The organism is Pseudomonas sp. GD04158, assembly GCF_029834875.1.
Lineage (GTDB): Bacteria > Pseudomonadota > Gammaproteobacteria > Pseudomonadales > Pseudomonadaceae > Aquipseudomonas > Aquipseudomonas hydrolytica.
The window spans coordinates 1-55,829 of the sequence record NZ_JAODYT010000019.1; the positions used below are offsets into that span (position 1 = coordinate 1).

Annotated in this window: 54 protein-coding genes (1 of these 54 running past the window's edge); 40 read left to right on the plus strand and 14 right to left on the minus strand. The window is 65.7% G+C overall.

The features are described 5' to 3' along the window. From N7333_RS09820 to N7333_RS09895, 16 genes are all read left to right on the plus strand, one after another. The coding region (locus tag N7333_RS09820) for an AAA family ATPase (RefSeq protein WP_279858759.1) at positions 1-1,299 on the plus strand (1,299 nt) is incomplete at its 5' end. A 10-nt stretch (positions 1,300-1,309) separates the two neighbouring features. After that, positions 1,310-2,818 carry a sigma 54-interacting transcriptional regulator gene (locus tag N7333_RS09825; protein WP_129483316.1) on the plus strand — a complete coding sequence of 503 codons (1,509 nt, stop codon included), beginning with the start codon at positions 1,310-1,312 and terminating at the stop codon, positions 2,816-2,818. Positions 2,819-2,829: 11 nt separating this feature from the next. Beyond that, on the plus strand, positions 2,830-3,219 hold the full coding sequence (locus tag N7333_RS09830) for a DUF805 domain-containing protein (protein ID WP_177491191.1): 390 nt from the start codon (positions 2,830-2,832) through the stop codon (positions 3,217-3,219). Positions 3,220-3,256: 37 nt separating this feature from the next. Beyond that, positions 3,257-3,391 carry a hypothetical protein gene (locus N7333_RS09835; RefSeq protein WP_011920432.1) on the plus strand — a complete coding sequence of 45 codons (135 nt, stop codon included), beginning with the start codon at positions 3,257-3,259 and terminating at the stop codon, positions 3,389-3,391. 20 nt (positions 3,392-3,411) lie between these two features. After that, positions 3,412-4,608: a type VI secretion system-associated FHA domain protein TagH gene (gene tagH, locus N7333_RS09840; RefSeq protein ID WP_011920433.1), complete on the plus strand. Its 1,197-nt coding sequence runs from the start codon at positions 3,412-3,414 to the stop codon at positions 4,606-4,608. A 5-nt stretch (positions 4,609-4,613) separates the two neighbouring features. Next, complete coding sequence (gene tssJ, locus N7333_RS09845) at positions 4,614-5,096, plus strand: type VI secretion system lipoprotein TssJ (RefSeq protein ID WP_003242077.1); 483 nt, start codon at positions 4,614-4,616, stop codon at positions 5,094-5,096. Beyond that, a complete protein-coding gene (gene tssK / locus N7333_RS09850) occupies positions 5,093-6,424 on the plus strand; it encodes a type VI secretion system baseplate subunit TssK (protein ID WP_003242080.1) in 1,332 nt (443 codons plus the stop codon). The genes tssJ and tssK overlap by 4 nt, the downstream gene beginning before the upstream one ends. 2 nt (positions 6,425-6,426) lie before the next feature. After that, positions 6,427-7,308, plus strand: coding sequence for a type IVB secretion system protein IcmH/DotU (gene icmH / locus N7333_RS09855; protein WP_003242082.1), 882 nt, complete (start codon positions 6,427-6,429; stop codon positions 7,306-7,308). Next, positions 7,305-10,844 (plus strand): type VI secretion system membrane subunit TssM, encoded by a 3,540-nt coding sequence (gene tssM, locus N7333_RS09860; protein WP_129483203.1) that lies wholly within the window; start codon positions 7,305-7,307, stop codon positions 10,842-10,844. The genes icmH and tssM overlap by 4 nt, the downstream gene beginning before the upstream one ends. Continuing rightward, complete coding sequence (locus tag N7333_RS09865; protein ID WP_129483204.1) at positions 10,844-11,572, plus strand: PP2C family serine/threonine-protein phosphatase; 729 nt, start codon at positions 10,844-10,846, stop codon at positions 11,570-11,572. The genes tssM and N7333_RS09865 overlap by 1 nt, the downstream gene beginning before the upstream one ends. Next, a complete protein-coding gene (locus N7333_RS09870; protein WP_177491194.1) occupies positions 11,569-12,540 on the plus strand; it encodes a serine/threonine-protein kinase in 972 nt (323 codons plus the stop codon). Before N7333_RS09865 ends, N7333_RS09870 begins: the two co-directional genes overlap by 4 nt. Positions 12,541-12,564: 24 nt before the next feature. Continuing rightward, on the plus strand, positions 12,565-14,700 hold the full coding sequence (gene tssI / locus N7333_RS09875) for a type VI secretion system tip protein TssI/VgrG (protein ID WP_129483205.1): 2,136 nt from the start codon (positions 12,565-12,567) through the stop codon (positions 14,698-14,700). Positions 14,701-14,716: 16 nt separating this feature from the next. After that, positions 14,717-15,532: a DUF4123 domain-containing protein gene (locus tag N7333_RS09880; protein WP_129483206.1), complete on the plus strand. Its 816-nt coding sequence runs from the start codon at positions 14,717-14,719 to the stop codon at positions 15,530-15,532. Continuing rightward, a complete protein-coding gene (locus tag N7333_RS09885; RefSeq protein WP_129483207.1) occupies positions 15,529-16,044 on the plus strand; it encodes a DUF3304 domain-containing protein in 516 nt (171 codons plus the stop codon). Before N7333_RS09880 ends, N7333_RS09885 begins: the two co-directional genes overlap by 4 nt. Positions 16,045-16,124: 80 nt before the next feature. Next, on the plus strand, positions 16,125-16,589 hold the full coding sequence (locus tag N7333_RS09890) for a DUF3304 domain-containing protein (RefSeq protein WP_252576805.1): 465 nt from the start codon (positions 16,125-16,127) through the stop codon (positions 16,587-16,589). Further along, entirely contained in the window at positions 16,574-19,180 is a 2,607-nt protein-coding gene (locus tag N7333_RS09895) for a DUF2235 domain-containing protein (protein ID WP_129483209.1), read from the plus strand. Before N7333_RS09890 ends, N7333_RS09895 begins: the two co-directional genes overlap by 16 nt. A gap of 270 nt (positions 19,181-19,450) precedes the next feature. Here the strand turns inward: N7333_RS09895 and N7333_RS09900 are convergent, their stop codons facing one another. The 6 genes from N7333_RS09900 to purE form a co-directional block, all read right to left on the minus strand. Beyond that, a complete protein-coding gene (locus N7333_RS09900; RefSeq protein WP_129483210.1) occupies positions 19,451-21,019 on the minus strand; it encodes a choice-of-anchor I family protein in 1,569 nt (522 codons plus the stop codon). A 176-nt stretch (positions 21,020-21,195) separates the two neighbouring features. After that, positions 21,196-21,732: a DUF3299 domain-containing protein gene (locus N7333_RS09905; RefSeq protein ID WP_129483211.1), complete on the minus strand. Its 537-nt coding sequence runs from the start codon at positions 21,730-21,732 to the stop codon at positions 21,196-21,198. 89 nt (positions 21,733-21,821) lie between these two features. After that, complete coding sequence (locus N7333_RS09910) at positions 21,822-22,067, minus strand: GlsB/YeaQ/YmgE family stress response membrane protein (RefSeq protein ID WP_003242102.1); 246 nt, start codon at positions 22,065-22,067, stop codon at positions 21,822-21,824. Between the two features lie 65 nt (positions 22,068-22,132). Beyond that, positions 22,133-22,897: a transporter substrate-binding domain-containing protein gene (locus N7333_RS09915; RefSeq protein ID WP_129483212.1), complete on the minus strand. Its 765-nt coding sequence runs from the start codon at positions 22,895-22,897 to the stop codon at positions 22,133-22,135. Between the two features lie 55 nt (positions 22,898-22,952). After that, entirely contained in the window at positions 22,953-24,038 is a 1,086-nt protein-coding gene (locus N7333_RS09920; RefSeq protein ID WP_129483213.1) for a 5-(carboxyamino)imidazole ribonucleotide synthase, read from the minus strand. Positions 24,039-24,042: 4 nt separating this feature from the next. Next, positions 24,043-24,534 carry a 5-(carboxyamino)imidazole ribonucleotide mutase gene (gene purE, locus N7333_RS09925; protein ID WP_003242109.1) on the minus strand — a complete coding sequence of 164 codons (492 nt, stop codon included), beginning with the start codon at positions 24,532-24,534 and terminating at the stop codon, positions 24,043-24,045. 276 nt (positions 24,535-24,810) lie between these two features. On the opposite strand from purE, the gene adhP reads away from it, so the two are divergent. The 5 genes from adhP to N7333_RS09950 all read left to right on the plus strand — a co-directional run bounded on the left by adhP (position 24,811) and on the right by N7333_RS09950 (position 30,431). Next, positions 24,811-25,833 carry an alcohol dehydrogenase AdhP gene (gene adhP / locus N7333_RS09930; protein ID WP_129483214.1) on the plus strand — a complete coding sequence of 341 codons (1,023 nt, stop codon included), beginning with the start codon at positions 24,811-24,813 and terminating at the stop codon, positions 25,831-25,833. 104 nt (positions 25,834-25,937) lie between these two features. After that, positions 25,938-26,732: a hypothetical protein gene (locus N7333_RS09935; RefSeq protein WP_129483215.1), complete on the plus strand. Its 795-nt coding sequence runs from the start codon at positions 25,938-25,940 to the stop codon at positions 26,730-26,732. 79 nt (positions 26,733-26,811) lie between these two features. Continuing rightward, positions 26,812-27,804: an AraC family transcriptional regulator gene (locus tag N7333_RS09940; protein ID WP_129483216.1), complete on the plus strand. Its 993-nt coding sequence runs from the start codon at positions 26,812-26,814 to the stop codon at positions 27,802-27,804. Positions 27,805-28,244: 440 nt separating this feature from the next. Beyond that, the gene (locus N7333_RS09945; RefSeq protein ID WP_129483217.1) at positions 28,245-29,273 is read left to right on the plus strand and encodes a histone deacetylase family protein; all 1,029 of its coding nucleotides are present in this window, start codon (positions 28,245-28,247) and stop codon (positions 29,271-29,273) included. 63 nt (positions 29,274-29,336) lie between these two features. Further along, complete coding sequence (locus N7333_RS09950) at positions 29,337-30,431, plus strand: polyamine ABC transporter substrate-binding protein (RefSeq protein WP_129483218.1); 1,095 nt, start codon at positions 29,337-29,339, stop codon at positions 30,429-30,431. Between the two features lie 31 nt (positions 30,432-30,462). Here the strand turns inward: N7333_RS09950 and N7333_RS09955 are convergent, their stop codons facing one another. Beyond that, the gene (locus tag N7333_RS09955; RefSeq protein WP_129483219.1) at positions 30,463-31,440 is read right to left on the minus strand and encodes a helix-turn-helix domain-containing protein; all 978 of its coding nucleotides are present in this window, start codon (positions 31,438-31,440) and stop codon (positions 30,463-30,465) included. 139 nt (positions 31,441-31,579) lie between these two features. On the opposite strand from N7333_RS09955, the gene N7333_RS09960 reads away from it, so the two are divergent. Continuing rightward, the gene (locus tag N7333_RS09960; RefSeq protein ID WP_129483220.1) at positions 31,580-32,422 is read left to right on the plus strand and encodes an alpha/beta fold hydrolase; all 843 of its coding nucleotides are present in this window, start codon (positions 31,580-31,582) and stop codon (positions 32,420-32,422) included. 140 nt (positions 32,423-32,562) lie between these two features. Here N7333_RS09960 and N7333_RS09965 read toward each other — a convergent pair whose 3' ends face one another. Next, the gene (locus tag N7333_RS09965) at positions 32,563-33,465 is read right to left on the minus strand and encodes a LysR substrate-binding domain-containing protein (protein WP_003242125.1); all 903 of its coding nucleotides are present in this window, start codon (positions 33,463-33,465) and stop codon (positions 32,563-32,565) included. A gap of 292 nt (positions 33,466-33,757) precedes the next feature. Here N7333_RS09965 and aspA point away from each other — a divergent pair, with 292 nt between their 5' ends. Beyond that, on the plus strand, positions 33,758-35,182 hold the full coding sequence (gene aspA, locus N7333_RS09970) for an aspartate ammonia-lyase (RefSeq protein ID WP_011920457.1): 1,425 nt from the start codon (positions 33,758-33,760) through the stop codon (positions 35,180-35,182). Positions 35,183-35,310: 128 nt separating this feature from the next. Continuing rightward, on the plus strand, positions 35,311-36,564 hold the full coding sequence (locus N7333_RS09975; RefSeq protein ID WP_011920458.1) for a dicarboxylate/amino acid:cation symporter: 1,254 nt from the start codon (positions 35,311-35,313) through the stop codon (positions 36,562-36,564). A 115-nt stretch (positions 36,565-36,679) separates the two neighbouring features. Here N7333_RS09975 and N7333_RS09980 read toward each other — a convergent pair whose 3' ends face one another. Next, on the minus strand, positions 36,680-38,146 hold the full coding sequence (locus N7333_RS09980; RefSeq protein ID WP_129483221.1) for a PLP-dependent aminotransferase family protein: 1,467 nt from the start codon (positions 38,144-38,146) through the stop codon (positions 36,680-36,682). A gap of 97 nt (positions 38,147-38,243) precedes the next feature. Between N7333_RS09980 and N7333_RS09985 the strand changes: the two genes are divergently transcribed. The 3 genes from N7333_RS09985 to N7333_RS09995 are packed head-to-tail and all read left to right on the plus strand — an operon-like array spanning position 38,244 to position 40,007. Then, complete coding sequence (locus N7333_RS09985; protein ID WP_129483222.1) at positions 38,244-38,876, plus strand: FMN-binding negative transcriptional regulator; 633 nt, start codon at positions 38,244-38,246, stop codon at positions 38,874-38,876. Between the two features lie 19 nt (positions 38,877-38,895). Beyond that, a complete protein-coding gene (locus N7333_RS09990; protein ID WP_129483223.1) occupies positions 38,896-39,336 on the plus strand; it encodes a GNAT family N-acetyltransferase in 441 nt (146 codons plus the stop codon). Beyond that, positions 39,336-40,007 carry a GNAT family protein gene (locus N7333_RS09995; protein WP_129483224.1) on the plus strand — a complete coding sequence of 224 codons (672 nt, stop codon included), beginning with the start codon at positions 39,336-39,338 and terminating at the stop codon, positions 40,005-40,007. The genes N7333_RS09990 and N7333_RS09995 overlap by 1 nt, the downstream gene beginning before the upstream one ends. Positions 40,008-40,011: 4 nt before the next feature. On the opposite strand, the gene N7333_RS10000 is transcribed toward N7333_RS09995, so the two are convergent. Next, positions 40,012-40,830, minus strand: coding sequence for a helix-turn-helix transcriptional regulator (locus N7333_RS10000; protein WP_129483225.1), 819 nt, complete (start codon positions 40,828-40,830; stop codon positions 40,012-40,014). 160 nt (positions 40,831-40,990) lie between these two features. Between N7333_RS10000 and N7333_RS10005 the strand changes: the two genes are divergently transcribed. The 3 genes from N7333_RS10005 (at position 40,991) to N7333_RS10015 (ending at position 44,056) form a co-directional block, all read left to right on the plus strand. Further along, the gene (locus N7333_RS10005; RefSeq protein ID WP_096824979.1) at positions 40,991-42,433 is read left to right on the plus strand and encodes an alanine/glycine:cation symporter family protein; all 1,443 of its coding nucleotides are present in this window, start codon (positions 40,991-40,993) and stop codon (positions 42,431-42,433) included. A gap of 161 nt (positions 42,434-42,594) precedes the next feature. After that, positions 42,595-43,584, plus strand: a complete 990-nt coding sequence (locus tag N7333_RS10010) for an asparaginase (protein ID WP_003242141.1) — start codon at positions 42,595-42,597, stop codon at positions 43,582-43,584. Between the two features lie 28 nt (positions 43,585-43,612). Beyond that, positions 43,613-44,056, plus strand: a complete 444-nt coding sequence (locus tag N7333_RS10015; protein WP_003242143.1) for a GNAT family N-acetyltransferase — start codon at positions 43,613-43,615, stop codon at positions 44,054-44,056. 7 nt (positions 44,057-44,063) lie between these two features. On the opposite strand, the gene N7333_RS10020 is transcribed toward N7333_RS10015, so the two are convergent. Further along, the gene (locus N7333_RS10020) at positions 44,064-44,459 is read right to left on the minus strand and encodes a RidA family protein (protein ID WP_096824977.1); all 396 of its coding nucleotides are present in this window, start codon (positions 44,457-44,459) and stop codon (positions 44,064-44,066) included. A gap of 68 nt (positions 44,460-44,527) precedes the next feature. Next, a complete protein-coding gene (gene glsB / locus N7333_RS10025; protein WP_003242147.1) occupies positions 44,528-45,436 on the minus strand; it encodes a glutaminase B in 909 nt (302 codons plus the stop codon). A 142-nt stretch (positions 45,437-45,578) separates the two neighbouring features. Between glsB and N7333_RS10030 the strand changes: the two genes are divergently transcribed. Further along, entirely contained in the window at positions 45,579-46,508 is a 930-nt protein-coding gene (locus N7333_RS10030) for an AEC family transporter (protein ID WP_003242149.1), read from the plus strand. On the opposite strand, the gene N7333_RS10035 is transcribed toward N7333_RS10030, so the two are convergent. Continuing rightward, positions 46,498-47,139 carry a hypothetical protein gene (locus N7333_RS10035; protein ID WP_129483226.1) on the minus strand — a complete coding sequence of 214 codons (642 nt, stop codon included), beginning with the start codon at positions 47,137-47,139 and terminating at the stop codon, positions 46,498-46,500. The two genes, N7333_RS10030 and N7333_RS10035, sit on opposite strands and share 11 nt — an antisense overlap. 408 nt (positions 47,140-47,547) lie before the next feature. Here N7333_RS10035 and coxB point away from each other — a divergent pair, with 408 nt between their 5' ends. Genes coxB through N7333_RS10055 form a run of 4 tightly spaced genes read left to right on the plus strand, consistent with a single transcriptional unit; the run spans position 47,548 to position 51,727 of the window. Next, positions 47,548-48,672, plus strand: coding sequence for a cytochrome c oxidase subunit II (gene coxB / locus N7333_RS10040; RefSeq protein WP_003242153.1), 1,125 nt, complete (start codon positions 47,548-47,550; stop codon positions 48,670-48,672). A gap of 4 nt (positions 48,673-48,676) precedes the next feature. Next, positions 48,677-50,260 carry a cytochrome c oxidase subunit I gene (ctaD, locus tag N7333_RS10045; RefSeq protein ID WP_003242155.1) on the plus strand — a complete coding sequence of 528 codons (1,584 nt, stop codon included), beginning with the start codon at positions 48,677-48,679 and terminating at the stop codon, positions 50,258-50,260. 10 nt (positions 50,261-50,270) lie between these two features. After that, positions 50,271-50,819: a cytochrome c oxidase assembly protein gene (locus N7333_RS10050; protein ID WP_011920469.1), complete on the plus strand. Its 549-nt coding sequence runs from the start codon at positions 50,271-50,273 to the stop codon at positions 50,817-50,819. 11 nt (positions 50,820-50,830) lie between these two features. Beyond that, on the plus strand, positions 50,831-51,727 hold the full coding sequence (locus tag N7333_RS10055; protein WP_003242159.1) for a cytochrome c oxidase subunit 3: 897 nt from the start codon (positions 50,831-50,833) through the stop codon (positions 51,725-51,727). 8 nt (positions 51,728-51,735) lie between these two features. Here N7333_RS10055 and N7333_RS10060 read toward each other — a convergent pair whose 3' ends face one another. Continuing rightward, positions 51,736-51,939 carry a twin transmembrane helix small protein gene (locus tag N7333_RS10060; RefSeq protein WP_003242161.1) on the minus strand — a complete coding sequence of 68 codons (204 nt, stop codon included), beginning with the start codon at positions 51,937-51,939 and terminating at the stop codon, positions 51,736-51,738. 71 nt (positions 51,940-52,010) lie between these two features. Between N7333_RS10060 and N7333_RS10065 the strand changes: the two genes are divergently transcribed. From N7333_RS10065 to N7333_RS10085, 5 genes are all read left to right on the plus strand, one after another. Next, positions 52,011-52,742: an SURF1 family protein gene (locus tag N7333_RS10065; RefSeq protein ID WP_279858781.1), complete on the plus strand. Its 732-nt coding sequence runs from the start codon at positions 52,011-52,013 to the stop codon at positions 52,740-52,742. Then, positions 52,717-53,298, plus strand: a complete 582-nt coding sequence (locus N7333_RS10070; protein ID WP_011920471.1) for a hypothetical protein — start codon at positions 52,717-52,719, stop codon at positions 53,296-53,298. Before N7333_RS10065 ends, N7333_RS10070 begins: the two co-directional genes overlap by 26 nt. A gap of 36 nt (positions 53,299-53,334) precedes the next feature. Continuing rightward, positions 53,335-54,372 (plus strand): COX15/CtaA family protein, encoded by a 1,038-nt coding sequence (locus tag N7333_RS10075; protein WP_279858783.1) that lies wholly within the window; start codon positions 53,335-53,337, stop codon positions 54,370-54,372. Positions 54,373-54,390: 18 nt separating this feature from the next. Beyond that, on the plus strand, positions 54,391-55,290 hold the full coding sequence (gene cyoE / locus N7333_RS10080; protein WP_011920472.1) for a heme o synthase: 900 nt from the start codon (positions 54,391-54,393) through the stop codon (positions 55,288-55,290). A gap of 181 nt (positions 55,291-55,471) precedes the next feature. Continuing rightward, positions 55,472-55,829, plus strand: the 5' portion of a protein-coding gene (locus tag N7333_RS10085; RefSeq protein WP_011920473.1) for an SCO family protein. Its footprint extends 275 nt past the window's final position; 358 of the gene's 633 nt are visible here — the first part of the coding sequence; its start codon is at positions 55,472-55,474; its stop codon lies off the right edge, out of view.

A 55,829-nucleotide genomic window follows, 5' to 3' on the forward strand; every position in this document is an offset into this window, starting at 1 on the left:
CGCCGCGACCTGGACGCCGGTCTGAGTATCGACGGCGAAGCGCTGGATGCCCTGGAAACCCGCCTGGTCGCCGCGCGCGCCGAACTGGAGCAGGTGGAAACCCGCTGGGCGATCCAGCGCGACCTGGCCGAGCGCCTGCTCGAGCAGCGCAAGCAGTGCGCCGCGGCGCGTCTTGCTGGCGACGCAGAGGAAACCGACGAGCCACGTGCCAGCCTGGAGGAACTGGAAGCCGAGCTGCGCGCCCTCCAGGCCGAGCTGGCCGCGGCTCAGGCCAGCGAGCGCCTGGTCAGCTTCGAGGTCTGCCCGCGCCTGGTGGCCGAGGTGATCAGCCACTGGACCGGCGTGCCGCTGAGCCAGCTGGCGCGCGAGCACAACACCAAGGTCATCACCTTCGCCGACGACCTGCGCCAGCGCGTGCGCGGCCAGGAGCAGGCGATCCAGGCGCTGGACAAGGCCATGCGCGCCACCGCCGCCGGCCTCAACCGGCCCGATGCGCCAGTGGGCGTGTTCCTCCTGGTCGGCCCCAGCGGCGTCGGCAAGACCGAGACCGCCCTGGCCCTGGCCGACCTGCTGTATGGCGGTGAGCGCTTCCTCACCGTGATCAACATGTCCGAGTTCCAGGAAAAACACACCGTCTCGCGTCTGATCGGCGCGCCGCCCGGCTACGTCGGCTACGGCGAAGGCGGCATGCTCACCGAAGCCGTGCGGCAGAAGCCCTACTCGGTGATCCTCCTCGACGAGGTGGAGAAGGCCGACCCGGACGTGATGAACGTCTTCTACCAGATCTTCGACAAGGGCGTGGCCAACGACGGCGAAGGGCGCGAGATCAACTTCCGCAACACCCTGATCCTGATGACCAGCAACCTGGCCAGCGAACGCATCGCCAGCCTCTGTGCTGGCGGCGAACGCCCGGCCGCCGAGGACCTGGAGCTGGCCATCCGCCCGCAACTGACCCAGCACTTCAAGCCGGCCCTGCTCGGCCGTATGCGCGTGGTGCCCTACTACCCCATGGACGGCGACCTGCTGCGTCAGCTGGTCGGCCTCAAGCTGGCCCGTTTCGGCGAGCGCCTGGCCCGTCGCCAGCTCGCCTTCAGCCACTGCGACGGCCTGGTCGAGCACCTGGCCGAGCGCTGCACCCATGGCGACAGTGGCGCCCGTCTGATCGACCACCTGATCGACCAGCACCTGCAGCCGCTGGTGGTCGACCGCCTGCTCGACGCCATGGCGAGCGGCGAGACCTTGCAGCAGGTACGCGCCACCCTGAACGGTGAAGGAACGGTGGTCTGTGAGTTCGCTTAACCCCTCGCTGATGTTCAGCCAGATCCCCCAGCCGCTGCGCTATGCCGAGGCGCTGTTGCAGCGCTTCGCCCAACTGGCCCGCCATGCCAGCGCCGACGCTCTGCTCGGCGGGCTGGTGGAAGCCGCCGCGCAGCTGTCTGCCAGCGAGCTGAGCCAGCTGTACCTGCTCGACGCCACCCACACCCGCCTGACCCTCAGCGCCGAATGGCAGGACGGCCAACTGCAGCGCCGTGCCGAGGCCAGCCTGCCCAGCGACTATGACGGCGAACAGTTGCTGCAGTACTGCCTGTGCCAGAACCAGCTGCTCAGCCTCACCGAGCTGGATAGCAGCCTGCACAGCATCGGCTTCCTCCCGGAAAGCGGCCAGCCCTGGCGCAGCCTGCTGTGCCAGCCGCTGCTGGACGAACACCGGCAGGTCAACGGCTTGCTCCTCATCGCCAGCCACAAGCCCCGCGAGCTGCAGGGCTTCGCCGGCTCCCTGGGCCAGCTCGGCGGCTTCGCCATTGCCCAGTTGCACCTGCTGCAGCGCCTGCGAGCACCGCAGAGCGAGGCCGCAGCGCAACCCACCCCAAGCTGCGCCAGCGGCTACGGCCTGATCGGCGACAGCCCGGCGATGCGCAGCGTGTACCAGCTGATCGGCAAGGTGCTGCACAACTCGGTCAGCGTTTTGCTGACGGGCGAAACCGGTACCGGCAAGGAGCTGGTGGCACGTGCCATCCATGACTGTGGCTCCCGTCGCAGCAAAGCCTTCGTGGTGCAGAACTGCGCCTCGCTGCCGGAGAACCTGCTGGAGAGTGAGCTGTTCGGCTACCGCAAGGGCGCCTTCAGCGGCGCCGACCGCGACCATCAGGGCCTGTTCGATGCGGCCAATGGCGGCACCCTGTTCCTCGATGAAATCGGCGATATGCCGCTGAGCCTGCAAGCCAAGCTGCTGCGCGTGCTGCAGGAGGGTGAAGTGCGCCCGCTCGGTTCGACCCGCACGCACAAGGTCGATGTGCGCATCGTCTCGGCCACGCACCACAATCTGCGCAGCCTGGTCGAGGACGGACGCTTTCGCGAAGACCTGTTCTATCGCTTGTCGCACTTTCCCATCGAGCTGCCGCCACTGCGCGCCCGCGGTGAGGACATCCTGCGCCTGGCGCGGCACTTCGCCGTCGAGGCCGCGTGCTTCCTGCAGCGCGATGCCTATCGCTGGTCGGAAGCGGCGCTGGAGCACCTGGCCGGCTACGCCTTCCCCGGCAACGTGCGCGAACTCAAGGGCCTGATCGCGCGTGCCGTGCTGCTGTGCGAGGGCGGCGAGCTGCTGCCCGAGCATTTCAGCCTGGAGCAGACGCCGAGCGAAGGCAGCGCACCGCTGAGCCTGCGCGAGCGCATGGACCGGGTCGAACGCAATCTGCTGCTCGACTGCCTGCGCAAGAACCGCGGCAACCAGACCAATGCCGCCAACGAGCTGGGCCTGCCCCGGCGCACCCTGCTGTACCGCATGCAACGGCTGAAGATCAGCCCGAGCGAAGTGTGATGGGAGAGGCCATGAAGAATTTACTGGGCTGTGTAGCGTCATTCGTGCTGGAGCCCATGATCTCCAGCGGACGAATTGGGCGAATCAAGTATCTGCTGCTCCATGTGTGGAGCGCCTGGCCACTTTTCCTGGTTATGGCCTTGAGCAACAAAAACTCTCCGTTGTGGATGCAGTACGTGCTCTCGGTTCTCGTCGTTTTCGGTCTGATCTATTGGTGGATCGCCACGCTGACTGCCGGTGTTCGTCGCCTACATGACCTGGGCCGGAGCGGCTACTGGGTACTGCTGATCAGTCTGATTTGGCCGCTGCTGCTGATCTGGCCTGGGCAACGCCAGGCCAATCGCTACGGTCCTCCTGTGTTGAAACGTTCCGCTGCCACGCAGATAGCCGGAGCGGCCTGACATGTTCACTTTCACCTCTCTTCAAGGAGCGCATTCCATGCTGCATCGCTACCGGACCGCCGCCCTGCTGGCCCTGGCCCTCGTCCTGGCCGGCTGCACTGGCAACTACAAGTTCAGCGACGACCAATACCGCCCGCTGGGCGATCCGCAAGCCGAGAAGCGCGGCCACTGACCGCGAGGAGCACAGTCACCATGGAACTGGTATTCGAGATGGTCAGCGCACAGCAGTTCGTGCCGGGTCTGCTGACCACCAAGACCTTCAAACAGGCCGGCGGCGTGATCGGTCGCGCCGAGGATTGCGACTGGGTGATTCCCGATCGCAAGCGCATCCTCTCCAGCCGTCACGCCGAGGTCAGCTATCGCGATGGCGCCTTCTACCTGACCGACACCAGCAGCAACGGCATCGCCCTCAAGGACAGCGGCGCCAGCCTGGCCAAGGGCCGCCCGCAGCGTATCGAGCACGGCAGCGTGTACTGCCTGGGCGACTTCGAGATTCGCGCGCGGCTGATCCAGGATCCGGCCATGTTCGAGGGTGATATCGGCCTGCCGCAGGCAGCCGGCAGCATCATCCCCGACGACGCCTTCCTCGACCTCGATCCGCTCACCGCGCTGGAGCAGCAGGAGCGCGTCTACGCCGAGGTGGACGATCTGACCGCCGTGCTGCGCCCCAGCACCGCCCAGGCGCAGCAGCGTGACTACGCGCAGATCGACGAGGAAAACCTGTTGGTACCCGAGCTGGTGATGCCGACGCCGCCAGCGCAGCCGAAACCCGCGCCGGAGCCTGAGCGCCTGCCGCCGAGCTTCTGGGAAAAGTTCGCCGATGCCCTTGGCGTGCGCCTCGACGATCTCGACGACGATGCCCGCGAAGCCCTGGCGCTCAACGCCGCCAAGCTGCTCAGGCAGAGCGTCGGCAGCCTGCAGCAGGCCCTGCGCACGCGCGGCGAGCTGAAGAACGAGCTGCGTCTGGCCCTGACCACCGTGCAGGGCGCCGGCAACAACCCGCTCAAGCACGGCCTGGATAGCGGGGAGACGCTGACCGCCCTGCTGCGCGGCGGTAAACCCGGTCAGCTGCCTGCCGAGCAGGCCATCAGCCGCGGCTTTCGCGACCTGCAGGCGCACCAGGTGGCGTTGCTCGCCGCCAGCCGCGCGGCGGTCAAGGGCATGTTCGAGCAGTTCGCCCCGGAGCAGCTGGCCATGCGCTTCGAACGCAACGGCCGCAAGCCGCTGCTCGCCACCGCCGGCAGCCGCTGGCGCGCCTACCGCCGCCTGCATGCGGATCTGGCGCAGAACGACGACTGGAGCGACCGCCTGTTCACCCGCGATTTCGCCAGTGCCTACGAAGAGCAGGTTCGCCTGATCGCCACCCTCAATACCGACCTTCAAGGATGATGCCCATGCCTCGCCTGCTTTCCCTCGCCTTCATCGCCGCGCTGCTGAGCCTGGCCGGCTGCGCCGCGCTGTCGCCCTATTCGAGCATGACCAAGCTGGACCTCAGCCTGGCCGGCAGCGACCAGCTCAACCCGGACCTGCACGGCCGCCCCTCGCCCATCGTGCTGCGCCTGATGGAGCTCAAGCACCCGGTGGCCTTCGAGAATGCCGATTTCTTCTCCCTCTACCAGCGTCCCAAGGAGGCCCTGGCGCCCGACCTGGTGACCCTCGAGGAACTGGAGCTGCGCCCGGGCGAGACCCGCGAGCTGAAACTCTCGGTGGGTGAAGGCAGCCGCTACGTCGGCGTGCTCGCCGCCTACCGCGACCTGCCGGAAGCCAACTGGCGCTACGTCATCGCCATCGACGAGCAGCAGCGCAACCAGGCGCGCCTGCGCCTCGACGAGCGCGGCATCCGCAACCTCGATGCCGAGCAGGAGCGCAGCCGATGAGCCAGCATAAAGTCATCTGGCAGGAAGGCATGCTGCTGCGCCCGCAGCACTTCCAGCAGAACGATCGCTACTTCGAGCACCAGCTCAAGGTGCGCACGCAGAAACTGGACAGCTACGCCTGGGGCTTCTTCGAACTGGAGATCGACCGCCAGTTCCTCAACATGGGCAAGCTGGTGGTGAGCAAGGCCAGCGGCGTGCTGCCCGACGGCAGCCTCTTCGACCTCGGCGCCGAACGCGAGCCGCTGGGCCTGGACGTGCCGCCGAACACCGGCAACACCCCGGTGTACCTGGCGCTGCCGCTGGTCACCGGCAACCATATCGAGAGCCGCCGCCCGGAGCAGAAGGATGTGCTGGCACGCTACGTCGCCTTCGACGAGGAAGTCGCCGACTGCAACGCCGGCGACAGCAGCCACAGTCAGGTCAGCACCGGCCGCCCGGATTTCCGCCTGCTGCTCGGCGAGCAGCAGAGCGACCAGGCCTATGTGAAGCTCAAGCTGTGCGAGGTGCTCGACACCACGCCGGACGGGGTGATCAGCCTCGACCCGGAATTCAGCCCGACCTACGTCAACTTCCAGGCTTCCGGCTACCTGCTGAGCTGCCTCAAGGAAGTGATCAGCATGCTCGCCCACCGCGGTGACATCCTCGCCGAGCGCATCCGCGCCACCGGCAAGGTGGGCGGTGCCGAGGTCGGCGACTTCATGATGCTGCAGCTGATCAACCGCTACGAACCGATCCTGCGTCACCACCTGGGCGTCGAGCAGGTGCATCCGGAGCAGATCTACCGCGAGCTGGTCGGCCTGCTCGGCGAGCTGGCGACCTTCTCCAGCGAGACCAAGCGCCCACGCCTGGAAGGCCGCTACCTGCACAGCGACCAGGGCATGAGCTTCCGCAAGCTGATGGACGCCATTCGCCAAGTGCTGTCGATGGTGCTCGAACAGCACGCCATCGAGATGCTCCTGCAGCAGCGCCAGTACGGCATTCAGGTGTCGCCGCTGCACGACCACAAGCTGCTCGGCACCTCCAGCTTCGTGCTCGCCGCCAGCGCCCAGTGCGATTCCGAGGAGCTGCGCCAGCGTCTGCCGGCACACCTCAAGGTCGGCCCGGTGGAGCGCATCCGCCAGCTGGTCAACCTGCACCTGCCGGGGATCAAGGTCAAACCGCTGCCGGTGGCACCGCGGCAGATCCCCTTCCATTCGGGCAAGACCTACTTCGCCTTGGAGCTCAGCTCCGAGGAACTGGCGCAGCTGGAACGCTCCGGCGGCTTCGCCTTCCACGTGTCCGGCGAGTTCTCCGGGCTTGAGCTGAAATTCTGGGCGATCAGGAACTGACGATGACCATCAAGGAAATGGAATACGGCCAGGATGACAAGACGGTCATCCTCAACCGCAAGGGCGAAGCCCGCGCCGAAAGCCCGCTGACCGATTTCAGCGCGCCGCCGAAATTCGAGCAGTTGGAAGAACGCATGATCTTCGCCGCGCGCCTGCGCCCGGCAGAGAGCTTCAACATCAGCCTCAACCCGCTGGTGGCGGCGGCCTCCGCGCTGCTCTCTGAGGTGGTGCGGCTCAAGCACAGCTTCGAAAGCGAGGACCTGGACGCCCTCAACCAGCGCCTGACTCGCGAGATCAAGCTGTTCGAACACCGCGCCCTGCACGACGGCGCGGAAAGCAGCCAGGTGATGGCCGCGCGCTACGTGCTGTGCACCGTGGTCGACGAGGCCGTGGTGACCACGCCCTGGGGCAACGAGAGCCAATGGTCGCAGATGAGCCTGCTGTCCTCCTTCCACAACGAGACCTTCGGTGGCGAGAAGTTCTTCCAGCTGCTCGAGCGCCTGTCGCGCAACCCGGTCAAGCACCTGCCGATGCTGGAGCTGATGTACCTGTGCCTGTCGCTCGGTTTCGAGGGCAAGTACCGCGTGCTGCCGCGCGGCATGCTCGAGCTGGAAGCGGTGCGCGACAGCCTCTACCGGCAGATCCGTCAGCTACGCGGCGACGTGCCGCGCGAAGTTTCGCCGCACTGGCAGGGCCTCAAGGACACCCGCCGGCGCCTGGTGCGCATCGTGCCGTGGTGGCTGGTGGCGCTGTTCACCCTGATGTGCCTGGTGATGATGTACGCCGGTTTCGCCTGGGTGCTCGGCGAGCAGCGCGACACCGTCCTCAAGCCGTATCAGCAACTCGACCCGGCCTCGGGTGTCAGCATGGATGACGTGAAATGAAGAGCTTCTTCGCCAAACTTGGCGCCTTTTTCCGCAAGACCTGGGTCTGGAGCCTGCTGCTGGTGCTGGTCCTCGCCCTGCTGGTGTGGTTCGTCGGCCCGCTGCTGGCGGTCGACGACTACAAGTTCTGGGAGTCGGCCACCAGCCGCCTGCTGACCATCAGCCTGCTGTTCCTGCTTTGGGGCCTGGCCATGGTGTTCGCCAGCTGGCGCGCCACCGCACGCAAGAAGGCCGAGGAGAACGACGCCGAGGCGCAGGAGCGCCTGCGTCGTGAGGAGCAGATCGGCGAGGAGCAGAATGAGCTGCGCCACCGCTTCAAGGACGCCCTGCGCACCCTCAAGCGCTCCAGCCTGTACCGCGGGCGCAGCGAGAAGTGGCGCAACGATCTGCCCTGGTACCTGCTGCTCGGCCCGCAGGGCAGCGGCAAGACCAGCCTGCTGGACTTCTCCGGCCTGGACTTCCCGCTCAACCGCGGCGACAACCAGCGCCTGACCAAGGACGTCTCCGGCACCCGTTATGCCGACTGGTACTTCGCCGATCACGCCGTGCTGATCGACACCGCCGGGCGCTACCTGACCCAGCCAGACGCGCAGGTCGACGGCCGCGCCTGGGGCACCCTGCTCGGCCTGCTGCGTCAGCGCCGCGCGCGCCCGCTCAACGGCGTGCTGGTGAGCATTCCGGTCGAGCAGCTGCAGGGCGGCAGCGAGGTGGAGCTGGAAACCCTGGCCCGCCAGACCCGCCAGCGCCTGCACGAGATCCATCAGCGCCTGGGCGCCGACGTGCCGGTCTACCTGGTGCTGAGCAAGGCCGACAAGGTGCTGGGCTTCGACGAGTTCTTCGACCAGCTGTCGCGCGAGGAGAGCGAGCAGGTGCTCGGCGCCAGCTTCCGCAAGGAGCAGAACGCCAGCGACGTGGCCGTGGTGCGCCAGGAGTTCGAAGAGCTGCTGCGCCGCCTCAACAGCCAGGTGATCCTGCGCATGCACCAGGAGCGCGACACCCAGCGCCGTGGCCGCATCCTCGACTTCCCGCACCAGCTCGGTCAGATCGGAGAGCGCCTGTGCCTATTCATCGAGCTGGCCTTCGCCGGTAACCGCTACCAGCGCGCCAGCAAGCTGCGCGGCTTCTACCTGACCAGCGCGCCGCAGCTCAACGAACAGCTCGACCCGCTCACCGCCGGTATCGGCCGCAACCTCGGCCTGGCCGGCAGCGCGCTGCCGACCTTCCGCACGGGCCGTGCACGTTTCATCAACCACCTGCTCAGCCGGGTGATCTTCCCCGAGGCCGACCTGGCCGGGCTCGATCAGAAGGAAGTGCGCCGCATCGACTGGGGCCAGCGCGCCATGTATGCCACCGCCTTCGCCGTGCTGGCGCTGTTCGGCGTGCTCTGGGCCAGCGGCTTCTCGGCCAACCACGGGCGCCTGGAACAGCTGCGCGAGATCGCCCAGAAGCTCACCCGCGAGCACCAGGCGATCAACCCGCAGGACGACGCCCTGCAGACCCTCAAGGCGCTGGACAGCAGCTACGCCGCCACCCTGGTGTTCCCGCCCAAGGGCGAGGTGTCCTACCTGCAGCGTACCGGCCTGTTCCAGGGTGAGGCGGTCAATCCGGCTGTTTATTCGACCTACCGCGCCGAGCTGGAAACCCTGCTGCTGCCACGTGTGGCGCGGCAGCTGGAGGCGCAGATCCGCGCCAACCTCGGCGACCGCGAGCGCCTGCTCGGCAGCCTGCGCGCCTACCTGATGCTCAACCTGGAAGAGCGCCGCGACGCCGCCTTCCTCAAGGAGTGGGTGGCCGCCGACTGGTCGCTGCGCTATGCCGGCAACAGCCCGGCGCAACATGGCCTCAACACCCATTTCGCCCGTCTGCTCGACGAGTCCTTCGCGCCCTATGCGCTCAACGCCCAGCTGGTCGCCCAGGCGCGCCAGGTGCTGCGCAGCGAGTCGCTGGCCAACGTGGTCTATCGCATGCTGCGTGAACAGGCGCGCAGCCTGCCGGACTACCGCCTGAGCCAGAAGCTCGGGCCGCAGGCCGGGCTGATCAATGGCAGCGACTACGCCATCCCCGGCTTCTACACCCAGGCCGGCTACAGCAAGACCTTCACCGCCCAGGGCGGCAACCTGGTGCGCGAGATCCTGCGCGACAACTGGGTGCTGGGCGAGGGCGAGAGCCTCAGCGCCGGCGACCTCGGCCGCCTGATGGTAGAGCTGGAGCAGCTGTACTTCCGCGATTACGGCAACTACTGGGGCGAGGCCATTGCCCAGCTCAGCCTGGAGCCGATCGGCAGTGCCGGCCGTGGTGCTGCCCTGCTCGGCGGCCTGACCGCGGCCAACTCGCCGCTGCTGCAACTGCTGGTGGAAGTGCGCGACAACACCCGCTTCAAGGGCCTGGCCGAGGCCGCCGATGACGCCGGTGCCGCCGCCGAAGCGCTGGAGGGCGCCAAGGGCAAGCTGGGCAAGGCCGCCAAGCTGGCCAGCGCCGCTGCCGAACAGGCGCAGCAGGCCCTGGCCAAGAACACCCCGGACACCGCGCGCAAGACCCTGGAGCGCCGCTTCGAGGTGCTGCACAAGCTGCTCGACGACAACGGCGGTGCCGGCGTCGAACTGGCCGCCAGCCTGCAGGCATTGGACGAACTGCAGCGCCAGCTGGCCAGCCTGGCCAATGCCGGTGCCAGCGACCAGGCCGCGTTCGAGATGGCCAAGGCGCGCATGGCCGGCAAGCGCGATGCGATCAACCAGGTGCGCAGCGCCGCCGCGCGCCTGCCACAGCCGGTGGGCAACTGGCTGGCGCTGCTCGCCGAGGACAGCTGGACGCTGGTGCTCAATGATGCCTACCACTTCCTCAACCAGCGCTATCAGAGCGAGCTGTACGCCGCCTACGACAACTCGCTGAAGCAGCGTTATCCGTTCAGCGCGCACAGCGAGAGCGACGTGGCAGTGGCGGATTTCCGCGAGTTCTTCAAGGCCCAGGGCATTGCCGAGCGCTTCTTCGACCAGTACCTGCGCCCCTTCGTCAGCGGCAGCTCCGACGAGTATCGCCTGCGCCGCGTCGATGACCGCGGCCTGCCGCTGTCGCGCGAGTTCCTCCTGCAGATGAGCCGCGCCCAGGTGATCCGCCGCAGCTTCTTCGCCGAGAACCCGGCCGAGCCGCAGGTGCTGTTCAAGCTCGAGCCCTACTCGCTGGACTCCAGCCTGAGCCGCGCCGACTTCCGCTTCGGCAAGCAACAGCTGGAATACCGCCACGGCCCGATCGTCGCCACCGCCTTCCGCTGGCCGGCGGCGAGCGAGGAAGACCGCACCAGCCTGGTGGTCGAGGAACTCGGCGGTCGCCGCGTCGGCATCGAGAAGAACACCGGCCCCTGGTCGCTGTTCCGCCTGCTCGACCTGATGGACGTGGACTACCACAGCGGTCGTGACGTGCTGATCCTCAAGGCCAACCTGGGCGGCCTGCACGCCAACTACCTGCTGCACAGCCAGCGTTCGCCGAACCCGTTCGACATCGGCCTGCTGCGCAGCTTCAAGCTGCCGGCGACGCTCTGATGCCGGCAGTTGCCAACGCCTGGCGCAGCGCGGCGCGCACCGACACCGGCAAGGTGCGCGCGCGCAACGAGGACGCCTTCCTGGCCCTGCCCGAGCAGGGCCTGTGGGTGGTGGCCGACGGCATGGGTGGGCACCAGAACGGCGCCCTGGCCAGCCGCCTGATCGTCGAGCAACTGGCCGAGCTGGCGCAGGGTAGCCTGGAGCAGCGTCTGGTGGCGCTGCGTCAGGCGCTGCACCGGCTCAATCATCGCCTCGGTCAGGAGCTGACGGTAACCGCCGACCGCCCGGACACGGTGATCGGCAGCACCGTGGTCGCCCTGCTGCTCGACGGCGACCGCGCCGCCTGCGTCTGGGCCGGCGACAGCCGCTGCTACCTGTGGCGCGGTGCGCGTCTGTATCAGCTCAGCCGCGACCATTCGCTGGTGCAGCAACTGATCGACGAACAGGGCCTGACGCCGCAGGAGGCCGCGCGTCACCCGGCGGCGCATGCCCTGACCCGCGCCATCGGCGCCAGCGAAACCCTGCAGCTGGACATCCTCGAACTCGACGTGCTGCCCGGCGACGTCTTCCTGTTGTGCAGCGACGGCCTCTACCAGGGCGTTTCCGCCGACGAGCTGGGCGCCTGCCTCAACCTGCCTTCGCCGCACCTGGCCGTGGAGCGCCTGTTCCAGCGCGTGCTCGACGGCCCGGCCCGTGACAACCTCAGTGCCGTGGTGATCCGCCAATGATCGAAGCCGCCGAAGCCAGCGACCTCACCTACTTCGCCCTGGCCGCCACCGCCGCCAGGGAGCCTGTGCGCGAAACGCCGCGCCAGGCTCCCGGCGAGCTGCCGGAAGTGCTCGGCGGCCGCTACCGGATCGAGCGTCTGCTCGGCGTCGGCGGCATGGGCGCGGTGTATCGCGCGCGCGATCTGCTGCGCGAACAGTTCGGTGACCCCGAGCCCTATGTCGCGCTGAAGACCCTGAGCGACGACTTCGCCGAATACCCGGACGCCAACGCCCTGCTCTACAGCGAGTTCGCCCTCACCGCACGGCTCAGCCACCCCAACGTGGTGCGTCTGTTCGGTTTCGAGGTGGACATTCCCAGCCAGCGCGCCTTCATCACCCTGGAACTGCTGCGCGGCCTGACCCTCGATCAGCTGCTCTGTGAACGCCCCGAGGGCCTGCCCTGGGAGGAGCTGCGCGGCATCGCCATCCCGCTGCTCGAAGCCCTGTGCTATTCGCACCAGCTGGGCGTGCTGCATGGCGATCTCAAGCCCAGCAATGTGATGCTGGCCGAAGACGGCCTGCGCCTGTTCGACTATGGTCTCGGCCAGCCGGTGGAGGGCCTGCTGCCCGGTCTGCCGCGCCTGTGCCGCAGCCGCATCGCCGCCTGGACACCGCGCTACGCCGCGCTGGAGTTGCTCGAAGGCGCGCCGCTGTCGGCGGCTGCCGATGTCTATGCGCTGGCCTGCGTGCTGGTCGAGCTGGCCAGCGGGCAACACCCGTTCCGCCGCCTCAGCGCCAAGCAGGCCAAGAGCATGGAGCTGGACAGGCAGCTGCAACGCCCGGCGCAGGTGCCGCTGCACTGCTGGCAGGCCCTGCGCACCGCGCTGGCCTTCGACGAAAGCCAGCGGCAGATCGACTGCAGCGAGCTGCTCGACGCGTTTCGCCGGCCACCGGCTTCGCGTCTGCGCCGCTGGCTGGGCAAGGCATAAGGACTTAATCGAAAGGATACGCACATGTTTAACCCGGCCAATGAAACCCATTTCAGCCTGACCATCGAAGGCGTCGAGCACGATCTGCAGGTGCTCGAATTCAACGGCCGTGAGGCCATCAGCCAGCCCTATCGCTTCGACGTCGAGCTGATCAGCGAACGCCCGGATCTCGATCTGGCCAGCCTGCTGCACCAGCGCGCCTTCCTCGCCTTCAGCCCCAATGGCGACGGCATCCACGGCCTGATCCACCGGGTCGAACAGGGCGAGTCCGGCAAACGCCTGACCCGCTATTGCCTGGCCATCGTGCCGCAGCTCGCCTACCTGGCGCACCGCACCAACCAGCGCATCTTCCAGCACCTGACGGTGCCGCAGATCATCGCTCAGGTACTGGAAGAACATGGCATCGTGGAGGGCCGCTATCAGTTCCAGCTAGGCCCCAGCGTCTACCCGCAGCGCGAGTACTGCGTGCAGTACGACGAGAGCGACCTGCACTTCGTCCAGCGCCTGTGCGAGGAAGAAGGCATCCACTACCACTTCCAGCACAGCGCAAGCGGCCATGTGCTGACCTTCGGCGACGACCAGACCGCCTTCGCCAAGCTCGGCCAGCCCACGCCCTATATCCAGGACAGCGGCATGACCGCCGACGATCCGGTGATCAAGCGCCTGGCCCTGCGCCTGGAAACCCGCACCCGCAGCACCACCCGCCGCGACTACGATTTCGAGCAGCCGCGCCTGCTGCTGGAGGCGGCCTACCAGGGCGAGCAGGCCGGCGAGAACGACGGCCTGCCCGATCTGGAAGACTACGACTACCCCGGCCGCTACACCGACCGCACCCGCGGCAAGCACCTGGCCAAGCGCGCCCTGGAACGCCACCGCGCCGACTACCAGCAACTGCAGGGCCAGAGCGACCAGCCGCGGCTGGTCACCGGGCATCTGCTGGAAATCTCCGAACACCCGCGCCGCGAATGGAACGACCTCTGGCTGCTCACCGAAGTGCTGCACGAAGGCAAGCAACCGCAGGTGCTGGAGGAGTCGATCACGAGCGATCTGACACGACGCAGATCGGCCCCCTCGCCCCTTCGGGGAGAGGGCTGGGGAGAGGGGGAAAAGGACGACGCCGACTTCACCCAAGGCTACCGCAACCGCTTCCTCGCAACGCCCTGGGACGTACCCTACCGCCCGCAACTCGCTCACCCCAAACCCCGCGTCCTCGGCAGCCAGAGCGCCGTGGTCACGGGCCCTGCCGGCGAGGAAATCCACTGCGACGAATATGGTCGAGTAAAGGTGCAATTCTTCTGGGACCGGGAAGGCCAGGCCGACGAGAAAACCAGCTGCTGGTTGCGCGTCAGCTCCAGCTGGGCCGGCGATCGCTACGGCGCCATCACCATCCCGCGCATCGGCATGGAAGTGCTGGTCACCTTCCTTGAAGGCGACCCCGACCAGCCCCTGGTCACCGGCTGCCTGTACCACGCCGAACACGTCGTGCCCTACGACCTGCCGACGAACAAGACCCGCAGCGTGTTCAAGACCCTGAGCAGCCCCGGTGGTGGCGGCTACAACGAACTGCGCATCGAGGACCGCAAGGGCGCCGAGCAGATATACGTCCACGCCCAGCGCGACTGGGACGAAAACATCGAGCACGACCAGAAGATCCGCGTCGGCAACGAACGCCACGACACCGTGGAGAAGAACAGCTACACCGAACTGCTGGCCGAGGAACACCTCACCGTCACCGCCGACCGCAAGGTCGAGGTCAAACCCCAGGATCACCTGACGGTGGCCACCGACCAGCACATCAAACTGGGCACCGCACAACTGACCAAGGCAGGCCGTGAGATCCACCTCAAGGCCGGGCAGAAAATGGTCATCGAAGCCGGCATCGAACTGACCATCAAGGCCGGCGGCAGCTTCATCAAACTCGACCCCGGCGGCATCACCATCTCCGGCCCGCTGGCCAGGATCAACGCAGGGGGTTTGCCAGGCAAGGGCTCGGGGCTCAAGATCAAGCCGCCCGTGCTGCCGGGTATGGCCGATAGCGACAAGGCGGGGAGTTTGTTGGAGCAGGCCGTCAGCAACTGTGTGGACAAGCCACAGAAAGCCGTGTGTGAAGAGTGTCTGCTTCGTGCGCAAAGTAAAGCCCAAGCGCTAGTCGCACGTTGAGAGGCACCGGAACACTATGAAATCCTTGGCTCACACTTGGCTGAATCTGCTCCGCGAGCATGCGGAGCAAGAACGTTTGCAGTATTTCGATCTGCTGGTCGATGCCAGCAATCTGCACTACCCGCTGCTTTCACATCTCGATGAACTTGAGCAGCCCCCGGAAATTGCCATGCTTCTGGAAGGCACACCAGAAGGGGCCATCGCGGCCAAAGGGCCTCTACTGTTGCGAGTAGGAGTCGATCAGCTCGAACAACACTGGCTCGAAGAATTGCTGGCCAGCAAGAATGCACACCAGCATCTTCTGGCACTACTCAGTCCTTGGCCCTTCACCCAGCTTGCCAGCCACCTAAGCCACTGCACTCAGGTCGAGTGGAACGATGGCCGGAGCAGTGGCCTGCTGCGTTTCTATGATCCGCGCATGCTGGTTCCCACCAGTGAAGCGCTGGATCCGCACCAGATATGGTTCCACGCCCCGGTCATCGCCTGGCACTGGCAGGATCGTGACCGGCAGCCTCGTAGCCTGCCAGGCAACCTCTTGGGCTCAACGGAATTGCCGTCGCCGCTGCCGGTCTTGCGGCTGACGAAGGCGCAGATGGCCAGCCTGCTGGCCTGGAGTGCGGCGGAAGACTATCGGCGCAGTTGGGGTGTGCAGCCGCAGGACTACGGCATGGGTCAACAGGAACCGTTAATGCGCCACCTGATGCATGGGCAGTTGGCAGCGAATCGCGAAGGGCTGCACGACCTCGACCAGCGTGACGCCTTTATCCGCGTCTGGCTGGCCAAGAACTCCTCAGTCGCGCCGCCTGAAGAGTCCGTAGAGGTGTGGGCATGATCAACAGAGTTTTGCCCTGCCTTCTAGCGATCTCATTGCTGAGCGGTTGCATGTCCAGGGAAAGCGAAATGCTCGGTGCTCCTGTCGAGGGTTATAACCATACCTCTGTCGCTATCAACCGCTTCACGGTCAACGGTGCTGGGGGGCCCAATCTAGGCCCTTATGGTGGTGGCGGTGGACAAGTCTGCTGTGGCTCGGTGCCTCGTTATTGGCGGCCAGGATTGAGGGCCATTGTGGAGTGGGAAAAAGATCCAAATCCTGGTGCCTCTGTTGGATGGCCACCTCATGGCACGGATGGATGGAGAGAGGCATATAAGAAACACGCGGCCAATTACACCCACCACCGGGTAGTGGTGGAGATTCCTCAGTACCAGGAAGCCGGGACATTGAAAGTGCATTTTCTCCCCTGCGATCAGGTGAGGGTCTCGGCGGACAATATTTTCTACGGGATCCCCGGCTACCCCTACAACTTTCCCCGCAAGATGGAGGATACGGAATGTCCCGCCCTTTGAGCTTGTCGCTTATTCGCAATCCTATAAGTCGATATCAGTTCGCTGGTTTGTCGCTAGCGCTATTACTGATCAGCGGCTGCATGGCCAAGGAGTCCGAAATGCTCGGTGCTCCTGTCGAGGGCTATAACCATACGTCCGCTGCCATCAACCGCTTTACCGTCAACGGTGCTGGGGGCCCCAATCTAGGCCCTTATAGCGGTGGCGGTGGACAAGTCTGCTGTGGCTCGGTGCCTCGTTATTGGCGGCCTGGGTTAAGAGCCATTGTGGAGTGGGAGAAAGATCCAAATCCCCGAGGATATGGCAGCTGGCCGGAGCGACCATACTCCGACGCCTGGAACAAACGTATGGAGAAACACCGCAGTCATTACACCCGTCACCGGGTGGTGGTGGAAATCCCTCAATATCAGGAAGCTGGAACTTTGAAAGTGCACTTTCTCCCTTGCGATCAGGTGAGAGTGTCAGCGGACAATATTTTCTACGGGGTTTCCGGCTACCCCTATAACTTTCCCCGCAAGATGGAGGATACGGAATGTCCCAAACCTTGAGCCCACCGCCCGCTAGGGCCTTAAAGGCGCGCCCGTTTGAACGCACAGGTCTGCCAATTAATTCGGCAGAGGTCGCCACAAATATCCGAAGCCAGAGCCGCGACGAAAAACGGGCCTGGAGCAAGGCAGTCAAGGATGCTGCGAAGCAAGGCGACGAAACGCCTGAACCTTGCTGTAAAACTCTATATATCAGCTTGTGTTTCGACGGTACCAATAATCACGAGCCTTCGGACTCTATTGCCGACCCAATTTGTACGAGCAATGTGGCGCGTCTTTACCATGCAAGTATCGAGCAAACGGGAAAAGGTTTTTTTCGATATTACAGTCCTGGGGTCGGCACTGTTTTTGAGGAGATCAAAGAGTACTTGCCTAGTCAGCTAGGCCTGATCGGCGCTAGTGGGGGCGAAGATCGCATCAATTGGGGGCTTACTCGATTAATCGCAGCGCTCAAGGAAACCCTCAAGGGGGCAGGACAGGAGCCGCTTTCTATTGCTCAGACCCAAGCCTTGGTCGAAGCCATGGGCACTAACTGGGCAGCCTCCGTGCTAAGCGGAGGCCAATTGGAGAATGGCGCACACAAACGCAAGGCCGCGATACAGCCCTACGAGGACGAACTGGCCAGTTTGCTGGAACAACGGCGAAGCGCTGGCGAGAAACCGGAAATCCTGGCCTTGCGTCTTTATGTCTATGGTTTTTCCCGCGGCGCCGCTCAGGCCCGCACTTTCGCTAACTGGCTGATGGAGCTGACGCGCCGGCAAAATGGTGAGACCAGCGAATACCGTTTCGCGGGGCTGCCTATTTCCATCGAGTTCCTTGGCCTGTTCGATACAGTGGCCGCAGTGGGGTTGGCCGATAGCGTACCTTTCGCTGCCGGTCATATGGATTGGGCCAGCGGTACCATGCGTCTGCCGGACGAAAGCCAGGTGCAAGCCTGCATGCCAACCGGCCTGCCTGAAGATTGCCTTTTTCTCAAACGCTGCGTGCATTTGGTTTCCGCTCATGAGCAGCGCGCCAGCTTCCCGCTGGACTCCATTCGCCGCCGAGAAAAAAACGCCGATGGAAAACGTGACGACAAACGAGCGTCCGCCTATCGCAAGGACACTTGGGAATACGTCTATCCAGGCATGCACTCCGACGTAGGTGGTGGTTACCCACCTGGCGATCAGGGCAAGGCCTGTGGTGGCCAAGGCGAGCTGTTGTCACAGATCCCTTTGCACCACATGTACCGATCGGCCTTCGCCGCAGGCGCACCGTTACAGGTTCCCGAAACCGTTGCAGAGGGCCTCGAAGACTGGCGAAAAATGGATCCTGAGACATTCGGCGAGTTTGCTGTAGGTGACGCACTCACAACCCGCTTCAATGCCTGGCAGCAACAGGCTGAAGAAGAGCCGCTTGAGGATATGATCAAGCGAGAACTGGCCCTGATCACAGCCTGGCGTATCGACCGCTATGCCGGCGGCATCGACAAGCAGGGCTTCTACAGCCATGTGAAAGGCCAGGATATGAGTGATGAGCAACAGGATGCCCTGAAACGCCTGCATGCCCAGAAACTGGCGGAAAACAAAGCGGCCGCGCAGGGCAAGGAACCACCTGTGCTCAGTGCCCGCGAGCAACGACAGCGCGAGGCGGATCTTGAGTTGGTCGGGGGTACTGATGCTTATGCGCGTATCAATACCAACAAGACATTCGAGCCGGCCCTGGATGATCGGCAATTGCGCCGTGCCGCCGCTGAGTTCAAGCGTGACTACGACCGTAACTGGGGCGTTCTCGAGGATACATTCGCATGGGGTGGTGTAATCAATCTGTTGCTCGGTGGCACTGTCTACCTAATCAACGAAGAAGATGAAGCTCAGGAGTATGCCGAGCTTTACCAGAATGGCAGGCAGCGCCATGGCAAGCTATTTACTATGCCGGGTGTTATCGCCAATGGGCAGCAGGATCTGGTCGCGCTTTTTGATGATCATGTGCACGATTCACGTGCCTGGTTTATGAACTCTTCTTTTTTTGGCGAGCGCGAGCTTTTTACCGACTATTTCCGCTACCGCCTGGTCCATTTCGACAATGAATCGAACAAGCGTCTGTCGGTATTGATGAATGCTGGACGCGTTGTTGGGATGGGTATCGCTTTGAGCAGCATCGGGCTATCGATCAAAAAGCGAAACCCTCGCTATTTGCTAGGCCTATTCTTGCCGTCCCTGGCGACTCCTGTCTTAACCGGCCGCCCAGGGTTGCCTGCTTTCCCGGAAATCAGCGCATACGACCCTTTGACCGGCATCGCCCTGCCAATGATGGAGGGTATGGAGGCCGTACGTGCTTTTACTCGAAATCCAGGCGACGTGGTGGCCCTGCTCAATACCATGCCACCGCCTGTACCGCTCACCGAAAGAACCGCCAACACCCCGGAGTTGCAAACCATCTTTAAAGCCGCCGAAGCGGCGAAGGCGGTGAAAGCAGCCAATGACTCCGGCGATATGAGCGGTCTGCTGGGGCAGGCCATGGACCTCATGGATAAAGGAGATCCCAAGCCAGGGCTGCAGTCTCCGGGCTGGCTGGATCAGGCCAAAGGGATGGCCAAGGAGTTCGCCGGTTAGGAGCAAAGGCGGCGGAGCATCATTGCTCCGCTGCTTTTGGTTTGCAGGTTTCCGCTTCTACCGTTTCCAGCGCGCCCCTCAACACTTCCACCTCCTTGCACATCTTCTGTTCCACCAATCGCCCATCCTCCAACTCAACCACGGCAGTGCCCCCGGGCGGGATTGATTCCACAGAAAAAGGGGACGGACTCAACGAGAACCGTCCCCCTTTCTGCTCGTCAGTGCAAAGGCCGGTCGCGCGACCGGCCTTTGTGTGCCCGCCGGCTCCGTTCAGCGATGCTGACGATCGATACGGAACAAACTGGTGGTGCCGCTGACTTCGTTGCCTACCACCAGCAGCGGCACGCCGATCGGGCTGTGTTCGGCTTCGATCACCATCAGCCCCTCGGGGCCCAGATCGCCCGCGGTGGCGCTGCCTGGAGTCGCGGCGAAGTCGCGATTGTTGAAGTACTGCACGAACTGCGGCGCCTGCGGCTGGCTGATGTCATAGACCATCACTCCACCGATGCGCTCCAGGCCGATGAAGGCGTAGGTCTTGCCCCACAGCTTGGCCAGGGTCACGCCCTCCGGCTCCGGGCCCTTGTTGTCGCTGCGGTTGTCGAAGCTGTTGCTGGCGTGGTCGGAGTTGAAGAACTGCGGATTGGCCGCGGCGGTGATGCGCTCGAAGTCGGCGCCGCTGTCGTAGACCTGGGTGAGGTCTTCGCTCCAGATCGAAAAGGAACGTCCACCAAAGGCGTGGATGGCTTCGTAGTGGCCGCTGGCCGGGTTGTAGCCGCTGGCAGTGGAAACGGTCAGGCGGCCAAGGTTGGCGTTCTGCTTGAGGCTGGCGGCATCCGGGAAGTGCAGCGGGCTGAGCGGGTAGTTGGCGCTGCCCAGGCGCACCTCTTCGCTGAATCCGGGGTAGTCGCGCGCGTCGCCCTCGTTGGCGGTGACCAGGTAGGTGCGCCCGCGGTACTGGTAGCTGGCGATGGCGTCGGGTTGGTACATGCCCAGCACCGGCCAGTTACGGATATTGATCTGGTTGTCGCGGTCGCTGGCGTCCAGTTCGTTGCCGGCCAGGCTGTGGTCCTTGAAGCCGAGCCCGTGGATGGCCTTGAACTGGCCGCGCTTGATATCCAGCACGGCCACCGCGTTGTTTTCCTGCAGGGTCACCCAGGCGGTTTTGGAGTCGTGGGCGACGCTGATGTACTCCGGTTCCAGGTCCCGGGCGACACTGGCATTGGGGCCGAAGATGCGTACCGACGGGTCCAGGTCGGCGCGGGAGAAGGCGCGGAAGTCAGCGGTACGGACCTGGGCCTGGGTCAGTTTGGTGATGTCCTTCGGCAGGTCGACGATGCTCACCGAGCCTTCCGGATCGGTCAGGTAGTCGTCGCTCGGCTCGCCTTCGTTGGCCACCAGCAGGTGTTTGCCGTCCGGAGTGAAGACGAGCATGTCCGGCAGGGCACCGACCTGCACCGAGGCCAGTACCTGGCCGTCGCGATTGAGGAACACGGCGCGACCGGGCTCGGTTCTCACCCGGTTTTCCACCGCTGCGGCGATCAACCCGTCGCGCACCGCGACGCTGTTCACCGCTCCGCCATGGGCAGACAGGTCGAGGTTGAACAGTAGCGTGGGCCGGCTCGGCTCGCGTATATCCAGCACGTCGATCAGGCCGCTGGCGGCGTTGACCACGAACAGCCGCTGGCTGGCCGGGTCATGAGCGACGATCTCCGCTGCCGACTGGCCGAACAGGCCGCTGCTGTAACTGCCGAGCGGCGTCAGCTGGATGGTTTTGGGCGAGGCGGCGGCGTGGGCCAGGCCGCAGGCGAGCAGGCCGGCGGCGAGAACTGACTTGTGCATGGAAGGCTCCCTTGCTGGTTGGAGGGAGCAGGATGGGACAGGCGCATGTCGGCAAAATGACCGAGTGATGGCAGTTGCATGGCGAATCGACGACGCGCAACGGAGGCCGAGCCGCATGGGAGGCGGTGACAGTCAGGCGGCCCGCTGCGCGGTTTACGGTACGGGCTCCAGAGCGATCAGTAGAGGTCTTCGTCGGTCACCAGGCGGACTTCGCCGGCGTCCATGGCGTAGGCGGCGTCGGCCAGGTCGTTGCTGATCTGTTCCACCTTCAGCGTGCCGCTCACCCACAGCGGGGCGTAGATGTCCTCGAGCGGGATGCCCTTGGGGTAGCGCACCAGCACCAGCTGGTTGGGCGGCGGTGGCGGGACATGAATGCAGGCACCCGGGTAGGGCACCAGGAAGAACAGGGTGCTGTTGCCCTTCTCGTCGTTCTCCAGCGGCACCGGGTAGCCGCCCAGGCGAATGGCCTGGCCATCGAGCTCGGGCACGGTCTTGGTCGAGTACATCACCGCCGGCAGATCCTGATCCTGCTGGCGCAGGCCGCCTTCGCTGTAAAAGGTGCTGTCACCCTCCGGGCTGTCGTGGCTGATTTCGGGCATCTCCTCGAGGGCCTTGCGGTCCTCGGGCGGCATCAGGTCGAGCCAGTCGGTTTCCGGCAGTTCGGCGTGGGCCAGGCCGGTGCACAGCAGCAGGGCGAGAAGCAGGTGGTGCATGGTGTGTGGTATCTCGTGACGGCGGGAGACGATCGGGGCCGGCGCGTCGGCGCCCGGAAGGTGCTGACGGACCGGCTCCGCAAGAGGGCTCAGCCTTTCTTGATCGCGCCGTAGATTACCAGCAGAACGACGGCGCCGATCACCGCACCGATGAAACCGGCGGCTTCCCCGGCTTCATAGATGCCCAGCGCCTGGCCGCCGTAGGTGGCGGCGATGGAGCCGCCGATGCCGAGCAGGATGGTCATGATCCAGCCCATGCTGTCATCGCCGGGTTTGAGGAAGCGAGCGACGAGGCCGACGATCAGACCGATGAAAATGGTGCCGATAATACCCATTGGCGTATCTCCTGGATGAAGCCGCGCAGGCGGCAGACGCTGCATGGGACAGGCAGGGGTGGCCGTCAGTTCGCCTCATCCGGTGGCAGCACGCCATAGCGTCGGTAGATCAGGGCGACTTCTCCCTCGTCGCGCATGCGCTCGAGCTCGCCGGCCAGACGGTCGTAGAGTTCCCGGCGGTCGCTGCGGTAGCGCTTGAGCGAGGCGCCGAAGTGATTGCCGAGCACCTGGCGGTGCGCGTAATGGGCATAGCTGAAGTCCTCAAAGCCCAGTGCGGTGAACTGCGCCTCCATCGGCATCATGTCCAGCACGGCAATGGTGTCGAGGCGTCCGGCGCGAAACATCGCGGCCAGCTGTGCATCGTCGCTGGCATAGGCCCTTGCCAGGCGCTCGTCGCTGTCGAACGGTTCGAAATAGACCGTGCCGCGTTTGACCCCTACCGAGAGACGGTGCAGATCCTCATAGCGTTTCAGCCCGGCTTCGCGCCCCGGATGGACGACGAAGCGGATGTTCAGCTGCTGGTTGCCGATGCTCGGCAGAAAGTGGATGTACTCGCGGCGCTGGTCGGTGAGCAGCACGCGCGGTACCAGATCGACGCGGCCCGAGCGCAGGTCGTCGAGGCTGCGCAGGAAGGGCGCCTGGCGCCAGTGCAGGCGCACGCCGATGCGCTGCGCGGCGGTTTCCAGCACGCTGATCAGCGGGCCGCTGGGGATGCCGTCGACTGCGCGCATTTCCGGCGGGCGTTCGCGGAAGTCGACCCGCAGAACCTCCTGCGCCCCGACGCAGGTCAGGGCAAAGAGCATGGGCAGGAAGGCAAGCAGGCGCTTCATGAATAGGCTCTTGGACGACGGCCGTCGTTCAGGAGTCTAGCTCTGAATCGCCCTTTCAGCCCTTGGCGATCAGGGCCTGAACCGCTGCGATGCCGGTATTCAGGGTGGCCCGATCGGCACTGCGCAGGGTGGCATGACCGACCTTGCGGCCGACCTTGAAGGCCTTGCCGTAGTGGTGCAGATGGCAGTCGGCGATGCTGATCACCTTGTCCACCGGCGGCACTTCGCCGATGAAATTGAGCATGGCGCTCTCGCCCAGCTTGGCGGTGGAGCCCAGCGGCAGGCCGGCGACGGCACGCAGATGGTTCTCGAACTGGCTGCACTCGGCGCCCTCGATGGTCCAGTGCCCGGAGTTGTGCACGCGCGGGGCGATCTCGTTGGCCTTGAGGCCACCGTCCACCTCGAAGAACTCGAAGGCCAGCACGCCGACGTAGTCGAGCTTGTCCAGCACGCGGCCGACATAGTCTTCGGCCAGCGCCTGCAGCGGATGATCGGTGCTGGCGATGGACAGGGCGAGGATGCCGCTGTCGTGGGTGTTGTGCACCAGCGGGTAGAAGCGGGTTTCACCGTCGCGGGCACGCACGGCGATCAGCGACACCTCGCCGCTGAAGGGTACGAAGCCTTCGAGGATGCACGGCACGCTGCCCAGCTCGGCGAAGGCGCCGGTGACGTCTTCCGGCTTGCGCAGGACCTTCTGGCCCTTGCCGTCGTAGCCCAGGGTGCGGGTCTTCATCACTGCCGGCAGACCGATGCTGGCCACCGCGGCATCGAGGTCGGTCTGCGACTGGATATCGGCGAACTCCGGAGTGGGAATGCCCAGTTCGCGGAACATGGACTTCTCGAACCAGCGGTCGCGGGCGATGCGCAGGGCTTCGGCGCTCGGGTAGACCGGCACGAACTGCGAGAGGAAGGCCACGGTTTCCGCCGGCACGCTCTCGAATTCGAAGGTGACCAGATCGACCTCGTCGGCCAGCTGGCGCAGGTGATCCTGATCGCCGTAGTCGGCGCGGATATGCTCGCCAAGCGCCTGGGCGCAGGCGTCCGGCGCCGGGTCGAGGAAGGCGAAGTTCATGCCCAGCGGCGTACCTGCCAGGGCCATCATGCGGCCCAGCTGGCCGCCACCGATCACACCGATTTTCATCGCATCATGCCTCGCGCGGGTCCGGGTTGCTCAGCACGGTATCGGTCTGCTCCTGGCGGAACTGCTTGAGCGCCGCGTGGAACTGCGGGTGCTGGTGACCGAGGATGCTGGCGGCGAGCAGGGCGGCGTTGACCGCGCCGGCCTTGCCGATGGCCAGGGTGGCGACCGGGATGCCGGCCGGCATCTGCACGATCGACAGCAGCGAGTCGACGCCCGAGAGCATGGACGACTGCACCGGCACGCCAAGCACCGGCAGGTGGGTCTTGGCCGCGCACATGCCCGGCAGGTGAGCGGCGCCACCGGCACCGGCGATGATCACCTGGATGCCGCGGGCTTCCGCCTCTTCGGCGTACTGGAACAGCAGGTCCGGGGTACGGTGGGCGGAGACCACCTTGACCTCGTGGGGAATGCCCAGCTTGTCCAGCATCTCGGCGGTGTGGCTAAGGGTGGACCAATCGGACTTGGAGCCCATGATCACGCCAACCAGTGCGCTCATCGTCGTGCCTCTTCTCTTGGGCGCCTCACGGCGCATCAAAAACCAACAAGCCACGCGGGCGGGCCAGCGTGGCTTGTCATGATTCGTTGGCCGGGTGCTGCCGGCCGAAGGCCGCGCAGTATAACGCAAAGCCGCCGTTGGCGGGCAGTGGCGACGACCGTTTGTCATGCAGGCCCCGGGCATGCGGCAAAACCGCCTAAACCTTGCTCTGGAGCAATGCCCGCGCAGGCTGCGCGCGCACACTGGGCAGACACTCGCATGCAGGAGGAACCGCGCATGAACCCGACCATGAAAGCCGCAGTGGTCCACGCCTTCGGCCAGCCGCTGCGTATCGAGGAGGTGAAAACCCCGCTACCCGGCCCGGGGCAGATTCTGGTGAAGATCGAGGCTTCCGGCGTCTGCCACACCGACCTGCACGCAGCCGAGGGCGACTGGCCGGTGAAGCCGAGCCTGCCGTTCATTCCCGGCCATGAAGGGGTGGGCTACGTGGCGGCGGTCGGCAGCGGCGTGACCCGGGTCAAGGAGGGCGACCGTGTCGGCGTGCCCTGGCTGTACAGCGCCTGTGGCTGCTGCGAGCATTGCCTGACCGGCTGGGAGACGCTCTGCGAGAGCCAGCAGAACACCGGCTACTCGATCAACGGCGGCTATGCCGAGTACGTGCTGGCTGACCCCAACTACGTCGGCATCCTGCCGAAGAACGTCGACTTCCTCGAGATCGCGCCGATCCTCTGTGCCGGGGTGACGGTGTACAAGGGCCTCAAGGAAACGAGGGCGCGGCCCGGCCAGTGGGTGGCCATCTCCGGTATCGGCGGCCTCGGTCACGTCGCCGTGCAGTACGCCCGCGCCATGGGCCTGCACGTGGTCGCGGTGGATGTCGACGACGCCAAGCTGGAGCTGGCGCGCAGGCTCGGCGCCAGCCTGACCATCAACGCACGCCAGGAAAATCCGGCCGAGGTGGTGCAACGCGAGATCGGCGGCGCCCACGGCGTGCTGGTCACCGCGGTGTCCAACGCCGCCTTCGGCCAGGCCATCGGCATGGCGCGTCGGCACGGTACGGTGGCCCTGGTCGGCCTGCCGCCGGGTGACTTCCCGACGCCGATCTTTGACGTGGTGCTCAAGGCCATCAGCATCACCGGCTCCATCGTCGGCACCCGCGCCGATCTGCAGGAAGCGCTGGACTTCGCCGGCGAAGGCCTGGTCAGGGCCACGGTGCACCGCGACAGGCTGGACAACATCAACGCCATCTTCGAGCAGATGCGCCAGGGGCAGATCGAGGGACGCATGGTGCTGCAGTTCTAGCGCGAGCCGTTTTCCTACAGATTCTGGTGCCGAGCGTCGCACAGACCGCAGTTCGGGCTGCGGTCTATACTGCTCACTTTTCATCCATACAAGGACGTATCGCCATGAAACAGTACGTTTCGCTCGTTGCCCTTTTTCTGCTCTCGCTGCAGGCCGCCGCCCTGGAGTTGGCCAGGCATCCTCAGGTGTTCGATGCCGGCCAGGGCGTCAGCCTGACCCTCGCCCCGACCGCCGACGGCAAGCAGGCCCTGGTGCAGGTCAAGGGCATCAACCATCCGCTCGACGAGGTGGTGTTCCTCACCCAGGTGCGCGAGCTGGGCAACGAGCAGCGCGACTACGGCATTCGCCTCGACGGTCGTGACTACAACCTGCTGAACAAGCGTCGTGCCTGGAGCGGCGAGAGTTTTCAGCTCAACCTGCCGGGCACCGAAGGCTTCGAGCTGGGTTACAACGAGACGAAGACCAAGGCCCTCAAGCAGAGCGAGCTGCTGGCGTTGTACAAGCGCCAGGAAAAGGCCGGCCTGCAGGCTCGCCTCGCTGCCTTCGATCGCAAGAAGCGGGTGCAGGACTACAGCGCACGCCTGCAGCAGATGGACCTCGAAGCGACCCAGGCCTGTGGCACGCCGCTGGCGACCAGGGTGGACTGGAGCGCTTTCAACGACGACCTGCTGATGAGCGTCAGCGTGCCGCATTTCTGCGGCGAAGTGGTCAGCCAGATGGCCAGCCTTTGCGGCCGCGCCGACAGCTACAAGAGCGAGGCCAGCACCATCAAGGGCGTCGAATGCCGATTCGGTGACAGCATGAAGCTGCGCGAGCACGATGGCCAACTCTCGTTCACCACCCTCAAGGACGAACCGAATCAGGGCGATTTCATCAACGCCATTTTGCGTAATCGCTGATTGCGTCGAGCGGGTGCGCTCCCCATCCCGCGGCATGTTTCTTGCGTTGCTATGCGCACCTGCGCACACGGAACGCATCATGCTGCATGCCCCGCTGACCACCCTGCACGTGGTTTCCCTGATCCTGCAACGCTTCGCCGACCAGCCCGAACTGCAGCCGCAACTGCTGGCCGGCAGCGGCATCGGTGCGGCCGAGCTGGAGTGCCCCGATGCTCGCATCACCCGGGTGCAGGAGCTGCAGGTCTGTGCCAACGCCCTGGCCCTGCGCGCCGACATGGGGCTGGAGCTGGGGCGCAGTCTGCATGTTTCCTCCTATGGGCTGCTTGGTTACGCCGCGCTCTCGGCTGCCACCTTTGGTGACGCCTGGCGCCTGCTGCTGCAGTACCCGGCGCTGCTCGGCACATACTTCCGCCTGGAGCTGCAGGTGGAGGGCGAGCTGGCCTGGATCTGCGCGGGTGGCTATCGCGATGCCGCGACACTGGAAGTGTTCAACGTGGAAATGTGCCTGGCCTCGCTGAAACTGATCGGTGACGAGCTGCTGGGCCAGCCGCTGGCGCTGGCGCGCGCCGAATTCAGCTATGCCGAGCCGCATTACGTCGAGCGCTATGCGCAGAGCTTTCCCTGTCCGCTGCGTTTCGCGGCGCGGCGCAATGCCTTCGCCTTTCCCGCGGCGCTGCTGGAGTGCCGCCTGCCGCTGGCCGACAGCGTCACCCATGGCGACATGGTGGAACGCTGTCGCCGCCTGAACGCCGAGTTCAGCAGCCGCCAGGCCTGGCTGGAACGGGTACGCCAGCTGCTCGCCGTGCAACTGGCCGAGCCGCCGGGGCTGGAAAATCTGGCGCAGCAGATGCACTGCTCACCGCGCACGCTGCGTCGCCACCTGCAGGAGCTGGGTACCAGCTACCAGGGCCTGCTCGACGAGCTGCGCTTCGAGCGCGCCAAGGCGCTGCTCAGCGAGGAGCAATGGCCGGTGTACCGCATCGCCGAGGTGCTCGGCTTCAGCGAGACCGCCAGCTTCCGCCATGCCTTCCAGCGCTGGAGCGGTGTACCGCCGAGCCGCTTTCGCGCTTGAGACGCCGAATGCCGGATTCATCCAAGCGTAGGGTGCGCCGTGCGCACCGCGGCTTTCCTGGATCTGGAGCATGCTTTTCGGTGCTGCGTTGCCAGGTGGTGCGCGCAGCGCACCCTACGGCATGCACCAGCGTTCGTTGCTTGAGACGACCGTAGAGCCGGAGCCCAGGCCCTGCCTCGGATTGCACTCGGGCGTAGGGTGCGCCGTGCGCACCGCGGTTTTCCCGGATCCGGAGCATGCCTTTCGGTGCTGCGTTGCCAGGCGGTGCGCGCAGCGCACCCTACGGGCCGGCGTTCGTGGCTTGCCGGCCCCGGTGGCCCTGACAAGAACCTCCGGCAATTTTTGGCCATTTCGATCCCCTTTTGGCCGTTGCCAGCGTTTCCGACGGCGCGGCGCGGGCGAACAATCCGGGCACGACAACAAGACCGGAGCCGCTTCGCATGCTCACCTACTACAGTGACGACCACCACCTGCACCACGGCAAATGCGAGCTGATCGACGGGCAGCTGATGCCCTGCTTCGAGAAGCCGCAGCGCGCCGACCATATCCTGCAACGGGTCAAGGATCGCCAGCTCGGCGAAATCCGCGCACCCAAGGATTTCGGCCTGGCGCCCATCGAGCGCATCCACAGCAAGGCCTACCTGGAATTCTTCAAGGGCGCCTGGGCGCGCTGGCAGGAGCAGGGCGGCAAGGGCGATCTGCTGCCGTTCACCTGGCCGGCGCGCACCCTGCGCACGATGATCCCCAACGACCTGCACGGCCAGCTCGGCTACTACAGTTTCGATGGCGGCGCGCCGATCACCGCCGGCACCTGGCAGGCCGCCTACAGCGCTGCCCAGGTCGCGCTCAGCGCCCAGCAGGAGATTGCCAACGGTGCCCACAGCGCCTTCGCCCTGTGCCGCCCGCCAGGCCACCATGCCGCCGGTGACCTGATGGGCGGCTACTGCTACCTGAACAACGCCGCCATTGCCGCCCAGGCGTTTCTCGACCAGGGCCGCAAAAAAGTCGCCATCCTCGATGTCGACTACCACCACGGCAACGGCACCCAGGACATCTTCTACCGGCGCAGCGACGTGCTGTTCGCCTCGATCCACGGCGACCCGGCCGAGGAGTTCCCGTTCTTCCTCGGTTACGCCGACGAACTGGGCGAGGGCGCCGGCGAGGGCTACAACTTCAACTACCCGTTGCCCATGGGCAGTTCCTGGGACACCTGGAACGCCGCGCTGGAACAGGCCTGCCAGCGCATCGCCGACTACGGCGCCGAGGTGCTGGTGGTGTCGCTGGGCGTGGACACCTACATGGAAGACCCGATCTCGCAGTTCAAGCTCGACAGCCCGGACTACCTGGCCATGGGCCGGCGTATCGCCGCACTAGGCCTGCCGACGCTGTTCATCATGGAAGGCGGCTACGCGGTGGAGGCCATCGGCGTCAACGCGGTCAACGTGCTGGAAGGCTTCGAGGGCGCCTGAATGGCGCCTCGTCAGCGATCAAGAACCTGCCAAACAAGAGCAACATTTCAGGGGTGAGAAACGATGAAAGCCATCAAACAGATGCTCGGCGTCGCCCTGTGCGGCGCCACCCTGCTCAGCGGCGCGGTGCAGGCCAAGGAGCTGCGCGTATACAACTGGGCCGACTACATCCTCCCGGAGGTGCCCAAGGACTTTCAGAAGGAGTCCGGCATCCGCATCACCTGGGACACCTTCGAGACCAACGAGGCGCTGGAAGCCAAGCTGCTCACCGGAAACTCCGGCTATGACCTGGTGATCCCCTCCAACCAGTTCCTCGAAACCCAGATCAAGGCCGGCGTGTTCGCCCCGCTGGACAAGTCCAAGCTGCCCAACTGGCAGAACCTCGACCCGGTACTGCTCGGCCTGCTGGAGAAGAACGACCCCGGCAACCAGTACGGCGTGCCCTACATGTACGGCACCGTGCTGATCGGCTACAACCCGGACAAGGTCAAGGCCGCGCTCGGCGACGATGCGCCGGTCAACAGCTGGGACCTGGTGTTCAAGCCCGAGTACATGGAGAAGCTGAAATCCTGCGGCGTGGCCATGCTCGACTCGCCCACCGAGATCATCCCCATCGCCCTGCACTACCTGGGCCTGGACCCCAACAGCAGCAATCCCGCCGACTACGACAAGGTCACCGAGCTGCTGCTCAAGGTACGCCCCTACGTGGCCTACTTTCATTCGGCCAAGTACATGACCGACATCGCCAACGGCGACATCTGCGTGGCCATCGGCTACTCCGGCAGCTTCTACCAGTTCGCCAACCGCGCCAAGGAAGCCGGCAACGGCGTGGTGATCAACTGGCGCCTGCCCAAGGAAGGCGCGCCGATCTGGTTCGACACCTGGGCCATCCCCAAGAGCGCGCAGAACGTCGATGAAGCCCATGCCTTCATCAACCACCTGCTCGAACCCAAGGTGATCGCGCCGATCAGCGATTTTCTCGGCTACCCCAACCCCAACGTGCCGGGCATGCAGCTGGTGGGCGCGGAGATCGCCGACGATGCCGACCTGACGCCGACGCCGGAGCTGCAGAAGTCGCTGTACGTGGTGCAGCCGCTGCCGCAGAAGATCGAGCGAGTGCGTACGCGCGCCTGGACATCGATCAAGTCGGGCAAGTGAGCGTCGGCCGGGCGCCCCGCTGGCGGGGCGCTCAGGCAGGGCGGTTGAAGCGTCGCCGGTAGGCGCCCGGCGACAGGCCGACGCGTTCCTTGAACAGGCGGCGGAAGGAGCTGCCGTCCTCGTAGCCGACCTGCTGGGTGATGCGCTCGAAGTTCTCCTGGCTGGCCTCCAGCAGGTGCTTGGCCCGCTCCAGCCGCAGGTTCTGCAGGTACTGCACCGGCGTCTGCCCGGTGGCGTCCTTGAAGCGGCGGATCAGATTGCGCGGGCTCAGGGCGAAGCGCGCGGCAACCTCGTCGAGGACGATGCGCTCGGCGCTGTGCTTCTCCAGCCAGATCTGCACCCTGAGCACCTCGGCGTCCTGGTGCGCCTTGTTGAACGAGGCGCTCATGTAGGGCGTCTGCAGGCGCTCGGCGCTGTCGACCAGGAGCTTCTTCGAGCACTCGATGGCCAGCTGCGGCGAAGCGAAGCGGCGGATGATGTGCAACAGCAGATCGCTGCCGGTGGTGGAGCCGGCCGAGCACAGCAGCTGGCCGTCGTCGGTGACGCTGCGTTCGGCCTGCAGCAGCACCCGCGGAAAACGCCGGGCGAACTGCTCGCTGAAGATCCAGTGGGTGGTGGCGCGGCGACCGTCGAGCAGGCCGGCCTGGGCGGTGACGAAGGTGCCGGTGCACATGCTGGCAATGTAGCTGCCCTGCGCATGGCGCTCGCGCAGCCAGGCGCTCAGCGGCTCCAGGGCCGGCAGTACGGCGAGGATGTTGAACATGAAGCCGGGCACTATCACCAGGTCGCTGTGCGGCACCTCGCTCAGCGCCCGCTGCGGGGTCAGGCGCAAGCCGCCGGTGCACTCCACCGGGGCGCCGTCGAGGGAGGCGCTGTGCACCTCGAACGGCGTCGCCGCCGGGTCGCCGGTGAGAAAGCGCTGCAGCACGTTGGCGCATTCGAGAAACTCCAGCGCCGCCGAGACGCTGGTGGCCGAGCAGCGCTCGGCCATCACCACCGTGACCTTCATCCTTCCCGCCCCGCTGGCGGAATTATCCGCCTGTTATTGGTCGTTTTTGCCCATGGTGAGGCGCCGCTGCGCTTCCTAGCATGGCCTCACCCGGGCGCCACTGGCGGCCCGCGACCCATCAGGCAGGAGAACAGCGGCGATGAAACATACAGCCTACCGGCTCTTCAAAAAACCCTTTTTCGGGCGCTTCATGAAGCCCTGGCGCTGGCCCGAACAGGTCGATGCGGCGCGTTGGCAGCGTCTGGCGCTGACCAGCGAATCGGGGGCCAGCCTGGCCGCGCTGCTGGGCGAGGCGCACGCGGGGCAGGTGCGTGGCGCGGTGCTGCTGTGCCACCCGATGGGCACCGCGGCCAAGGGCTTCTGGCTCAAGCACGGGCATGCCGAACTGCTGCGTGCGGCCGGTTATCACGTGATGCTGTTCGATCTCAACGGCTTCGGCGAGAGCAGTTCCACCACCATGGACTACCCGCTCGACGTGCTCGCCGCCGGGCAGGCGCTGCAGGCGCGCTACCCGGACCTGCCGGTGGCGCTGCTCGGCGCCTCGATGGGGGCGGCCATGGGCCTGTGCGCCCTGGCGCTGGCGCAGCATCCGTTCAAGGCGGCGGTGCTGGAGTCGGCCTTCCCCACCCTGCTGCACTTCTGGCGGCCCTATCCGCTGCCGCGCCTGGGCATCCAGCTCAGCCGCCTGGTCTATCCGGCCGGCGAACGGCGTCTGCGTCCGTTGCATGCCGCGCAGCGCCTGGTCGGCCGCCCGCCGCTGCTGCTGATCTACGGCGAGGCGGATCGCCACACCCCGCTCGCGGACGGCCAGCAACTGCACGCGGCGCTGACCGCCGCCACCCATTGCGAGTTCTGGCAGGTACCGGGCGCCGATCATACCCTGGCCTATGTCGCCCAGCCGGAGGCCTATGCGCGGCGGGTGCTGGAGTTTCTCGATGGCCAACTGGGCGCCGCGGCAGGTTCCGCCTGCACGGCGGCGTAGTCCGGGGCGAATATCCGGTCGCCTGTGGTGCACATGGCCTAGGCGGCCCCGCGACACCCTACGAGAGCGTGCTGCCGCGACCTAGGCGCCAGGCCGTAGGGTGCGCCGCGCGCACCAGCTATCCGGCTCCCGCCGCTCACCTACATGGCCAGGCCACCCTCCAGCTTGCGCCACAGCAGGCGCACCGCCGCCTTGCGTACCAGGGCGCAGCGGTACAGGCGGATTTCCAGCGGGATCTGCCAGTGTTCGCCGCCGCAGATCGCCAGCTCGCCACGGCCCAGTTCCGCCGTCACCGACAGCCGCGGCACCCAGGCCACGCCCATGCCTTGTAGCGCCATGCTCTTGAGGCTGTCGGCCATGGCGGTCTCGTACACCGTGGTCGAGCGCAGGGCGCGCTGGCGCAGCAGCAGATTGACGGAGCGACCGAGGAAGGCACCGGCGCTGTAGGCCAGCAGAGGCACGCTCTGCCCGCCGTCGAGGTCGAACAGCGGCGCGCCGGCCTCGCCAACCGCGCACACCGGCAGCATGGAGGTGGTGCCCAGGTGCAGCGAGGGAAAGATCTCCGGGTCCATCTGCAATGCAGCGTCAGGGTCGTAGTAGGCAAGGATCAGGTCGCAGGCGCCTTCACGCAGCGAGTGCACCGCCTCGCCGACGTTGGTCGCCACCAGGCGGGTGGTCAGTGGCAGGCCTTCGCGGCGCAGGCGGGCGATCCATTCGGGGAAGAAGCCCAGGGTCAGCGAGTGGGCAGCGGCGATCGACAACACCTCGCCCTGCTGGCCCTCCAGATTGTGCAGATGACGCACCACTTCGCCGAGCTGCTCGACCAGGCTGCGCGCGGTGACCAGAAACAGCCGCCCGGCCTCGGTCAGTTCGATGGGGGTGCAGGAGCGATCCACCAGGGTCAGGCCGAGCATCGCCTCCAGGCTGCGGATGCGCCGGCTGAAGGCCGGCTGGGTGACGAAGCGCTTGTCCGCCGCCTGGGAGAAGCTGCGGGTGGCGGCCAGGGCGATGAAGTCCTCCAGCCATTTGGTTTCCAGATTCATCGCGTCTCCGTAGTCCGGATGCAAGCCGGGGTTGGCCCGTCACGTTGGCGCGGATTGCATCCGGCTGAACGCAGCGCCAAGGGTGGGTTACGCCGCATCGCCATCAGCCTGGCATTTGCCTTCGGTGGTACGTGGCTAACCCACCCTACGTTTGCTGCTGCTTCGCGGTCACATCGACATTATGCCGATTGTGCATAGGGCAGCAAGCAACGGCATTGGAGGCGAAACGGCACAAGCCCATATTCTATGGGCATCGCGGCACTCGCCGTATTTCCCAAGAGTCATCTCTATCATGTCCTCTGCTGCATCTGTTCGCGTCGAAAAAGACCTGCTCGGCACCCTCGAAGTCCCCGCCGATGCCTACTACGGCATCCAGACCCTGCGCGCCGTGCAGAACTTCCGCCTGTCCGGCGTGCCGCTGTCGCATTACCCGAAACTGGTGATCGGCCTGGCCATGGTCAAGCAGGCCTCGGCCGACGCCAACCGCGAGCTGGGCCACCTGTCCGCGGCAAAGCACACGGCGATCAGCACCGCCTGCGCACGCATCATCCAGGGCGAGTTCCACGAGCAGTTCGTGGTCGACATGATCCAGGGCGGCGCCGGTACCTCGACCAACATGAATGCCAACGAGGTGATCGCCAACATCGCCCTCGAGGCCATGGGGCATGAGAAGGGCCAGTACCAGCACCTGCACCCGAACAACGACGTGAACATGGCGCAGTCGACCAACGACGCCTACCCGACCGCCATCCGTCTCGGCCTGCTGCTCGGCCACGACAGCCTGCTCAGCGCGCTGGACAAGCTGATCCAGTCCTTCGCCGCCAAGGGCCTGGAGTTCGGCCACGTGCTGAAGATGGGCCGCACCCAGCTGCAGGACGCCGTGCCGATGACCCTCGGCCAGGAATTCCGCGCCTTCGCCACCACCCTGGGCGAAGACCTGCAGCACCTGAAACTGCTGGCGCCGACCCTGCTCACTGAAGTCAACCTGGGCGGTACCGCCATCGGCACCGGTATCAACGCCGACCCGAAATACCAGGCCCTGGCGGTCAAGCGCCTGGCCATCATCAGCGGCCACCCGCTGACCCCGGCTGCCGACTTGATCGAAGCCACCAGCGACATGGGCGCCTTCGTGCTGTTCTCCGGCATGCTCAAGCGCACCGCGGTCAAGCTGTCGAAGATCTGCAACGACCTGCGCCTGCTCTCCAGCGGCCCGCGTACCGGCATCAACGAGATCAACCTGCCGGCGCGTCAGCCGGGCAGCTCGATCATGCCGGGCAAGGTCAACCCGGTGATCCCCGAGGCGGTCAACCAGGTGGCCTTCGAAGTGATCGGTAACGACCTGGCGCTGACCATGGCGGCCGAGGGCGGCCAGCTGCAGCTGAACGTGATGGAGCCGCTGATCGCCTACAAGATCTTCGACTCGATCCGCCTGCTGACCCGCGCCATGGACATGCTGCGCGAGCTGTGCATCGACGGCATCACCGCCAACGAGACGCGCTGCCGCGAACTGATGGAGAACTCCATCGGTCTGATCACCGCGCTCAACCCCTACATCGGCTACGAGAACGCCACCCGCATCGCCAAGGTCGCCCTGGAAAGCGGGCGCGGCGTACTGGAGCTGGTGCGCGAGGAGCAGCTGCTGGACGAGGCCACCCTGGCCGACATCCTGCGCCCCGAGAACATGATCGCCCCGCGCCTGGTTCCGCTGCAGGGCTGATTCATCGAATGACGCACGCCGCCCCTTGGGCGGCGTGTTCATTTCCGCCCTCGAGCCTGTTCATGGGGCGGCACCGCTGAAGGCCGCGCAGACGGCCCCACAAAAACGACAATCCGGGTGTACAACATATGAGTCAGAGCAATACCGCTTCCCTTTCCCTGCTTGCGCGCGTGCCGCTGTGGCAGCAGATCCTCGTCGGCCTGGTGCTCGGCGTGGTGGTCGGCATGCTGTCCAAGAGCCTCGCCCTGGCGCTGGCGCCGGTCGGCGCGCTGTTCCTCAACGCGATCAAGATGCTGATCGTGCCGCTGGTGTTCGTCTCCCTGGTGGCGGGCATCACAGCCATGAGCGACAGCGCCAAGCTCGGCCGCATCAGCGTCAAGACCATCGCCATCTACCTGATCACCACCGCCTTCGCGGTGAGCATCGGCCTGGCCTTCGGCACCCTGTTCAGCCCCGGTGAGGGCATGAACATGGTCGCCAGCGGCAGCGAAGAGGCCAAGCAGGCGCCCTCGCTGGTGCAGATCCTGGTGGGGCTGGTGCCGACCAACCCGGTGACGGCCTTCGCCGAAGGCAACATCCTGCAGATCATCGTCTTCGCCATCGCCCTGGGCGTGAGCATGAACCTGATCGGCGAGAAGGCCGCGCCGGTGGCCAAGCTGTTCGACAGCCTGGCCGAGGTGTTCTACAAGCTCACCGACCTGGTGATGCGCTTCGCCCCCATCGGCGTGTTCGCGCTTATTGCCGGCGTGGTCGCTTCCCACGGCATCGAGGTATTGCTGCCGCTGGCCGGGGTGATCGGGGTGATCTACCTGGCCAGCATCGCCCACATGCTGCTGATCTACGGCGGCCTGATCGGCGGCCTGGCGCGCCTCAGCCCGCTGCGTTTCTTCCGCGGCATCGCCCCGGCGCTGGCGGTGGCCTTCAGTACCTCGAGCAGCTCCGGCACCCTGCCGGTGTCCATCGAGTGTGCGCGCAAGAACCTCGGCGTGTCGCAGGGCGTGGCTGGCTTCGTGTTACCGGTGGGCGCCACCATCAACATGGACGGCACCGCCATCTACCAGGGCGTGCTGGCGCTGTTCATCGCCCAGGCCTTCGGCATCGACCTGAATGCCGGCCAGTACCTGATGATCATCCTCACCGCCACCCTGGCTTCGGTCGGCACCGCCGGCGTACCCGGCGCCGGCCTGATCATGCTCGGCCTGGTGCTGACCTCGGTCGGCCTGCCGCTGGAAGGCGTGGCGCTGATCGCCGGTATCGACCGCATCCTCGACATGGCGCGCACCACGGTGAACGTCGCCGGTGACCTGATGACCACCACCCTGGTGGGCAGCAGCGAGAAGGAGCTGGATCGCGAGATCTACAACAGCGACAACGCTGCCTGAGCAACCGCTTTCATAGGAGGCCTTCACCAGCCTCAACCTTCAGGGATGGCCTCGGCCATCCCTTTTTTTTGTGGCCGCCGTAGGGTGCGCCGCGCGCACCGCCGGTTGGCCTGCGTTACAGCCCCCACGCCTGGCGTAGCGTCTGCACCGCCTCGACGATCTGCGCCTCGGGCACTGCCGCAAAACCCAGCACCAGCCCGGCGCGGGCGTCCTCGGCTGTTTCGCTGCCGGGTAGCCAGTAACCGCTCAAGGGGTTCATCTCGATGCCGGCTGCGCGTGCGGAGCCGATCAGCTCACGCTCACGGGCCAGGCTCTCGACCCTGATGCTCAGGTGCAGGCCGGCCTCAACCGCCGGCAACGGTGAGCATCCGGGAATCGCCTGCGGCCAGGCCTCGATCAGCGCGTCGCGGCGGCTGCGCGCAGCCTGACGCATGCGCCGCACATGGCGCTGGAAGTGCCCGGCGGCGATGAACTCGGCCATCACCGCCTGGGTGCCGACCTCCGAGTGGCGTATCTCCAGCGCCTGGCGCCTCGCGAAGCTCTCGGCCAGCGCCGGCGGCAGCACCAGATACCCCAGGCGCAGCGCCGGGAAGGCGAGCTTGCCGAAGGTGCCGATGTAGATCACCCGCTGCTGCTCGTCCAGCGCTGCCAGTGGCGCGAGTGGTGTACCGCTGTAGCGGTACTCGCCGTCGTAATCGTCCTCGATGATCCAGCCGTTGACGCGCTTGGCCCACTCCAGCAAGGCCAGGCGCCTGGGTAGCGACAGGGTGACGCCGGTGGGGTACTGATGCGCGGGCGTGACATAGGCCAGCCGGCACTCGTTCACGCGCTGCAGGGCGTCGACGTCCAGGCCTTCGCCGTCTACCGCCACGCCGCACAGCTGCGCGCCGGCCACCGCGAAGGCATGGCCCGCCGCGCGGTAGCCGGGGTTTTCGATGGCCACGCGCTCGCCCGGTTGAATCAGCAACTGCGCGCAGAGGCTGATGGCCTGCTGCGAGCCACAGGTGATCAGTACCTGCTGCGCCTCGCAGGTCAGGCCGCGGCTGTTGCGCAGGTAGGCGGCGATCAATTCGCGCAGCTGCAGGTCGCCAGCGGGGTCGCCATAGCCCAGCCGTGCCAGCGAGGGTTTGCGCCAGAAGCGCGCCTGCAGACGTGACCAGGTCGCGAAGGGGAACAGGTCGAAAGCCGGCACGCCGATACGAAAGGCGCGCGGTGCGCCCGCGGCGGGCATCGCCAGGTGATGGCTCTGCAACAACTGCAGTGCCGGGCTGGCCGCTGCCGGGGCGACGGCTGCCACCGGGGCAGGCCGGTGGCGCATCAGCTCGGCGACGTAGGTGCCATCGCCGACCCGCCCGTTCACGTAGCCCTCGGCATACAGCTGGTCCAGCGCGCGGGTCACGGTATTGCGCGAGATACCAAGCAGCGCGGCCAGCTCACGGCTGGCCGGCAGGCGCGTGCCTCCGGCCAGGCGACCGTCGAGGATGCGCTCTCGCAAGGTCTGGTAGAGCTGGCGCGCCAGCCCCTGGCCGGGCTGCAGATGAATGCCGGAAAGGTCGAAGGGCAAGGCGGGCGAGCGTTTCATGATGGATAAATTGGCTCTATCGAAGTCGTCGGCAATGGATCTTACGTCAGGCCAATATCCTGCCTAGCATGGCTCCATCACGCCAGGAGATGCCGCCATGTATTGCCCCGCCGCCTTTCGCCAGGACGATCTGCCCACCCTGCACGCGCAGATCCACGCCAGCGGCCTGGCCATCGTGACCAGCAGCGGTGCGCAGGGCCTGCAGGCCAGCCATCTGCCGTTGCTGCTCGAGCCTGGCGAAGGCGAGTTCGGCACCCTGTACGGCCACTTCGCCCGCGCCAATGGGCACTGGCGCGACCTGGCCGCTGGCGCCGAGGCGCTGGTGGTGTTCAGCGGAGCGGACGCCTACGTGCATCCCGGCTGGTATCCGGCCAAGGCCGAGCACGGCAAGGTGGTGCCGACCTGGAATTACATCGCCGTGCATGCCTGGGGCCAGGCCGAGGTGTTCGACGAACCCGAGCGCCTGCTCGAGCTGGTCAGCCGTCTCAGCGAGCGCCACGAACAAGGGCGCCCGCAGCCCTGGGCGGTCAGCGATGCGCCGCGCGACTACATCGACAGCATGCTGCGCGCCATCGTCGGCTTCGCCCTGCCGATTCGCCGACTCGAAGGCAAATGGAAGCTCAGCCAGAACCGTTCGAGCAACGACCAGGCCGGCGTGCGTACCGGCCTGGCAACGTCCAACAACCCGCGCGACCACGAACTGGCGGCACGGATGAATCCCACCGACTGATCACCAAAGGAAGGCCCTCATGCTCGATATCCGCCCCATCACCGCTGCCGATCACGCCGCCTGGCTGCCGCTCTGGCAGGCTTACCAGCGTTTCTACCAGGCCGAAATTCCAGCCGAGACCAGCGCCCTCACCTGGCAGCGCTTTCTCGACCCGGCCGAGCCGATGCACGCCGCCCTGGCCTGGCAGGACGGCGAGGCGGTCGGCCTGGTGCACTTCATCTACCACCGCAGTTGCTGGACGAGTGGTGACTACTGCTACCTGCAGGATCTGTTCGTCGCCGAGCACATTCGCGGCGGCGGCGTAGGCCGCGCACTGATCGAGCATGTCTACGCCGAGGCGCGCGCTGCTGGTGCCAGCCGCGTGCATTGGCTGACCCAGGAAAGCAACTACCAGGGGCGTATGCTCTACGACCGTATCGGTGACCGCTCCGGTTTCATCCAGTACAGGAAGCTCTTCTGATGACGCGTGATCTTGCTCATTGGCAACCCCGTCCAACCCCGGACCAGCGCGTGCTGCAGGGCCGTTTCGTGCGTCTCGAAGCACTCGATGTCACGCGGCATGGTGATGATCTGTGGCGCGCGCTGCAGGGGCCGGACCCGGCGCTTTGGGATTATCTGCCCTACGGCCCCTTCACCGAGCGAGGCGTCTTCGATACCTGGCTGGCCGGCAATGCGCAGAGCCATGACCCGCTGTTCTATGCGGTGGTCGACCTGGCCAGCGGCCGCGCCCTGGGGCTGTTCAGCTACCTGCGTATCACCGCGCAGGACGGCAGCATCGAAATCGGCCACGTCGCCTTCGGCGCGCCGATGCAGCGCACCCCGGACGCGACCGAGGCGGTCTATCTGCTGGCGCGCCACGCCTTCGACGATCTCGGCTATCGCCGCCTGGAATGGAAGTGCGACGCGGCCAATGCCCGCTCGCTGCGCGCCGCCGAGCGCTTCGGCTTCACCCGGGAAGGGCTGTTCCGTCAGCACATGGTGCGCAAGGGCCGCAACCGTGACACGGCCTGGTTCTCCATCATCGACGGGGAATGGCCGGCATGCCGCGAGGCCTTCGCGCGCTGGCTAGCTGAGGAAAACTTCGATGAGGCGGGGCGGCAGAAGCAGCGCCTGGAGGCGCTGCGGGGGTAACGCCCTACTCCATCTCGAACAATCCGTCACGCAGCTGCGCGCCGCCCAGGCGCTGGCGGATGTCGTCGTCGATACGCGCATCGTCCGGCGCGTAGAGCATCAGCTGGCGGTAGGCGTTGACCCGGTTGATCTCGTTGCCCAGGTACTGCCAGACCACGCGGGTGCAGGCCGGCGTGCGCCGGTCGCCGCTGGAAACGCCGGTCTTGATGCCGTTGAGTCGTGTGATGCGGCTCTTGAAGCTGGGGATGAGGATGGTCTGGCTGATCTCGTTGCCGGTCAGCGACTCGTAGTCCACCAGAAACAGGCGGTCCTGCAGGAAGAAGGCCGCGCCCAGATAGCGGCAGCGCACCCAGTCCTCGGCGCCGCCGCGGGTGTGTTCCTGGCGCTCCTGGCGTTCCTGACGCTCGAACAGGTAGTTGCCGCGCTCCTCGCGCAGGTGCACCAGCGACAGCAGGACGTGGCCCGGAACCGACATGCAGTTGGAGTACTCGAAGTAGTAGCCGCAGTAGCGCCCCATGGGGCTGGCCTGCTGGCGCAGCGGGTCGAACAGCTCCAGCAGCGGATCGCTGCCGCCTTGCACCTGCGTATCGCCGCTGCGGGCGCCGATCAGGCGGGCGAACTGCTCGGCCGGCATGCTCAGTTCGAAGGGTTCGACGCCGAAGAAGTCGCAGATGCGTTTGAGGTTGTGCGCGGTGGGTCGGCTCTGCCCGGCCAGGTAGCGATTGAACTGCGCGCGGTTGATCGAGAGCTTGCGGCAGACCTCGGCAATCGAGCGGTAATGGCTGCACAGCAGTTTGAGGTTGCTGCCGAGGGAATCGGACATATGGACGTTCTGAATGATGCGGGTGTCGCGATTCTAGCATCAACTCGCGTCAGATCGCCGCGACCTGCGAAATTGTCCGGTCCGGCCACATCGCCAACCATTCGCCAGCCGCCCGGCGGGGCCGCATTCCCATTCAGAAAAACAAGAGAGAAAGCCTCCCATGCTCGATCTTCTCAATGACCTTATCTGGAGCAAGCTGCTGATCGTGATGCTGATCGGTCTCGGTCTGTACTTCAGCATCGCCTCGCGCTTCGTGCAGTTCCGCTATTTCGGCAACATGTTCCGCATCTTCCGCGAAGCCTTCCAGCGTCAGCCCGGTCAGCTCAGCTCGTTCCAGGCCCTGATGCTGTCGGTGGCCGGCCGCGTCGGTGCCGGCAACATCGCCGGCGTATCGGTGGCCATCATGCTCGGTGGCCCGGGCGCGATCTTCTGGATGTGGGTGGTGGCGCTGGTTGGCATGGCCACCAGCTACTTCGAGTGCTCCCTGGCGCAGCTGTACAAGCGCCGCGAAGCCGACGGCGGCTACCGCGGCGGCCCGGCGTTCTACATTCAGCATGGCCTCGGTCAGCGCTGGTTGGGCATCCTCGTGTCGATCCTGCTGCTGGTGACCTTCGGCTTCGGCTTCAACGCCGTGCAGTCCTTCACCGTGGCCAGCTCGCTGCACGACACCTTCGGCGTCCCGACCCTGGCCAGCGGCATTGCCCTGACCGTGGTGATCGGTTTGATCATCTTCGGCGGCATCAAGCGCATCGCCCAGTTCGCCGACGTGCTGGTACCGGTCATGGCCTTCTCCTACATCGGCATGGCCGTGCTGGTGATCGGCATGAACATCAGCGAAGTGCCGGCCACCTTCGCCCTGATCGTCAAGAGCGCCTTCGGCCTCGAGCCGGCCTTCGCCGGCGGCATCGGTGCGGCCATCATCATGGGGGTCAAGCGCGGCCTGTTCTCCAACGAGGCCGGCCTGGGCAGCGCGCCCAACGTGGCCGCCGTCGCCGAGGTCAAGCACCCGGTCGCGCAGGGCATCGTGCAGTCGCTCAGCGTGTTCATCGACACCCTGATCCTGTGCAGCTGCACCGCGCTGATCATCCTGCTGTCCGGCGTCTATCAGCCGGGCATGGAGCAGGCCGGTGTGGTCCTGACCCAGAGCGCCGTGGCCGCCGTGGTCGGTGAGTGGGGCCGGGTGTTCATCAGCCTGGCGCTGCTGCTGTTCGTCTTCACCACCCTGATCTACAACTACTACCTCGGCGAGAACGCCCTGGGCTTCTTCAGCCAGAAGCGCGGCCCGGTGATGATCTACCGCGTGCTGGTGGTCGGTCTGGTGCTGTGGGGTTCGGTGCAGGATCTGGGCACCGTGTTCGCCTTCGCCGACGTGACCATGGGCCTGCTGGCCATCGCCAACCTCATCGCCCTGGCGCTGCTGTTCAAGGTGGGCCTGCGCCTGATGCGCGACTACGATAGCCAGATCAAGGCTGGCGTGGACTCGCCGGTGTTCGACGCCAAGCAGTTCGCCGATCTGGACCTCGACCCCAGCGTCTGGGGCGCCCAGGCGAGCAAGCCGGTGGCGGATCAGGCCGAGATCGGCGACCGCGTGCACCAGCGTTGAGTTGACCTGATACGGAAGGAGGGGGCCCAGGCCCCCTTTTTCTTGGCTATGTTCCTGTTGAAGCCTGCTCCGCCCTTGGCGTAGCTACGCCCCGCGCAGGCGGGCCGTCAGGCAAGGCGCGACATAGCCTTTTTCTTGCCCGTGATTTGCGAGGAGAGCCCATGGCGACCCCAGAAAACCTGCTGGTGCTGTACACCGGCGGGACCATTGGCATGCAGATGAGCGCGGACGGCCTGGCTCCGGCTTCCGGCTTCGAGGCGCGCATGCGTGCCCAGCAGGCCAGCGAGAATACCGGCGAGCTGCCGAACTGGCAGTTCCGCGAGCTGCTGCCGCTGATCGACAGCGCCAACATGAACCCCGGCCACTGGCTGGCCCTGCGCGACCAGATCGTCGCCGCGGTCGAGCAGGAGGGGCACGACGCCGTACTGGTGCTGCATGGCACCGATACCCTGGCCTACAGCGCTGCGGCGCTGAGCTTCCTGCTGCTCGGTCTGGACGTGCCGGTGCTGCTCACCGGCGCCATGCAGCCGGCCGGCGTGGCGGGCGGCGATGCCTGGCCCAATCTGTTCGGCGCGTTGCGTGCATTGCACCGCGGCGTGCAGCCGGGCGTGCACCTGTACTTCAATGGCCAGCTGCTGCATGGCGCGCGCTGCTCCAAGCTGCGCAGCGATGCCTTCGACGCCTTCCAGGTGCTGCCGCGCCTGCGCCAGGCCGAGCGCGCCGCCATCGATGCGCGCATCGACTATCGCCAGCCGCGGCAGGCGGCGAACCTGGCGGTGCTGCCGCTGCATCCGGCGCTGCAGGCGTCGCACCTGCGCGCCCTGCTGGAAAGCGGCATACAGGGTCTGCTGCTGGAATGCTACGGCAGCGGCACCGGCCCGGCCGGCGATGCCGAGCTGATGGCCGTCCTGCACGAGGCGCACGCGCGCGGCGTGGTGCTGGCGGCGATCAGCCAGTGCCCGCAGGGGCACGTGCAGTTCGGCGTGTACGCCGCCGGCAGCCGACTGGCCGAGGCCGGCCTGGTGTCCTGCGGCGGTATGACCCGCGAGGCGGCGCTGGGCAAGCTGTTCGCCCTGCTCGGCGCCGGGTTGACGCAGGCCGAGGTCGAACACTGGCTGGCGCGCGATCTCTGTGGTGAGATGAGCGACTGAACCCTCACGTCCAGCCAGGAGGCAAGCCATGAGTCTCGAGATCCGTCCCGTCAGTGCCGCCGATCACGAGGCCTGGCTGCCGCTGTGGCAGGGCTACCAGCGCTTCTACATGACCGACATCCCGGCCGAGGCCAGCGCCGTGACCTGGCAGCGCTTTCTCGACCCGGCCGAGCCCATGGGCGCTGCCCTGGCCTGGCAGGATGGCGAGGCGGTCGGCCTGGTCCACTGGGTCATCCATCGCTCGACCTGGACGGTCGGCGACTACTGCTACCTGCAGGACCTGTTCGTCGCCAAGGGCCAGCGCAGCAGTGGCGTCGGCCGCCAGCTGATCCAGCACGTCTATGACCAGGCGCGTGAAGCCGGCTGCTCGCGGGTGCACTGGCTGACTCATGAGAGCAACAGCCAGGCCATGCTGCTCTACGAGCGCATTGGCGAGCGCTCGGGCTTCGTGCAGTACCGCAAGCTGCTCTAGCTGCCTGTCACGGCCGCCTGGCGATGAAGTCGATCTCCACCAGCGCATGCCGCGCCAGGCCCGTGGTGCCGATGCAGGTGCGCGCCGGGCGTTTGTCTTCGGGGAAGTAGCTGGCGTACACCGCATTGAAGCGCGCGTAGTCGCCATAGAAATCGGTGAGGAAGGCGCGCGCCGAGACCACGTTCTCCAGCCCCAGGCCGAGCCCCTCGAGCACCACCAGCAGGTTGTCGAAGGTCTTGTGCGTCTGCGCCTCGATGCCCTCGGGCAGGGGCGCCGCTTCATTGCCCGGATCGATGGGCAGCTGACCGGTGATGAACACCCAGCCATCGGCTTCGCAGGCGTGAGAAAACGGTGCGACCGGTGCGGGCGCAGCGGCGAACATATGGTATGCGGGCATCGACATGGGCACTCCTGGTCTTTGGCACGGTGGCCGCACGACGGTGCGGCCTGCTGCGACCTTAGCCTATCGAATCAGAACACCGACCAGCCGATGCGTTCGCTGAGCAGTTCCAGTGCCTTGATCCCGGCCAGGGAATTACCGGCTGCATTGAGTTCCGGCGACCACACGCACACGCTGAACTGCCCCGGCACCACCGCGACGATGCCGCCACCGACGCCGCTCTTGCCGGGCAGGCCGACGCGGTAGGCGAAGTTGCCCGCTTCGTCGTACAGCCCGCTGGTGGCCATGATGGCGTTGATCTGCTTGCTCTGTCGCGGCGAGAGAATCTGCTCGCCGCTGTGCTGGCAGAAACCCTGGTTGGCCAGAAAGCCGAAGGCACGCGCCAGGTCCACGCAGCTCATGCGCAGCGCGCAGCAGCTGAAGTAGCTGCGCAGCACCGCCTCCACCTCGTTGTGGAAATTGCCGAACGACTGCATCAGGTAGGCCGCCGCGGCGTTGCGCGCACGGTGCTGGTATTCCGATTCGGCGACGTGGTTGTCCACCGTCACCTCTGGGTTGCCCGACAGGCGCCTTACGAAGTCGCGCATCGACAGCGCCGGTGCGGCATAGCGCGACTGGTTGATGTCGCAGATGACCAGGGCGCCGGCGTTGATGAACGGGTTGCGCGGTTTGCCACGCTCGAATTCCAGCTGCACCAGCGAATTGAACGGCTGCCCGGACGGCTCGTGCCCGAGGCGCTGCCAGATGGCCTCGCCACTGTGGCCGATGGCCTGCACCAGGCTGAACACCTTGGAAATGCTCTGGATCGAAAACGGCGTGCGCGCATCGCCGGCCACGTGCAACTGGCCATCGTTGCCGTACACGGCGATGCCCAGCTGATCGGGCACCACGCCGGCTAGCGCGGGAATGTAGTCGGCCACCTTGCCCTGGCCGATCAGCGGGCGGACCTCGTCGAGGATTTCAGTCAACAGCGCTTGCATGTTCGGGCTCGCGACGGCGCCGGGCAGCTTCCCGGCAGGTCAGTGCTAGACGCGCTTCGCCCGGCCCGGATCACAGGCAGACGCTTGCCCTGAGCGGCGCGGCCGCCTAGTCTCGGCCCTCCCCCGTTGCTGGCGTAGCCCGATGTCCACCGTTCTCAACGTCCTGTTGCCGATCTTCGGTCTGATTCTGGTCGGCTATATCTGTCGCCGCAGCAATCGCCTGGGACCGACCGCTGCCTCGGAGATGAACCGCTTCGTGGTCTGGCTCGGCCTGCCCGCCCTGCTCTTCAGCCTGACGGCCAAGGCCGACTGGGCGCACATCTGGCAGCCCGGTTTCCTGCTGGCGTTCACCGGCGGCACCCTGGCGGTGTTTCTGCTCACCCTGGCCTACCGCTGGAAAACCACCGGCAGCCTGGTCGACGCCAGCATCGACGGACTCAGCGCCGGCTACGCCAACACCGGTTACATCGGCATTCCGCTGTGCGTGCTGGTGCTCGGCGAAGACGGCATGGCGCCTGCCCTGATCGCCTCGCTCATCGTCGTCTGCCTGCTGTTCGCACTGGCGGTGGTGTGCATCGAGGTAGGGCTGCAGAGCCAGAAGGGCCTGGGCGGAGCGATTGCCCAGGTCAGCCTGGCGCTGCTGAAGAACCCGCTGGTGGTGGCGCCGGTGCTCGGCGCGCTCTGGTCGTTCGGCGGCCTGTCACTCGCGCCGGCGCTGGACGAGTTCCTGCGCCTGCTCGGCGCGGCGACCGTGCCCTGCGCGCTGGTGTCGCTGGGCCTGTTCCTGGCGCAGCGGCAGAGCGGCCCGGCCAAGGGCGCCTGGCCGCTGGTGGCGCTCAAGCTGGTGCTGCAGCCACTGGTGACCTGGTTCATCGCCTTCGTGCTGCTCGACCTGCCGCCGTTCTGGGCTCACGCCGCCTTGCTGCTCAGTGCGCTGCCCACCGGCACCGGCCCCTTCATGCTGGCCGAGTATTACCAGCGCCAGGCCGCGCTGGTGTCGCGGGCCATTCTGTTCTCGACCCTCGGCTCGCTGCTGACCCTGTCGCTGATCCTGCTGCTGATCACGCCTTGAGCTGCAGCTCCAGGCCCAACTGCTGCGACAGGCAGGGCCAGCGCCGCCAGGCCGAAACGGTATCCGGCGCGGCCAGGCGTTCGCGGTAGGCCTGCACGGAAGGCTGATCGAAGCTGGCATCGTCGAGCATGCCGGCCAGCGCGTGATGCACCGCTTCGTCGAGCTGGTTGGCGAAGGGTTCGCCAATCAACTGGTGGGCGATCAGATTGGCGCGAGTGGTATCCAGCGGAATCAGCGGCTGGCCCAGGTGGGTGATGTAGCGGTCGTTGACCTCCTCCACCAGGCGGTGCGCCAGGTAGGCCTCGTCGAGCAGCCCTTCGAGCCCCTCATGGCCATCGATCAGCGGCGGCGGCTGGAGGAAGAAATGCTCGGCAATCTTCAGCACGGGCTTGACCGCATCCTCGATGCCGGCCTCCCGCGCGACCTCCACCGCGGCGTCGAGTACCTCGGGCACCTGCTCGATATAGGCGCTGACGAACGCGCTCAGGGCGCCCGGCGCGTCCTCCTCGGGCAGGCGAATGGACGGGTGCAGGCGTTCGAGCTGGGCCTGCAGAAACCGGGCAAGGGCCTGGCTGCTGATTTCGTGTTGTTGCGCCTGGGCGATGGACTGGCGGACGGCGGCGGTGTTCATGACTGCTCCCACAATTCAGGACATGGACGTGAACCTTAGCCGGCTCCTACGGTCGGCTAAGACGCGATTGTCATAACTTTTTCATACTTATGCGAGCTCGCTATATGGCCCTGTCGTGATTGCGCTCCAGGCCGCGTCAGCCGCGGCGTTTAGGACAAGGCTTGCGAGCCTTCGGCCATTTTCGCGTGCACGTTGCGAGGTGAAACTCGCCGTCTATACTCGAGTTCGAAAGGCAGTACCTGATGGAACCGGACGGGCCAAGGCACGGAGAGGTTTCGACAGCAGTCGCCAGCAGTTGAGCGTGATCGCGTGGGCAGTAAGCCGGGCGCGATCGTGCCGTACGGCAGTCGATCCCTTAGCCGCAGGCTCAGCCGGCGGGATAACAAGAACAATCAAGGGGAACCCGCAATGATGCGACATCCACGAGTCTGGATGGGCCTCCTGCTGTGGCTGGCATTAGGCTCGGCGCATGCCCAGTGGACGGTGAACATGGCACCCGGTGTTACCGAGGTCAGCCGCTCCGTCTTCGATCTGCACATGACCATCTTCTGGATCTGCGTCGTGATCGGCGTGATCGTCTTCGGCGCCATGTTCTGGTCGATGATCATGCACCGCCGCTCCACCGGGCAGGAGCCCGCGCACTTCCACGAAAGCACCACGGTGGAAATTCTCTGGACCGTCGTGCCATTGGCCATTCTGGTGCTGATGGCGATCCCGGCGACCAAGACGCTGATCGAGATCTACGACACCTCCGAGTCCGAGCTGGATATCCAGGTCACCGGCTACCAGTGGAAATGGCACTACAAGTACCTGGGCCAGGACGTGGAGTTCTTCAGCAACATGTCCACGCCGCGTAGCCAGATCAACAACCGCGAAGCCAAGGGCGAGCACTACCTGCTGGAGGTGGACGAGCCGCTGGTGGTGCCGGTCGGCACCAAGGTGCGCTTTTTGATCACCGCCGCCGACGTGATCCACTCCTGGTGGGTGCCGGCGCTGGCAGTGAAGAAGGACGCCATCCCCGGCTTCATCAACGAGTCCTGGACGCGCATCGAGGAGCCCGGCATCTACCGTGGCCAGTGCACCGAGCTGTGCGGCAAGGACCACGGCTTCATGCCGGTGGTGGTCGAAGCCAAGTCCAAGGAGGACTTCGCCGTCTGGCTGGCCGAACGCAAGGAGGCCGCCGCCGCCGAGCGTGAGCTGACCAGCAAGGAATGGACCATGGAAGAGCTGATGGCGCGTGGCGAGAAGGCCTACCTCACCGCCTGCGCCGCCTGCCACCAGCCCGGTGGCGAGGGACTGCCGCCGATGTTCCCGGCACTCAAGGGTTCGGCCATCGCCATGGGCCCGGCCGAGGGCCATATCGACATCGTCTACAACGGCAAGCCGGGCACCTCCATGGCCGCCTTCGGCAAGCAGCTGTCGCCGGTCGACCTGGCCGCCATCATCACCTACGAGCGCAACGCCTGGGGCAACAAGGTCGGTGACATGGTCACGCCCAAGGACATTCTCGACTTCTCGAAGGCTCAGGAGTAAGGACATGAGTGCAGTGATCGACCACGGTCATACTGACCACCACCATGGCCCGGCCAAGGGCCTGATGCGCTGGGTGCTGACCACCAACCACAAGGACATCGGCACGATGTACCTGTGGTTCAGCTTCTGCATGTTCCTGCTGGGCGGCTCGATGGCCATGGTCATCCGTGCCGAGCTGTTCCAGCCGGGTCTGCAGATCGTGCAGCCAGAGTTCTTCAACCAGATGACCACCATGCACGGCCTGATCATGGTCTTCGGCGCGGTGATGCCGGCTTTCGTCGGCCTGGCCAACTGGATGATCCCGCTGATGATCGGCGCGCCGGACATGGCCCTGCCGCGGATGAACAACTTCAGCTTCTGGCTGCTGCCGGCGGCCTTCGGCCTGCTGGTCTCGACGCTGTTCATGGAAGGTGGCGGGCCGAACTTCGGTTGGACCTTCTACGCGCCGCTGTCGACCACCTACGGGCCGGAGAGCACCACCTTCTTCATCTTCGCCGTGCACCTGATGGGCATCAGTTCGATCATGGGGGCGATCAACGTGGTCGCCACCATCCTCAACCTGCGCGCCCCCGGCATGACCCTGATGAAGATGCCGCTGTTCGTCTGGACCTGGCTGATCACCGCCTTCCTGCTGATCGCGGTGATGCCGGTACTGGCTGGCTGCGTGACCATGATGCTGATGGACATCCACTTCGGCACCAGCTTCTTCAATGCCGCTGGCGGTGGTGATCCGGTCCTGTTCCAGCACGTGTTCTGGTTCTTCGGCCACCCCGAGGTGTACATCATGATCCTGCCCGCCTTCGGCGCGGTCAGCTCAATCATCCCTGCCTTCGCGCGCAAGCCGCTGTTCGGCTACACCTCGATGGTCTACGCCACCGCGGCGATCGCCTTCCTGTCGTTCATCGTCTGGGCGCACCACATGTTCACCGTCGGCATCCCGCTGACCGGCGAGCTGTTCTTCATGTACGCCACCATGCTGATCGCCGTGCCCACCGGGGTGAAGGTATTCAACTGGGCCAGCACCATGTGGCAGGGCTCGATGACCTTCGAGGCGCCGATGCTGTTCTCGGTGGCCTTCGTCATCCTGTTCACCATCGGCGGCTTCTCCGGGCTGATGCTGGCCATCGCTCCGGCGGACTTCCAGTACCACGACACCTACTTCGTGGTGGCGCACTTCCACTACGTGCTGGTGCCTGGGGCGATCTTCGGCATCTTCGCCTCGGCCTACTACTGGCTGCCGAAGTGGACCGGCCACATGTACGACGAAACCCTGGCCAAGCTGCACTTCTGGATGAGCTTCATCGGCATGAACCTGGCGTTCTTCCCCATGCACTTCGTCGGCCTGGCCGGCATGCCGCGTCGCATTCCCGACTACAACATGATGTTCGCCAACTTCAACATGGTGTCGAGCATCGGTGCCTTCCTGTTCGGAGCGACCCAGCTGCTGTTCCTGTTCATCGTCATCAAGTGCATCCGTGGCGGCAAACCGGCCCCGGCCAAGCCCTGGGATGGTGCCGACGGGCTGGAGTGGACGGTGCCTTCGCCGGCGCCCTATCACACCTTCAGCACCCCACCGGAAGTGAAGTAGGAGGTCTGTCGTGAGCGAGGTCATCGCCACTCGTCGTCTGGTCACCCGCCTGCTGGTCGTGGTGGTGGTGATGTTCTGCTTCGGCATCTTCGTCCTGCCGCCGTTCTACGACGCCATGTGCCGGGTGTTCGGCATCAACGGCAAGACGGCCGGGGCCTACCAGGGCGAGCAGTTGGTGGATGAGCAGCGCCAGGTGCGCGTGCAGTTTCTCGCCACCAACGCCGCCGGCATGGTCTGGGAGTTCGGCCCGCAGGCCGACGAACTCCTGGTCCATCCCGGCGAGTCGCGCGACATGCTGTTCGTCGCCTACAACCCCAGCGACCAACCCATGACCGCGCAGGCCATTCCCAGCGTATCGCCCTCCAAGGCGGCGGCCTTCTTCCACAAGACCGAGTGCTTCTGCTTCACCCAGCAGGTGCTGCAACCGGGCGAGCGCATCGAGATGCCGGTGCGTTTCATCGTCGACAGAGACCTGCCCAAGGACGTGAAGCACCTGACCTTGGGCTACACCCTGTTCGATATCACCGTGCGCAAACCGCCAGTGGCACAGGCTCCATAAGGAGAACAACAATGTCGAGTCACGAAAGTCACGAGAACTATTACGTACCGGCGCAGAGCAAGTGGCCTATCGTCGCCACCATCGGTCTGCTGGTCAGCTTCTACGGTGTCGGCACCTGGTTCAACGATCTGTCGGCGGGCCGCGAAGGCTCCAACGGCCCGCTGATCTTCTTCGTCGGTGGGCTGATCCTGGCCTGGATGCTGTTCGGCTGGTTCGGCAACGTGATCAAGGAAAGCCGTGCCGGGCTGTACAGCGCACAGATGGACCGCTCGTTCCGCTGGGGCATGAGCTGGTTCATCTTTTCCGAGGTGATGTTCTTCGCCGCCTTCTTCGGTGCGCTGTTCTATATCCGCATGTGGTCCGGGCCCTGGCTCGGCGGTGAAGGTTCCAAGGGCATCGCCAACATGCTCTGGGAGGGCTTCGAATACAGCTGGCCGCTGCTGCAGAACCCCGACTCCAAGTTGTTCCCGCCGCCCAGCGCGGTGATCGACCCCTGGCATCTGCCGCTGGTCAACACCATCCTGCTGGTGTCCTCCAGCTTCACCATCACCTTCGCTCACCATGCGCTGAAGAAGAACCATCGTGGCCCGCTCAAGGCCTGGCTGGCGGCAACCATCGTGCTCGCCCTGGCGTTCCTGTTCTTCCAGGTCGAGGAGTACATCGAGGCCTACACCGAGCTGGGGCTGACCCTGGGCTCAGGCATCTATGGCGCGACCTTCTTCATGCTCACCGGCTTCCACGGGGCGCACGTGACGCTGGGGACCATCATTCTGATCGTGATGCTGGTGCGCATCATGCGCGGGCATTTCAGTGCCGATCAGCACTTTGGCTTCGAGGCGGCCGCCTGGTACTGGCACTTCGTCGATGTGGTCTGGCTGGGGCTGTTCGTCTTCGTCTACGTGCTGTAGCGGGGGCCTTACCAGGTGACATGAGAGACCAGTTGCCCTGAGTAGAAGCCCCAGGCGACCAGGGCAACGGTGATGGCGGTCAGGCCGACACGGACAGTCAGCGCGCCGACCACGCGGTAACCATGGCCTTCGTCCTTGACCAGGAAGAACAGGCCGCTGAACAGGCTGGCGATGGTGGCCAGCAGCATTAGGACGATCGCGGCCTTGAGCATGCGAGACTCCGGGGGATTGAAGTGATGCAGTGCAGTATAGCCAGCAACCCCGATCGTAACGGCAGGGTGCGATGAACGCCTTCCGTCCCGGTTGGCTGCCCAGCCTGCTGGTTGCCCTGCTGCTGCCCGGCCTGCTGTGGCTGGGCGTCTGGCAGCTGCAGCGCGGTGAGGAGAAGCGCGCGTTGCTGGCCAGCTTCGATGCGCGGCGCCACGCCGAGCCGATCAGTCTCGAACAGCTCGAGCCCATGCCGGACCCCGCCTACCGCCGCGTTCAGCTGCGTGGACACTTCGATGGCGAACACAGCCTGCTGCTGGACAGCCGCATCCGCGACGGCCATGCCGGCGTCGAGTTGCTGCAACCCTTCTACGACCAGCCCAGCGGCCTCTGGGTACTGCTCAACCGCGGCTGGCTGCCCTGGCCCGACCGGCGCACCACGCCGCGCTTCGACACTCCCGATGGCGTGCTGCAGCTCACGGCCTGGGTCTACGTGGCGCCCTCCGGCGGTCTGAACCTGCGTTCCGGTGCGGCGACCGAAGGCTGGCCGCGGCTGATCACCCAGGTCGAGGCCGAAAATCTGTGGCGGCAACTGGGCCGCGGTGGCCTGCCGTTCGAAGCGCGGCTGGAGGACGGTCCGGCCAGCTATCGGGTCGACTGGCCGGTGGTGGCCATGAGCCCGAGCAAACACCTGGGCTATGCGGTGCAGTGGTTCGCCCTGGCGGCCGCGCTGCTTGGCCTGTTCATCTATCTCGGAATCCACAATGCACGGGAGAGTCGTCATGAACCCAGCCATCGCCATGCCTGAGGCAACTCCGCGCAAGACGCGCGGCCGCCTGCAGTTGCTGCTCCTGCTGGCCGTCGCCATCGGCCCGATGCTGCTGGCCAGCGCCATGTACCAATGGCGTTTCTGGGTGCCGGAGGCGCGCAGCTACCACGGTGTGCTGATCGGCGACGGGCGAACCCTGAGCGATCTCGGCGTGCAGGGCGAGGTGCAGCCGCTCTGGCAGATTCTGGTCACGGCGCCGGGCGCATGCGAGGCCGACTGCCGTGAGCTGGTCTATCTGGCGCGGCAGATCCAGATCGGCCTCAACCGCGAAACGGCGCGGGCGAGCCACGGGCTGGCGCTGGCCGAGCCATTGCCGGCCGAATACGACGCCACCCTCAAGCGCGAATACCCGCGTCTGGGGCGTTACCAACTGGACCCGCAGGCTTACGAGCGCGCCGTGGAGGCGCTCCCCGGCGCGCAGCTATGGCTGATCGACCCGCATGGCAACCTGGTGCTGCGTTATCCCGCCGGCAGCAGGGGCAAGGCGATCCTCGACGACCTGCGTTACCTGCTCAAGATTTCCAAGATCGGTTGAACGGCTGTGCAGGCGATCGCCTGCTAAGGATTCCACATGCATAAACCCGGATACCGCCTCGCCCTGTTCGCGACCCTGCTGGCCGCCGTGGTGGTGCTGCTCGGCGCCTACACCCGGCTGACCCATGCCGGCCTGGGTTGCCCCGACTGGCCCGGCTGCTATGGCTTTCTCGGCGTGCCGATGAGCGAGCACAAGCAGGCCATCGCCGAGGCGCGTTTCCCGGAGGCGCCGGTGGAGGTCGCCAAGGGCTGGTACGAGATGATCCATCGCTACTTCGCCGGTGCCCTCGGGCTGGTGATCCTGGGCATGGCGGTGCAGGCCGTGCGCCGCCGTGGCGATGCGACGCAGCCGCTCAAACTGCCGCTGGCGATCCTGGCACTGGTGATCGTGCAGGCCGCCTTCGGCATGTGGACGGTGACCCTCAAGCTCTGGCCGCAGATCGTCACCGCCCATCTGCTGGGCGGCTTCGCCACCCTCAGCCTGCTGACGCTGCTCACCCTGCGCCTGTCCGGGCGCCTCGCGCCGCTGCAACTGCCCATGCGCCTGCGGGCGCTGGCCGCCGCCTGCCTGCTGCTGGTGATCGGGCAGATCGCCCTCGGCGGCTGGGTCAGCTCCAACTACGCTGCGGTGGCCTGCGTCGACCTGCCCACCTGCCACGGCGAATGGTGGCCGGCGATGGATTTCGGCAAGGGCTTTCACCTGACCCAGCACATCGGCCCCAACTACCTGGGCGGGCAGCTCGACAGCGACGCGCGCACCGCGATCCACATGAGCCACCGTATCGGCGCCTTGCTGGTGACCCTGGCGCTGCTGCTGCTGGCCTGGCGTCTGCACGCGGCCAAGCTGTCGCGCCTGGCCGGTCTGCTGCTGCTGGCGCTGGCCGTGCAGGTGGGCCTGGGCATCAGCAACGTGATCTTCCATCTGCCGCTGCTGGTGGCCGTCGCGCACAACGCCGGCGGCGCGGCGCTGTTGCTGACGCTGGTGCTGGTCAATTATCGCCTGCGCGCCCCAGCGCCGGTGAAAGTACAGCGAACCTTGGGCAGCGCTCGGCGTCTGCAAGAACAGGGCGCATAACGCATAAGGAGAAACGCCATGGCTACAGTGCTACGAGCCCACTCCGAACACGCCACCTGGCGCGACTATCTGGAGTTGACCAAACCGCGGGTGGTGCTGCTGATGCTGATCACCTCGCTGGTGGGCATGTTCCTCGCCACCCGTGCCGGGGTGCCCTGGACCGTGCTGCTGTTCGGCAACCTGGGCATCGGCCTGTGCGCTGGCGCGGCGGCGGCGGTCAACCACGTGGTGGACCGGCGCATCGACTCGATCATGGCGCGTACGCACAAACGTCCGGTCACTGCCGGGCGGGTTTCGCCGGCGGCGGCGATAGCCTTCGCGTTGCTGCTGGCCACTGCCGGCATGGGGCTGTTGCTGCTGTTCACCAACCAGCTGGCGGCCTGGCTCACCCTCGCTTCGCTACTGGGCTATGCGGTGATCTACACCGGCTTTCTCAAGCGTGCCACGCCGCAGAATATCGTCATCGGCGGTCTGGCCGGCGCTGCGCCGCCCTTGCTCGGTTGGGTGGCGGTGACCGGGCACCTGAGCGCCGAGCCGCTGCTGCTGGTGCTGATCATCTTCGCCTGGACTCCGCCGCACTTCTGGGCGCTGGCGATCCATCGCAAGGCCGAATACGCCAAGGCCGACATCCCCATGCTGCCGGTCACCCATGGCGAGCACTACACCAAGGTGCACATCCTGCTCTACACCCTGGTGATGTTCGCCGTGACCCTGCTGCCCTACGCCATTCACATGAGCGGGCCGCTCTACCTGGTCTGCGCCCTGCTGCTGGGCGCGCGCTTCCTGCACTGGGCCTGGGTGCTGTACCGTGACAGCAAACCGCACGCGGCGATCAACACCTTCAAGTACAGTATCTGGTACCTGTTCCTGCTGTTCATCGCTTTGCTGGCGGACCACTACCTGCTGCTGAATATCTAGCAGGCCGTTAAAAAACGTTGGCGAGGCAGTCAGCGCAATACCGTTGGCGGCCCCGCAAAAACAGGCGAGGACCGGTCGGAGTCGCGCTCGACTTTACGAGTTGTAAATGAGCAGTCCGAGCCTGTTTTTAACGCCGCGATGGCAACGCAGGTAGTTTTTCAACGGCTTGCTGAGGGGTTTCATGACGCGTACTCATACCACCGTTTTCGTTCTCGTTGCCATCGTGGCTCTGGTGCTGGGCCTGACCGTCAACAAGGTGCTCAACAGCCGGAGCCAGGGCGACCCGGCGGCGCTGCTTGATGCCGGCATCGTGCTGCTGCCGCAGAACCGCAGCCTGCCGGCGCTGACCCTGATCGATCAGGACGGCAAGGAGGTCGCGGTGGACCAGCTCAAGGGTGACTGGAAGCTGTTGTTCTTCGGCTACACCTTCTGCCCGGACATCTGCCCGGCCACCCTCGCCCAGCTGCGCCAGTTGCAGACGCAACTGCCTGAGGAAACCCGCGCGCGGCTGAAGGTGGTGATGGTCAGCGTCGATCCCC

Bases quoted from the DNA above. Each gene is read 5' to 3' on its own strand.
- N7333_RS09990 (WP_129483223.1), top strand. From the start codon at position 38,896: ATGCTCGATATCCGCCCCATCACCGCTGCCGATCACGCCGCCTGGCTG.
- N7333_RS10035 (WP_129483226.1), bottom strand. From the start codon at position 47,139: ATGAACACCGCCGCCGTCCGCCAGTCCATCGCCCAGGCGCAACAACAC.
- coxB (WP_003242153.1), top strand. From the start codon at position 47,548: ATGATGCGACATCCACGAGTCTGGATGGGCCTCCTGCTGTGGCTGGCA.
- N7333_RS10020 (WP_096824977.1), bottom strand. From the start codon at position 44,459: ATGTCGATGCCCGCATACCATATGTTCGCCGCTGCGCCCGCACCGGTC.
- aspA (WP_011920457.1), top strand. From the start codon at position 33,758: ATGTCCTCTGCTGCATCTGTTCGCGTCGAAAAAGACCTGCTCGGCACC.
- N7333_RS09965 (WP_003242125.1), bottom strand. From the start codon at position 33,465: ATGAATCTGGAAACCAAATGGCTGGAGGACTTCATCGCCCTGGCCGCC.
- N7333_RS09895 (WP_129483209.1), top strand. From the start codon at position 16,574: ATGTCCCAAACCTTGAGCCCACCGCCCGCTAGGGCCTTAAAGGCGCGC.
- N7333_RS10070 (WP_011920471.1), top strand. From the start codon at position 52,717: ATGAACCCAGCCATCGCCATGCCTGAGGCAACTCCGCGCAAGACGCGC.
- N7333_RS09880 (WP_129483206.1), top strand. From the start codon at position 14,717: ATGAAATCCTTGGCTCACACTTGGCTGAATCTGCTCCGCGAGCATGCG.
- N7333_RS09945 (WP_129483217.1), top strand. From the start codon at position 28,245: ATGCTCACCTACTACAGTGACGACCACCACCTGCACCACGGCAAATGC.
- N7333_RS09950 (WP_129483218.1), top strand. From the start codon at position 29,337: ATGAAAGCCATCAAACAGATGCTCGGCGTCGCCCTGTGCGGCGCCACC.
- N7333_RS09905 (WP_129483211.1), bottom strand. From the start codon at position 21,732: ATGCACCACCTGCTTCTCGCCCTGCTGCTGTGCACCGGCCTGGCCCAC.
- N7333_RS09985 (WP_129483222.1), top strand. From the start codon at position 38,244: ATGTATTGCCCCGCCGCCTTTCGCCAGGACGATCTGCCCACCCTGCAC.
- N7333_RS09920 (WP_129483213.1), bottom strand. From the start codon at position 24,038: ATGAAAATCGGTGTGATCGGTGGCGGCCAGCTGGGCCGCATGATGGCC.
- N7333_RS10075 (WP_279858783.1), top strand. From the start codon at position 53,335: ATGCATAAACCCGGATACCGCCTCGCCCTGTTCGCGACCCTGCTGGCC.
- N7333_RS10015 (WP_003242143.1), top strand. From the start codon at position 43,613: ATGAGTCTCGAGATCCGTCCCGTCAGTGCCGCCGATCACGAGGCCTGG.
- N7333_RS10065 (WP_279858781.1), top strand. From the start codon at position 52,011: ATGAACGCCTTCCGTCCCGGTTGGCTGCCCAGCCTGCTGGTTGCCCTG.
- N7333_RS10030 (WP_003242149.1), top strand. From the start codon at position 45,579: ATGTCCACCGTTCTCAACGTCCTGTTGCCGATCTTCGGTCTGATTCTG.
- N7333_RS09900 (WP_129483210.1), bottom strand. From the start codon at position 21,019: ATGCACAAGTCAGTTCTCGCCGCCGGCCTGCTCGCCTGCGGCCTGGCC.
- tssM (WP_129483203.1), top strand. From the start codon at position 7,305: ATGAAGAGCTTCTTCGCCAAACTTGGCGCCTTTTTCCGCAAGACCTGG.
- adhP (WP_129483214.1), top strand. From the start codon at position 24,811: ATGAACCCGACCATGAAAGCCGCAGTGGTCCACGCCTTCGGCCAGCCG.
- N7333_RS10000 (WP_129483225.1), bottom strand. From the start codon at position 40,830: ATGTCCGATTCCCTCGGCAGCAACCTCAAACTGCTGTGCAGCCATTAC.
- ctaD (WP_003242155.1), top strand. From the start codon at position 48,677: ATGAGTGCAGTGATCGACCACGGTCATACTGACCACCACCATGGCCCG.
- N7333_RS09980 (WP_129483221.1), bottom strand. From the start codon at position 38,146: ATGAAACGCTCGCCCGCCTTGCCCTTCGACCTTTCCGGCATTCATCTG.
- N7333_RS09915 (WP_129483212.1), bottom strand. From the start codon at position 22,897: ATGAAGCGCCTGCTTGCCTTCCTGCCCATGCTCTTTGCCCTGACCTGC.
- N7333_RS09910 (WP_003242102.1), bottom strand. From the start codon at position 22,067: ATGGGTATTATCGGCACCATTTTCATCGGTCTGATCGTCGGCCTCGTC.
- N7333_RS09830 (WP_177491191.1), top strand. From the start codon at position 2,830: ATGAAGAATTTACTGGGCTGTGTAGCGTCATTCGTGCTGGAGCCCATG.
- N7333_RS09835 (WP_011920432.1), top strand. From the start codon at position 3,257: ATGCTGCATCGCTACCGGACCGCCGCCCTGCTGGCCCTGGCCCTCGTC.
- N7333_RS10005 (WP_096824979.1), top strand. From the start codon at position 40,991: ATGCTCGATCTTCTCAATGACCTTATCTGGAGCAAGCTGCTGATCGTG.
- tagH (WP_011920433.1), top strand. From the start codon at position 3,412: ATGGAACTGGTATTCGAGATGGTCAGCGCACAGCAGTTCGTGCCGGGT.
- tssI (WP_129483205.1), top strand. From the start codon at position 12,565: ATGTTTAACCCGGCCAATGAAACCCATTTCAGCCTGACCATCGAAGGC.
- N7333_RS10060 (WP_003242161.1), bottom strand. From the start codon at position 51,939: ATGCTCAAGGCCGCGATCGTCCTAATGCTGCTGGCCACCATCGCCAGC.
- N7333_RS09960 (WP_129483220.1), top strand. From the start codon at position 31,580: ATGAAACATACAGCCTACCGGCTCTTCAAAAAACCCTTTTTCGGGCGC.
- icmH (WP_003242082.1), top strand. From the start codon at position 6,427: ATGACCATCAAGGAAATGGAATACGGCCAGGATGACAAGACGGTCATC.
- cyoE (WP_011920472.1), top strand. From the start codon at position 54,391: ATGGCTACAGTGCTACGAGCCCACTCCGAACACGCCACCTGGCGCGAC.
- N7333_RS09825 (WP_129483316.1), top strand. From the start codon at position 1,310: ATGTTCAGCCAGATCCCCCAGCCGCTGCGCTATGCCGAGGCGCTGTTG.
- N7333_RS09890 (WP_252576805.1), top strand. From the start codon at position 16,125: ATGGCCAAGGAGTCCGAAATGCTCGGTGCTCCTGTCGAGGGCTATAAC.
- purE (WP_003242109.1), bottom strand. From the start codon at position 24,534: ATGAGCGCACTGGTTGGCGTGATCATGGGCTCCAAGTCCGATTGGTCC.
- N7333_RS09995 (WP_129483224.1), top strand. From the start codon at position 39,336: ATGACGCGTGATCTTGCTCATTGGCAACCCCGTCCAACCCCGGACCAG.
- N7333_RS09885 (WP_129483207.1), top strand. From the start codon at position 15,529: ATGATCAACAGAGTTTTGCCCTGCCTTCTAGCGATCTCATTGCTGAGC.
- tssK (WP_003242080.1), top strand. From the start codon at position 5,093: ATGAGCCAGCATAAAGTCATCTGGCAGGAAGGCATGCTGCTGCGCCCG.
- N7333_RS09955 (WP_129483219.1), bottom strand. From the start codon at position 31,440: ATGAAGGTCACGGTGGTGATGGCCGAGCGCTGCTCGGCCACCAGCGTC.
- N7333_RS10055 (WP_003242159.1), top strand. From the start codon at position 50,831: ATGTCGAGTCACGAAAGTCACGAGAACTATTACGTACCGGCGCAGAGC.
- N7333_RS09870 (WP_177491194.1), top strand. From the start codon at position 11,569: ATGATCGAAGCCGCCGAAGCCAGCGACCTCACCTACTTCGCCCTGGCC.
- N7333_RS09975 (WP_011920458.1), top strand. From the start codon at position 35,311: ATGAGTCAGAGCAATACCGCTTCCCTTTCCCTGCTTGCGCGCGTGCCG.
- glsB (WP_003242147.1), bottom strand. From the start codon at position 45,436: ATGCAAGCGCTGTTGACTGAAATCCTCGACGAGGTCCGCCCGCTGATC.
- N7333_RS09940 (WP_129483216.1), top strand. From the start codon at position 26,812: ATGCTGCATGCCCCGCTGACCACCCTGCACGTGGTTTCCCTGATCCTG.
- N7333_RS09935 (WP_129483215.1), top strand. From the start codon at position 25,938: ATGAAACAGTACGTTTCGCTCGTTGCCCTTTTTCTGCTCTCGCTGCAG.
- N7333_RS10010 (WP_003242141.1), top strand. From the start codon at position 42,595: ATGGCGACCCCAGAAAACCTGCTGGTGCTGTACACCGGCGGGACCATT.
- tssJ (WP_003242077.1), top strand. From the start codon at position 4,614: ATGCCTCGCCTGCTTTCCCTCGCCTTCATCGCCGCGCTGCTGAGCCTG.
- N7333_RS09865 (WP_129483204.1), top strand. From the start codon at position 10,844: ATGCCGGCAGTTGCCAACGCCTGGCGCAGCGCGGCGCGCACCGACACC.